Raw genomic sequence first — 54,101 nt, 5'->3', positions numbered from 1 at the left:
GAGGCAAATCGACCCGCCTTGAGATAGCTTTGGCCGAGCAGCGAGCGATAGGACGCGTTCTGCGGCATCAGTGAGACCGCATTCTCCGCCCGCGCCACCGCCTGGGCCGGATCGTTGTCGGCAAGTGCTGCCGATGCCCGCGCGGCATCGCGTGCAGCCAGCTTGGCCGCGACTGCGGCCTCGCGCGAACCCGCAGAGGCGAGTCCGCCCTGCGTCGCGGTGCAGCCCACCATGGTGCCACCCATGACGAGCGCCGAAAGGCCGAGCGAGAGGATCATGCGCGTCTTCATCGGGAAATCCTTAGCGGGACGGCGATGGGAGCCGGTCGACGAGCGCGTCGAGGCCAGGTTGCTGGGACAGGAACGCGTCGAGCGCCTCCGTCACGATCTGCTGCGCCGATCGGTTGGAGACCGCCGAGGTCAACCGCAACCGCATGTGGCGTTCGGCGTCGAGCCGCAGGGTGAATGCCGCCTTGCGCCCAAGTGCCGGCGCGGCAACTTGGCGCTTGATGTGTTCGATCACGGCCGGTTGCATTGCGGGCGGTGAGACCGGAGCGGTGACTTCCGGGGGAGCTACGTCGGCCACTTCCACGGCGATCGGAGCAGCTTCGACAACGGGGGCGGGTGTGGGTGATTCCACCTCTTCCACCAGCGCAGCGCGTTCGACCAGCACCGCGGGTACGTTCTGGCCCATGTCGTTCCACCCCAGATCGTCGATCCCGCCGACCTGCGGCCGCATGGCGGGGCGCGCATGGCCCTTGCGCGCGAGCAGGGTCGACGACAGGCTGGCAAGGGGCTTCGACGCGAACATCACGCGACCACGCGGCGGCCGAAGCCGGCACTTGCAGGGCGTGCGGCAGCCGTGGGCACGGAGAATACGGTGCGGCGGAAATTCTTTTCCAGGCGATCCCATATATAGGTCCACAGCGCGGTGATCTCGGCAGCCGACTTGCCGTTCGGATCGACCTCCATGACGGTGCGGCCGTCGATCATCGACGCCGCGAAATCGACCCGCTGATGGACGGTCACCGGCGCCACCGTCCCATGCTGGGACAAAGCGATTGCGGCTTCGCTGGTAATGCGCGCCTGAGGGGTGGCGGCGTTCACGACGAAAATCAGCGGCTTGCCCGCGCGGTCGCACAAATCGACGGTCGCGCCGACCGCGCGCAGATCGTGGGGACTGGGTCGGGTGGGCACGACGACCAGTTCGGCGACCTGGATCACGCTCTGGATTGCCATCGTGATCGCGGGCGGCGTGTCGATCATCGCCAGCTTGAAGCCTTGCTGGCGCAGCACCTCCAGGTCGGCGGCGAGCCGCGCCACGGTGGTCTGTGCGAAGGCGGGAAACTCCGCATCGCGCTCGTTCCACCAATCGGCCAGCGACCCTTGCGGATCGATGTCGATCATCACCACCGGGCCGTGGCCCGCCAGCTGAGCCTGAACGGCAAGGTGCCCGGACAAGGTGGTCTTGCCCGATCCCCCCTTTTGTGATGCGATCGCCAGAACGCGCATGGTGTCGGCCGAACTCCCCGTCTTTGCCCATCCGGTCTGGCAGCAGGAAGTTAGAAACCGGTTAATACCCCGGCGTTAGTCTTGGCGCACGGGGACTTTGCCGAGCAAGCGATTGCGGGCATGATCGCGCCGACGATCTGTGAAGGAACGGACATGCGAAGACTTGCGATGGCGATGGCGTTCGGCGCGACGCTGGTCGCGCTGCCAGCAGGAGCGGACGTGAAGGCAGGAGTGGACGCCTGGGCCAAGGGCGACTTCAACCGCGCCGTCGAAGAATGGCGTGGTCCAGCCGTGGCGGGGGACGCCGACGCCCAGTTCAACATGGCGCAGGCCTATAAGCTCGGCCGAGGCGTGCCGGTCGATCCGGCGCTGGCCGAAAGCTGGTTTCGCAAGGCGGCAATGCAGGGACATGTGCAGGCCGAGGACAATTACGGGCTGGCCCTGTTCCAGAGCGACAAGAAAGCCGAGGCCGTACCGTGGCTGGAGAAATCGGCGGCAAGGTTCGAACCGCGCGCGCAACTGGTGCTCGGCACCATGCTGTTCAACGGCGACGGGGTGAAGCGAGACTATCCACGCGCTTACGCCCTGATGGCGCGGGCCTCTGCGGCGGGCCTGCAATCAGCGTCGGCGACGCTGGCGCAGATGGACCAATATATCACTCCCGCGGACCGCGAGCGCGGCGTAACGCTGGCTCGGCAGTATGAGCCGCAGAGCCGCGCCGTGGTGCCAAGCCGCGCATCGGGTCGGGAGTCTATGCGCGTAGCCCAAGCGTCGGAGCGGGCTACCGAACGACCCGTCCCCCGGGTCGAGGCCGGGACAAAGCCGGTGCGGACGACAGCGCTCGCCACGACGCGCCCAGCACGCGACATGGTCGCTCCCCCTCCTCCGAAACGCCCGCTCGCGACACCGATCGTCGCTGCTGCAGCTGGAAAATGGCGGGTTCAGCTCGGCGCGTTTAGAGACCGCGCGAATGCAGAATCGCTCTGGAAGCAAGTGGCGGGACGTCTTCGCGGCGTCTCACCCTCCTATGTTCAAGGCGGCGGCGTGACGCGACTCCAGGCGGGCAGCTACGTCTCACGTGCGGCGGCGGAGACGGCATGCGGTTCCGCCAAAGCTGCCGGGGCAGCGTGCGTCGTGCTGGCGCCCTGACAAGCCCCTCGAGAGGGCTGGTTCGCGGCCGACCGCCGAACGTCGCGCCATATCCGCCCAACCCCCGCGCAGCGGTTGCCAAGCGGCGTGATCTCGGATGGTGGTGCGGGCGGTCGGGCTCGAACCGACACTCCTTGCGGAACGGGATTTTGAGTCCCGCGCGTCTACCAATTTCACCACGCCCGCTGGCGACCCGGCTTATAGCCAGGCCCGCGGCCCGCGCAACCGTGTCAGGCGAACACATCGCTCAGATTCTCGTCCTTGGGATCGGGACCGAAGCGGTTCGCGCCTACGGTGCCCGGCAGGCACATGAACACCAGCACGATGATGCCGCCGATATAGGGGATGAACCCGAGGAGCACGAACCAACCCGACTTGTCCTGATCGTGGAACCGCCGCACCTGGACCGCAAGCGACGGAATGAACAGCGCAAGCAACGCCAGACCGGCGATGACGAACAGGATGGTCATGCCCGTACCCGGACCCGTCTCATCCATCCCGCCACTCAGGATGGCGAAAAGAACGCCCGCGATCACCCCGACGATGAGGTATCCGAGCACGAACATCCAATATTCCTTGCGGCGCGAGCGCCCGCTGAACTCGGCGTACCGGCGCAGCGGCATCAGCATCCAGTGCATATCTTGTTCCCCTCGACGCCTCGGCCCCCTCGCCCGGCATCCGCATCCTGCCTGCCACCTGCCAGAGTGGCAAGCGGTTCAATTCCGCGGCGGCTGCCGGCGATAGCTCAGCGCTTCGGCGATGTGGATGCGGCCCACGCCCTCGACGCCCGCCAGGTCCGCGATCGTCCGCGCGACCCGCAGGATGCGGGTATAGCCGCGCGCGGTCAGCCGCATTGCCTCGGCCGCCTGCGCCAGCAGCTTGCGTCCCGGCTCATCCGGCGTGGCGACCGCATCGAGCAATGGCCCGTCGGCCTCCGCATTGGTCCGCGCCGGCGTGTCCCGAAAGCGCGCGCGCTGCACGGCGCGTGCCGCCGCCACCCGTGCCGCGACCTCGGCCGATCCTTCGGCCGGCGGCGGCAGGACGAGATCGGCCGCGCTCACCGCCGCCACCTCGACATGCAGGTCGATGCGGTCGAGCAGCGGCCCCGACACCTTGGCCTGATAATCCGCCGCACAGCGCGGTGCGCGCGCGCACGCGAGCGCCGCATCGCCCAGATGCCCGCAGCGGCACGGGTTCATCGCCGCGATCAGCTGCACCCGCGCCGGAAAGGTGACATGGGCATTGGCGCGCGCGACGCTGACCGTGCCGGTCTCCAGCGGCTGGCGCAGCGAATCGAGTACCGCGCGGTTGAATTCGGGAAGCTCGTCCAGAAATAGGACGCCGAGGTGCGCAAGGCTGACCTCCCCCGGCCTCACCTTCAGCCCGCCGCCGGTCAGCGCCGCCATCGAAGCCGAATGGTGGGGGGCGCGAAAGGGCCGCGCGCGCGTCAGCCGTCCGGCGGTCAGCGTGCCCGCGACCGACTGGACCATCGGCACCTCCAGCGCCTCGGCCGGGTCGAGCGGCGGCAGGATACCCGGCAGGCATGCCGCCATAAGCGATTTGCCCGCCCCCGGCGGCCCGCACATCAGGAGATTGTGGCCCCCCGCCGCGGCGATCTCCAGCGCGCGCTTGGCGGTCTCCTGCCCGCGCACCTGGCGCAGGTCGGGGCCGTGGACCACGTCGTCGGTCTCGCCCGGCTCGGGCGCGCGCAGCAGGCCGTGGCCCTTGAAGTGGTTGATGAGCGCCAGCAGATCGGGTGCGGCGACAACCTCGATCGACCCAGCCCAGGCGGCCTCCGATCCTTGCGCGGCGGGGCAGATCAGTCCCTTGCCCTCCGCGCTGGCGTGCAGCGCCGCCAGCAGAACGCCCGGCGACGGCGCGATCCGCGCGTCGAGCCCCAGTTCGCCCACGACGACATAACCCGACAGCGTCTCGACATCGACGATGCCCATCGCGCCGAGCAGCGCCAGCGCGATCGGCAGGTCAAAATGCGACCCTTCCTTGGGCAGGTCGGCGGGCGACAGGTTCACCGCGATCCGCTTGGGTGGCAGCGCCAGCCCCATCGCCGCGATGGCGCCACGCACGCGCTCGCGGCTCTCGCCCACCGCCTTGTCGCCCAGGCCGACGACGTTGAACGCAGGCAGGCCGGGGATCAGCTGCACCTGTACCTCGACGCCGCGCGCCTCCAGCCCCAGATACGCCACCGTCGACACGATCGTCGCCATCAAGTCCCCCCGCAACATCCGGTTCATACCCGCTTTGCAAGACCTGAACAGTCCTCCCCGGCGCTTGCCCGGAGAGGTGCAGGCACGAGCGTCTTGCAATCCTAACACACTGGAGCCACATGGCCGCAATGCCCCGATCCCCCGCCGCCCGGATGACCCAGCTCGTCGCAGGCATGGTGTTGATGATCGTGGCGCCAGTTACCGCGCCGCTGCCCGGTCCCGCTGCGACGTTCCTTTTCGCAGGCGGGCTGGTGCTCGTCCTGCGCAACTCCCACCGGGCACGCCTGCGCTTCGCGCGCGCGAAGCGGCGCCATCCGCGGATCGGCGCGTTGCTCGACCGGGCGATGCGCCGATCTAGCGCGCTCCGGCGGCGACGGCGCGATGCCGCGCGCGTTGACTTGTGAGCCCGTCTCGCCTAGGCGCCGCGGCAGCAAGGCCGTCCCCGTGGCGGCCGTCTTCTATTTCAGAATACCAAGGAATGTACGATGAAGCGGACCTTTCAGCCGAGCAACCTGGTTCGCGCCCGGCGTCACGGCTTCCGTTCGCGGATGGCGACGGTGGGTGGCCGCTCGGTGATCCGCGCTCGCCGCAACCGCGGTCGCAAGAAGCTGTCGGCGTAACCACGCTCACCCGCCGCAAGGACTTCCTGGCGGCGAATACGGGCAAGCGGGCGCCGATGCCTGGCTTCGTCCTGCTGGTGCGTGTGCGCGATGATGGCGAGGACACGATCCGCGTCGGCTTCACCGTTACCAAGAAAATAGGCAATGCGGTGGTGCGCAATCGGATGAAGCGCCGGTTGCGTGCGCTCGCCCGCGAGTTGCTGCCCATCGCCGGTGTGCCCGGCGCCGATCATGTGCTGATCGGACGAAACGGCGGCATCGAACGCGATTTTGAAACGCTGCGGGCGGAGATGGTCAAGGCGCTGCGCAAGGTCGCGCCGCCGCGGTGACCCTCGCGGCGCGCCTCCTGATCCTTCTCGCCCGCGCCTGGCAAGTGGGGCCGTCGGCGATCCTGCCGCCCACCTGCCGCTACACGCCGTCGTGTTCCGCCTATGCAATCACCGCGCTTGCCCGCTATGGCGCGGCCAAGGGGGGTTGGCTCGCCGTGCGACGGATCGCGCGGTGCCGGCCCTGGGGCGGCCACGGTTACGATCCCGTACCTTGATATGCTGGGGCAAGACTCTTGAACGAAGACCGTCGCAATTTCGTCCTCTTCGCGGTGATCGCGGCGCTGATCCTCTTCGGGTTTCCGCTCGTTCAGCAGCGCTTCTTCCCGACGGCGAACCCGCCAGTCACGAAGATCGAGGCCGGCCAGACCAAGGTTCTGCCCAAGCCCGAGGCGGGTGCAGTGTCGACCGCGCCGGCCGCGGTGCGCGATCGTGCGATCGTGCTGCGCGAGACCCCGCGCGTGCGCATCTCGACGCCTGCGCTCGCCGGCTCGATCAACCTCAAGGGGGCCCGGATCGACGACTTGGTCCTGCGCGGTTACCGTGAGACGATCGCCAAGAACTCGCCTCCGGTCCGGCTGCTGTCGCCGTCGGGCGCGGCGGACGCCTATTTTGCGGGTTTCGGCTGGTCGGGTGACGGCGTGAATGCGCCGGGGGCGGACACCGTGTTCACCGCCGACGCGCCGATCCTCACGCCCGCGCGGCCGGTCACGCTATCGTGGACCAACCCTCAGGGGCTACGGTTCAGCCTGCGCATCGCGGTGGACGACAAGTTTCTTTTCACCGTGCGTCAGACCGTCGGCAATGGCGGCAGCACGCCAGTCTCGATCCGGCCCTATGCGCTGATCTCGCGCACCGGCGTGTCGAAGGACGCCAGCACCTGGACCGACCATGTCGGGCCGATCGGCGCTTTCGGCGCAGGCGCGAATTACGACATCAGCTATGAAAATCTGCGCGGCGACACGCCCGGCGTCTTCTCGCGAATCTTCGGCACCTCGGCCAAGGCTGGCGAGAATTACTTCGACACGCGCGGGGGCTGGCTGGGTTTCGGGGACAAATACTGGTTGACCGCGCTTGCGCCCGATCAATCGGCACAGGTCCGCTCCGGCTTCCGCAGCGCGCCCGACAACGTGTTCCAGGCGGACGCCCTTCTCCCCAGTCGCACGCTTGCACCCGGCCAGGCGCTGACCACCACCAGCCGCATCTTTGCCGGCGCCAAGGAAGTTCGCACGCTCGACAGCTACGAAGCCGCGGGCATCCCGCTGCTCGGCCGGGCGATCGACTGGGGATGGTTCGAGATCGTCGAGAAGCCGATCTTCACCTATCTGGCCTGGCTGTTCCACATGGTCGGCAATTTCGGTGTCGCGATCATCCTACTGACGGTCACCATCCGTGGCCTGATGTATCCGATCGCGCAGCGCCAGTTCGCCTCGATGGCAAAGGTGCGCGCGGTACAGCCGAAGATGAAGGCGATCCAGGAGCGCTACAAGGACGACAAGGTCAAGCAGCAGCAGGAGGTGATGGCGCTGTACAAGGCGGAGAAGGTTAATCCGGTAGCCGGCTGTCTGCCCACCCTGCTCCAGATCCCGATCTTCTATGCGCTGTACAAGGTGCTGATCCTGACGATCGAGATGCGCCACCAGCCGTTCGTCGGCTGGATCAAGGATCTGTCCGCGCCCGATCCGCTGACCCCGGTCAACCTGTTCGGCCTGCTGGCGTTCACGCCGCCGTCATTCCTGGCGATCGGCATCGTGCCGATCCTGCTCGGCATTTCGATGTACTTCCAGTTCAAGCTGAACCCACAGGCGATGGACGAAACCCAGCGTCAGGTCTTCGCGATCCTGCCCTGGGTTTTGATGTTCGTGATGGCGCCGTTCGCGGTCGGCCTGCAGGTGTATTGGATAACATCGAACTGCCTGGCGATCCTCCAGCAGCGCCTGCTCTATGCGCGCCATCCCGAACTGGCGCAGGCTAGCGTCGTGCCCGCGTCCAGGATGAAGGACGCCAAATGAGCGAGCCGTTCGACCCCGCTCAGCTGGAACTGGCGCGCAAGGTGTTCGCTGGACCGATCACCTTCCTGAAGTCGGCGCCCGCGCTGGAGCATCTGCCCGATGCGATCGTCCCCGAAGTCGCCTTCGCCGGCCGATCGAACGTCGGCAAGTCTTCGTTGCTGAACGCGCTCGCCAATCGCAACGCCTTGGCCCGCACCTCGAACACGCCCGGTCGGACGCAGGAACTCAACTTCTTCGATGTCGGTCAACCGCTGGGCTTTCGCCTGGTGGACATGCCGGGCTACGGCTTTGCCAAGGCGCCGAAGGACATGGTCCGCCAGTGGCGGTTTCTGGTCAACGACTTCCTGCGCGGGCGCGACGTGCTCAAGCGCGCCTTGGTGCTGATCGATTCGCGCCACGGCATCAAGGATGTCGATCGCGAGATCATGGACATGCTCGACAAGGCCGCGGTCAGCTATCGCCTCGTCCTGACCAAGGCCGACAAGATCAAGGCCACCGATCTGACCGCGGTGACCGAGGCGACGCAGGCTGAAGCCCGCAAGCGCCCCGCCGCCCATCCCGACATCATCGCGACGTCGAGCGAAGGCGGCCTGGGGCTACCCGAGTTGCGCGCCGCGGTGATCGAGGCGATCGGCTAACTCAGTGCCAGTTCTTGGCAGTTCGGCGCATCTGCTGCGCGGCCACGATCTGCCGGCGCAATAGCTCCAGACGACTCGGCTCTTGATGCGCCGGCGTAAAGGTGAAGGACGGCGCCCGGACGAACGCGGGCGCGCGCGGGGACAACGCGGCGTACATCGCCTCGGCCGGCATCGCCAGTGAGGCGGTCTGCGGCAGCAGCGTGAAGTTCGTGCGATCGTGCATGGCATCGTCTCCGTCAGATCGGTCGTCCCATCCTGGAAACCCGTCTGCGCCCCCTCATCCTGCGGCGGCGTGCATGACGACGGTTAACGCGGCCTACATTGCTCCGCCGGACGCACTCGCCTAGTCAGGGCCTATGAAACTCATCATCGGCAACAAGGCCTATTCCTCCTGGTCCCTGCGCGGCTGGCTCGCCTGCAAGCAGTCGGGCCTCGCGTTCGAGGAAGTCGTCGTTCCCCTCTACGATGCCGAATGGGACAAACGCCGTCAGGGCGACGAGTTCGCGCCGTCGTCGGGCAAGGTGCCGATCCTGTGGGATGGCGACGCCGTGGTGTGGGACAGCCTGGCCATCGTCGAATATCTGGCGGACAAGACGGGGCGCGAGCGGTTCTGGCCAGCGGACGATGCGGCGCGCGCGATGGCGCGGTCGATGGCGGCGGAGATGCATTCCAGCTTCCAGAACCTGCGGCGCAAGCACAGCATGAACGTCCGGCAGATCTTCGCCCAGGTACGCCCCGACGACGACGTGCTGGCCGAACTGGAACGCATCATGGAGCTTTGGGCGCAGGCCCGCGCGCGCTTCGGGGGGGAGGGCGACTTCCTCTTCGGCGCATTCGGCGCGGCGGACATCATGTTCGCGCCCGTGTGCACCCGCATCATCACCTATCAGCTGCCGATCGCGCGGTTTGCGGCGCCCTATATCGACGCGGTTCTCCAGCACCGCTGGATGCAGGACTGGATCGCGGGCGCGCAGGAGGAGGATTGGGTGATCCAGCAGTATGAGCAGCCCGTTCAGCCGTGATCGACGCCGTCGGGCTGGCGCAAGCGCTGATCCGCGCCGACAGCGTGACGCCGGCGCGCGGCGCGGTGTTCGATGTGGTGGAGGCCGCACTCGTCCCATTGGGCTTTGCCGTGGAACGGTTCGTCGAGGGGGACGCGCCCGACGGCCCGGTCGAGAACCTGCTGGCCACACGCCCCGGCCCCGGCCGCCAGCTTGCATTCGCGGGCCATCTCGATGTCGTTCCCGCGGGCGAGGGATGGGACGGATCGCCGTGGAGCGGAGAGATTCGCGGCGGCCTGCTGCACGGCCGGGGGGCGGTGGACATGAAGGGGGCGGTCGCCGCCTTTGCCGCCGCGGCCGCAACGACGCCGGGCGCGCTCTGCCTCATCATCACCGGCGATGAAGAAGGCCCGGCGACCTATGGCACGCCCCGGCTGATCGCACGGATGGCCGAACGCGGCATCGCGCCCGACCTGTGCGTGGTCGGCGAACCGACATCGGTTGCCCGGCTGGGGGATATGGTGAAGATCGGCCGGCGCGGATCGGTGAACATCTGGATCGAGGTTCCCGGCCGCCAGGGCCATGTCGCTTACCCGCATCTCGCGGACAATCCGATCCCGCGCCTGATCGCGGCGCTGTCCGCCGTCGAAGCGATCGTGCTGGACCACGGCAACGCCTGGTTCCAGCCTTCGAACATCGAGATCACCGATCTGAGCGTCGGCAACACCGCCACCAATGTCATCCCGGCCCGCGCCGCCGCGCGGCTCAGCATCCGCTTCAACGACGAACACACGGGTGCATCGCTGGTCGAGCGGATCGAGGCCGTGGTGCGCGGCCACGCACCAGATGCGATTCTGAGAGCAAAAGTGTCCGGCGAGGCATTCCTGACGCCACCCGGTGCGCTCTCCACCCTGGTCGGCGAAGCGATCCGCGACGTGACCGGGCTAACACCGGAACTATCGACCACCGGGGGGACATCGGACGCGCGCTTTCTTTCGCGGCTATGCCCGACCGTCGAGTTCGGGCTGGTCAACGCCACCATGCACCGCAGCGACGAGGCGGTGGCGATCGAGGATTTACACGCGTTGACCGCGATTTACGGCGCGATCATCTCGCGGGCGTGTCGATAGGAAAGTACCCCGGCCGCTCCTATTGCGGTGCATTTGGGAAGCCCGGCGAGGGCCTGGAATGCGAAAGGTCACTGGAAAGTCACATCCTACACGGGTGAATCACTGTCCGAACGGCGAGCATCTTTGCTAGGCGGGAGGCAACGTTCAACCGGGTATCGCGTCCGCGGCATCTGTTCTCCTGCGGACGCAGGAGTCCAGAGCCACAAGCGATGCGCCCTGCCGCCCTGGGCTTCTGCTTTCGCAGAAGAACGGGGAGTCGCGCAACCACGCCAACGCTTGATGTCGCTGCACGAATGAGAAAGAGCGGCCGACGATGTGTCCTGAGTCGCAGCCATCGTGGCACGGATCGCGGGTTGTAGGACAGGGGCAAGGTTGAGGCAGGAAGCATCCGCCGCCAGCTCTTCCGCCCGTTTGCAGCCGGCGCGTCAGCGTTCGCGGCGCAGGATGATGTAGAGGGCGCCGGCGCCGCCGTGCCGGGGGTGGGCGCCGCGCACCGCGGCGATGTTGGCGGCGTGGCGGGATATCGCGAGCCAGTCGGCGATCGCGGCGCGGATCGCCCCGCGTGCATGCGGGCGTTCGCTCTCGGGGCGCGGCGGCTTGCCCGTGACCAGCAGCAGCACCCGGTGGCCTTGCGACAGGGCGCGATCCAGCCCGGCATCCAGCATCGCATGCGCGGACGCCAGCGTATGTCCGTGCAGGTCGAGCGACGCATCGGGCTGCACGGCTCCGCGTATCAGCCGGCGGTCCCATCCACCATCGAGTGTCGTGCCAGGTACCGGCCGGGGCGGCGCAGCGCGTGGCTTGGCGCGCGGCGCTGGCTTGGGCATGGGCGCAGGCGGTCGGGCGGGCTGCTGGACGGCAGGAGCAACGGGCAGCGGCGCGACAGCCTTCGGCATCGCCACAGCGCGCAGCGGCCGCACGGTCGCCATCACCCGCGCCCAGAGCTGCGCCTCATCGGGGTGGAGCGATCGTCCCGCCATCGTTGCTCCCTCCATCGGTGCCCATCGGCTTCAACCGCGCCAGCGTGCCCACAGGCAGCAGCAGCAGGGCGGTGCCCCGTGCCGACATGCCGCCCGCGGTCGTCGCCGCCGATTCGCCCGCGCCCCAGAAGGTGTCGAACCGGTTGGCGCCTTTGATCGCGCCGCCGGTATCCTGCGTCACCCATAGTCCCGTCGCATCCGCGCGATCGAGCGATAGGAACACCGGCGCGCCGAGCGGCACGAACTTCGGGTCCGCCGCTGCACTCACCCGCCCTGTCACGGGCTGGCCCAGCGCGCCGATCGGCGCATCGGCAAGTTCGCGAAAGAAGACGAAGCTGCGATTTTCGCGCATTAGCGCGCGGCCTTCCTCGGGGTGCGCGCGCAGCCAGGCAACGATCCCCTGCATCGACGCCTGCCCGGCGGCGAGCAGTCCGCGCCTGCGCATCAGGCTGCCGATCCCGACGTATTCGCGGCCGTTCTGATTGTCGTAGCCGATCCGCATGATCGACCCGTCGGGCAGCCGCAGCCGCCCCGATCCCTGTATCTGGAGGAAGAATATCTCCACCGGGTCCGCCGCCCAGGCGAGCACCCGCGCGCGGCCCGCGATCGCGCCATCCTCGATCGCGGCACGGTCCGGATAGGGAACCAGCGTACCGCCTTCGATCCGCCCACGCAGCCGCCTGCCCTTCAGATCGCTGGCGAACTCACCCAGATCCAGATCGACCAGATCGGATGGCCGCGCATAGATCGGCACGGCATAGCCTGGGGCTTGCGCCCGCGATCCCGCGATCTCCGGTTCGTAATAGCCCGTCGCGAATGCACGTCCGTCCCCGATCTGCACGGTTTCGAACACCCGTCCGAGAAACGCGCGCGCCTTGCCCGTCGGAACGGCGGAGGCTGCGTCGCATGCCGCGCGCCAGTCTTCGTTACGGGTAAGGCCGGAAAGGTCGGCACGGCGAAGCAGCGCGGGGCAGGTCGCGATGAAGGCGACCCGCGCTGCCTCCGCCTGCTCCTCGGTGACGGGAAGGGATGCGACCGGTGGCCCGGCGCGCAAGCCCGTCGCGACGGCCGTCGTCGGAGCGGGCGCCGCGGCGCCTGCCACCGCCGTTGCAGGCGCGATCGGTGGTGCAGTGTTTTTCGGCGCGCCGGCACGTACCGGCCCTGATCCTGCCGCCGGTGGCGCGATGCGGCCGGCGCACGCGGCGAGCGACAGCGCCAGCGCGACGACCCATCGTCCGCGGTTCACGCCTCGTCGGTGTCCGCGAGCTTCCAGTTCGGATCGCCCGCGCGCAAGGTCCGCGCGAAGGTCCAGACGTCGTGGGTCTCGACCGCATCGGTCATCGAACCAGCGATCATCACGCCCTCCGAATCGCGCGTGACCGCGGCGACGTCGGCGTCGAAGCGCACCGTGATGCGCGCGTCCCGGCCCGAGAGTTGCGCATCGGCAATCACCGCGCGCTCGATCGTCACGAGGCGGTTGTCGAGCGTCTCGCCCGCCTCGCGGCGGGCGGCGATCGCCTCGGCGAAGCTGGCACGAACATCGTCCTCGACCAAATCCGCGAGCGTCGCCTCGTCGCCCTTCCAGAACGCCTCCAGCGTCATGCGATAGGCGGCCTGCGCACCGGCGAGGAACTGGCCGACATCGAAACCCGGCTCTCCTGCCACGATCGCGCGCAGACCCGGCTCGGCGCGCGCTTCGATATTGCGATCGGCGGCCTCGCGAACCTCGGGTGTGGCGTCGATCGTGCGCGGCAAGATGACCGGCACGGGCCGATCCTCGGCGGCGCGCGGCAACGGCTGCTGCTCGTGGCCGGTGCGCTTGCCCAGCACGCTATAGAGCCGCAGGGCAAGGAAGCCCGCGATCATCGCAAGAAGAATGACGTAGAACACGGCGTCTCCGATCCAGTCCGGCGATATAGGCCCGATCGCCGCACGATACAAATCCGCGCGTTGAAACGCGGGAACGCCGCTGCTAGTCGCGACGGCACAATCGAACAAACGCCTTCGCGGCGGCTTTGCTCCCCCTTCGACCTACTCCCCATCAAGGAACGCTTCCATGGACGGCCAGGATAATCAAGCAACGGGTCAGCCTTTGGCGAACGGCGCCGATACGGCACCTGCAGCCGGACTGATCTCGCAATATGTTAAGGACTTGTCGTTCGAGAATCCGAACGCGCCCGCCATCTATCAGAACCAGGCGGCGCCCGGCATCGACGTTCAGTTCAACATCGGCGCCGCGCAGGTCGGCGAGGAAGTCCACGAAGTCGTCCTCAAGATCGACGTGCGCGCCGAGACCGAAGGCCAGGTCGCCTTCATCGTCGATCTGACCTACGCCGGGCTTTTCGGCCTGCGCAACGTCCCCGACGAGCATGTCCAGCCGTTCCTGCTCGGCGAAGGTCCGCGCCTGTTGTTCCCGTTCGCCCGCCGCGTGCTGGCCGATGCGGTGCGCGACGGCGGCTTCCCGCCGCTGCTGCTTGAGCCGATCGACTTCAGCCAGCTGTATATCCAGCAGCAGGAGGCAGCAGTTCAGCAGGCCAGCGGAGACTTCGGCCAGGCCTGATCCATGAACCTAGTCCGCGCACTCGGCTCCGTCGGCGGGCTCACGCTCGCCAGCCGGGTGCTCGGCCTCGTGCGCGACTCGCTTTTCGCAACGTTCGTGGGTGCAGGCTTCGCCTCCGACGCCTTCCTGATCGCTTTTCGCCTGCCCAACATGTTTCGCGCGCTGTTCGCCGAGGGGGCATTCTCCGCGGCGTTCATCCCGATGTTCAACCGCAAGGTCGCGAGCCCCGACGGTCGCGGCCTTCCCGACGGCATCGCCTTCGCCGAAGACGCGCTGTCGGTGCTGCTGCCTGCGCTGATCGTGATGATCGCGATCATGGAGGCAGCGGCCTGGCCGATAACCTGGCTGTTGTCCGGCGGCTTCAACGCGGTGAACGCCGAGCAATTCGCCTTTGCGGTCGCCTTGTCGCGGATGACGATCCCCTATCTGCTGCTCATCAGCCTCGTATCGCTGCTCGGCGGCATTCTCAATTCGCTCCACAAATTCTGGGTCAATGCCGCCGCGCCGATCCTGCTCAACGCGACCCTGATCGCGGCCCTGCTGCTGTTTCATGCCGAAGCGCCGATGCTGACCGCGCGCAATCAGGCGATCGCGGTGACCGTGTCGGGTGCGCTGCAGCTGGCTTGGCTGGCCTATGCCTGCCGCCGGTCGGGCATCCGGCTGCGCATCAAGCGCCCGAGGCTGAGCCCGGACGTCAAGCGGCTGCTGAAACTCATCTGGCCGGCAGCGGCGGGATCGGGGGCGGTGCAGATCAACCTCGTCGTATCCACTGCGCTCGCCGCGACGCTGCTGCCCTCCGGTTCGGTATCATACATCTACTTCGCCGATCGGCTGAACCAGCTGCCGCTGGGGCTGATCGGCATCGGTCTGGGCACCGTCCTGCTGCCCACCATCTCGCAGGCGCTGGGCCGCGGCGACGAGAAAGGCGCGATGGAGACCCAGAATCGTGGGCTGGAACTGGCGTTGTTCCTGACACTGCCGGCCACGGTCGCGCTGATCGTGTGCGGCGTGCCGATCGTCGGCGCGCTGTTCCGCCACGGGCAGTTCACCGCGGCGGATGCGGCCTTCACCGCGCAGGCGCTCGCCGCCTTCTCGGTCGGGCTGCCGGCATACATCGTCATCAAGGTGCTGACGCCGGGCTATTATGCGCGCGCCGACACGCGGACCCCGGTGCGCTATGCGACGATCGCGATGGCCGCCAATCTGGTGCTAAACCTCGTCCTGATCGTGCCGCTGCAACATGTCGGACCGCCGCTGGCGACCGCGCTGGCGAGCACGCTGAACGTGGTGCTGCTGTACCGCACGCTGCGCAAGCGCGGGCAATTCGTCCCCGATGCGCAGTTGAAGCGCCGCATCTGGCGCCTGGCGCTTGCCGCCATCATCATGGGCGCGGTGATGTGGGGGCTGAACGGCCTGTTCCAGCCCTATGTCGCCGGCGCGGCGATCGAGCGCTGGGGCGCGATGCTGGCGCTGGTGGGGACGGGCGCGGTCGTCTATGCGGCGGCGACCTTCGCGACGGGAGCGTTCCGCGTCGCCGACATACGGGCGCTGGTGCGCCGCCGATCCTAGGACCAAGCAATGCGCGTCGTCTCCGGCATCCAGCCCACCGGCAATCTTCACCTCGGTAATTACCTAGGCGCCATCCGGCAGTGGGTGGCGTTGCAGGATTCGATGGCGGCGGGGGACGATTGCCTGTTCTTCCTCGCCGATCTCCATGCTGTGACGGTCGCGATCGACCCGGCCGAACTCGCGCGCAACACGATCAAGATGGCGGCCGCGCTGGTCGCGTCGGGCATCGACCCAGATCGGTCGACGCTGTTCAACCAGGCTCGCGTTCCCGCCCACGCCGAGTTGCAATGGCTGCTGGCCGGCACCGCGCGCATGGGCTGGCTCAACCGCATGACCCAGTGGAAGGACAAGGCGGGCAAGAACCGCGAAGGTGCCAGCGTCGGGCTGTTCACCTATCCCGTCCTTCAGGCCGCCGACGTGCTGGCCTATCGCGCGACCCATGTGCCGGTGGGCGACGACCAGAAACAGCATCTGGAACTCGCCCGCGACATAGCGACCAAGTTCAACGCCGATTTCGACATCGACCTGTTCACCCTGCCCGAACCCTTCATCTCCCCCGCCGCGCCGCGGATCATGTCGTTGCGCGACGGCACCGCCAAGATGTCCAAGTCCGACCCGTCGGACGCATCGCGGATCAACCTGGTCGATGGCGACGATGCGATCGCGCAGAAATTGCGCAAGGCCAAGAGCGATGCGGGAGAGTTGCCGGATTCGGCAGGCGGCCTGGCCGATCGCCCGGAGGCCCGCAATCTGGTGACGATCTATGCCGCGCTGGCCAATGAGCCGGTCGCCACGGTGCTGGCCCGCCACGCGGGCCAGGGCTTCGGCACGTTCAAGCCCGCGCTTGCCGATCTGGCGATCGCGACGCTCGGCCCGATCCGCGCGCGACTGACCCGGCTGCTGGACGATCGCGGCGCGGTGGCCACGGTGCTGGAGAAGGGGGCCGCCAAGGCGCGGGCGACGGCGGCGCCGACTCTGCTGGCGGCACAGCGGGCGATGGGATTGCAGGTGTGACGCTACGTCCCCTCTCCTTCCAGGAGAGGGGCAAGGCGCGGAGCACCGGGGGGTGATGCCGGCGGGTGTTATTACCCTCACCCTTCCGCCGCCTTCGGCGGCTCCCTCCCTCTCCCAAAGGGAGAGGGAGTTTACCCCCCCAATTCGCTGAGCAAAACCCGCACCGCGGCATCGACGTCGCGGTCGGTGTCGCGCAATTCCTCGATACGCTTGACCGCGTGAATGACCGTCGAGTGATCGCGGCCACCGAACTTGCGGCCGATCTCGGGCAGCGAGCGCGTCGTCAGCCGCTTGGCGAGATACATCGCGATCTGCCGAGGCCTGGCAACCGCACGCGAGCGGCGGGCGGAGACCATGTCGAGCGGCTTCATCTCGAAATGCTCGCCGACGCGCTTCTGGATTTCCTCGATCGTCACGCGGCGCTGGCTGCCCCGCAGGGCGTCGCCCAATGTCGCCACCGCAAAGTCGAGATGCACGGTCTCGCCGGTCAGTTGCGCATAAGCGACGACCCGGTTCAGCGCGCCCTCCAGTTCGCGGATATTGGCGTGGATGCGGGCGGCCAGCAGATCGCGGACGTCGGCGGGCACAGCGATCCCGACGCCGTCGCATTTGCGGTCCAGGATGGCGCGGCGCAGCGGATATTCCGGCGGCTTGATATCGGCGACCAGCCCGCCGCCCAGCCGGGACACGATCCGCGGCTCCACGCCGTCAAGCGCCTGCGGGCAGCGATCCGCGGTGATGACCACGCGCTTGCCCGCGCCCATCACCTCGTTGAGGGTGTGGAAGAACTCCTCCTGGGTCGCATCCTTGCCAGCGATGAACTGGAGATCGTCGATCAGCAGCAGGTCGCACCCGCGCAGCCGCGCCTTGAACGCAAAGGTGTCGCGCGCGCGCATCGCCGACACGAAATCGAACATGAACCGCTCGGCCGACATGCACAGCACCCGCGCACCCGGATGCGTGCGCAGGAAGGCATGCCCGACCGCGTGCATCAGGTGGGTCTTGCCCTGCCCCGTCCCCGAATGAAGAAACAACGGGCTGAACCGCGGCGCTCCCGCCTCTGCCATTGCCTGCGCGGCGTTGAACGCCACCCGGTTCGAGGTATCGACCACGAACCCGTCGAAGGTGAAGCGCGGATCGAGCGAAGGGCGTTCGGCATCGACCGACAGTGGAACGGGCATCGGCACGGCGGCCTGCACGGGGGGGGCTACGATCGTCGTCGGCCCAGGACCGGCGATGCGGGTTTCGATCGTCACGGAGCGGACGTGCGGCAGGATCGCGCGAAACTCCAGCACCAGCCGGTCGGCATAATGATTGCGCACCCAGTTGGTCATGAATGCCGAGGGCAGCGCGAGCCTGATCGAATCGCCCTCGTCACCGGGTTCCGCGCTCTCCACCAGCGTCATCGGCTTGAGCCACTGATCGAACACCCGGGCGCCGGCTGATTCGCGCAGCGCAGCGCGCACGCGGGCCCAGGCCTTGGCGGCCCCGCTCGCTGCACCCGTTGCTGCCTGCCAATCCGCCACGCACACCTCTCCGGCTTCCGCTCGCGGGTTTCGCGCGGCGGATCGTTGATCTTCGATGGTCGAATGCCCCCAGGGGTGGCCGATGCCACCCTGCGCAAATACCAGTCGCTATGAACGGGTCGGTGGTCACCGGCGCCGTGGAAAGCAGTTAGGAGCCGAAGCGCGAGTCGATCAAGGAAACAAAAATGTCATATCCCCATTGACACGATGCCGGTGGCGGAATCCCGTCAAACTATCTGACAAGTCTTTGTTTTAAAAAGATATTAGCTGGTGTTTTCGCCAACGGTAAGGGTCGAATCGCGGGGAATCCGTGAGTCCCGAAGAACGGTCCCGATCCGTTCTCCCGATGCTGCAGCGCACACGCGAAAAGGCCCGCCGGGACATCCCGGCGGGCCTTTCGAAACCGACGATCGGCGGATCAATTCACGCCAGCGAGGTCAACCGCTTCGTCAGGCGCGCGAACTTGCGGCTTGCAGTGTTCTTGTGGAGAACGCCCTTGGCGACTCCGCGCATCAGCTCGGGCTGGACCGCGGCCAAAGCGGTGCTCGCCGCCGTCTTGTCGCCCGATGCCAGTGCCGCTTCGACCTTCTTGATGAAGGTACGAATACGACCGACACGGTTGCCGTTCACTTCCGCGCGACGGTCGTTGCGACGGATACGCTTTTTCGCCTGCGGCGTGTTCGCCATTATTGCCTCTGGATGCTGGAATCATAGGGAAGAGCGACGATCACCGAAGCGCCCGTCCTCTTGAAGCCGTCGCCCTTACCCGCCGATGCCGATCGGGTCAACCACGCTGACAGCCCGGACACCAGAAGGTCGACCGCCCCGAATCGACCCGCCGGCGGATGGTGCCACCGCAGTCACACGCCTCGCCCTCCCGGCCGTAAGCCCGCCACTGCTTGGAGAAATACCCCAGTTCGCCGTCGGGCCGCGCATAATCGCGCAGAGTCGATCCCCCCGCCGCGATCGCCGCGGTCAGCACTTCGCGCACCGCGTCGACCAGTCGCGCCAGCCGCGGCAGCGCGATGCGCCCACCCGCCCGGTTCGGCGCGATCCGTGCGAGGTGCAGCGCCTCGCAGACGTATATATTGCCGAGACCGGCGACGATCCGCTGGTCGAGCAGCAGCGCCTTTACCGGGGCGGCGCGGCCGGCGAATGCGGCGGCGAAATAGGCGGCGGTGAGGTCAGGCCCCAGCGGTTCAGGCCCCATCGCCTCGAACGGTGGATAGGTCTGGATGGCATCGGTTCGCCAAAGATCCAGAAATCCGAACCGTCGCGGATCGTTGAGCACGGCGCTGCGCCCCGCACCCGTCTCGATCAGCAGGTGATCGTGCAGCAGCTGCTCGGTCGGGTCGACCCGCCACCGCCCCGACATGCCGAGATGGAAGATCATCGTGTCGCCGCGATCGGTGTCGATCATCCCGTATTTCGCGCGCCGCCTTAGCGCGGTGACGGTGGCACCGGTCATCCGCTGGCGCAGGTCGGGAGGAATCGCCTTGCGCAGATCGGCGCGGCGCGGCTCGACCGTCGTCAGCCGCTGGCCCGTCAGCACAGGGGTAAGGCCGCGAACGGTCGTCTCGACTTCGGGGAGTTCGGGCACCGGGACCAGCTAGGTTGCGTTTGCCCCTGTCACAAGGCCCGGCTAGAGCCACGCGGATGAGCGACACGATGCCTGCCACCGTATCCTTCGGCCATGAGGACGTGGCCCCGGCCGAAAAGACCGCCCGCGTCGGCGGCGTCTTCACCAGCGTGGCGGCCAGCTACGACCTGATGAACGATGCCATGTCGGGTGGCATGCACCGCGTCTGGAAGGATCGCTTCGTCCGCCGGGTTAAGCCGCGTGGCGGCGAACAGATCCTCGACATGGCAGGCGGCACCGGCGACATCGCGTTCCGGATGGCGGAATCGGGCGCTGCGATCACGGTGGCGGACATCAATCCGGCCATGCTGGACGTCGGCATCGAACGCGCGGCCAAGCGCGGGATAGACGGCCTCGTTTGGACGGAGGCCAATGCCGAGACGCTTACCTTCCCCGATCGCTTCTTCGACGCCTATACGATTGCCTTCGGCATCCGCAACGTGACCGATATCCCCGCGGCGCTGCGCGAGGCGCACCGCGTCCTGCGCCGCGGCGGGCGCTTCTTTTGTCTCGAATTCTCAACGACGCAATGGCCGGGATTCAAGGACATCTACGCGCTCTATTCGCGGCGGGTCGTACCGCAGCTCGGCCAGCTGCTCGCCCGCGATGCCGACAGCTATCGCTACCTGATCGAATCGATCGAGCGCTTCCCAGATATGCCGACGTTCGAGGCGATGATCCGCGACGCCGGCTTCATCAACACCCGCGTCGAGCCGCTGCTCGGCGGCCTGGTCGCGATCCATTCGGGATGGAAGATTTGAATACTCTCGTTCCTCCCCGGCGCGGGGAGGGGGACCGTCGCGAAGCGATGGTGGAGCGGGCTCGCCGCAAGCGAACCGCCCTGCCGCGATCCCCCTCCACCACGCGCTGCCGCGCGCGGTCCCCCTCCCCGTCCCGGGGAGGAATTGAAGAGTGACTACCCCCATCGTCCACGTCGCCCGGCTGCTCAAATGGGGCCGCATCCTCGCGCGCCACGGCGCGCTCACGGGGATCGAGCGCGATCCCAACACCCCTGCCGCGCTCCGCCGCCTCGTCCGCATCGCCCGCCTCGGCGCCCGCGTGCCGAAGGTGCCGCGCTACGCCGATGCCTTCCAGGCGATCGGTCCCGCCGCGATCAAGCTCGGCCAGACGCTGGCCACCCGCCCCGACATCGTCGGCGAGGACGCCGCCAACGATCTGCTCCGCCTCCAGGACGCGCTGCCGCCGATTCCCTATGCGACGATCCACGAGGCGATGCGCACCAGCTTCGGCCGCGACCCCGCGACGCTGTTCGCCCGCATCGACGAAGTCCCGGTCGGCGCCGCCTCGATCGCGCAGGTCCACCGTGCCGTCACCACCGATGGGCGCGACGTCGCGGTCAAGGTGCTGCGCCCGGGCGTCGAGGAGGAATTCGCGCGCGCGATCGACACCTATCAATGGGCAGCTGCGCAGCTGGAGGGGATGAGCATCGAGGCGCGCCGCCTGCGCCCGCGACTCACGGTAGAGAATTTCCGCCGCTGGACGCTGCGCGAACTGAACTTCCGGCGCGAGGCCGCATCGGCCTCCGAACTCGCCGAGGCGATGACCGCCGAACCCGATTTCATCATCCCCAAGGTCGATTGGCAGCGATCGACCGCCAAGGTGCTGACGATCGAGTGGATCGACGGGATCAAGCTGTCCGATCGCCCGGCGCTGGTCGCTGCGCGCTACGATTTGCCCAGGTTGGCCACGACGCTGATCCACGCTTTCCTGCGCCAGGCGATCGCAGAAGGGTTCTTCCACGCCGATCTCCACCAGGGCAATCTGTTCGCCGTTTCCGGCAACCGGATCGCGGCAATCGACTTCGGCATCATGGGGCGGATCGATCGGCGCGCGCGCGTGTGGCTGGCCGAAATCCTCTACGGCCTCATCATCGGCAATTACAAACGCGTCGCCGAAATCCATTTCGAGGCGGGTTACGTCCCCTCGCACCACAATGTCGCCGAATTCGCCACCGCCTTGCGCGCGGTGGGGGAGCCGATGCGCGGCCTTGCGGTCAAGGACATGTCGATCGGCATGATGCTCGACAGCCTGTTCTCGATCACCCGCGATTTCGACATGGTGACCCAGCCCCACCTGCTGCTGCTCCAGAAGACGATGGTGATGGTCGAGGGCGTGGCGACCAGCCTCGATCCCGACATCAACCTGTGGGACACCGCCGCCCCGTTCGTGCGCGAATGGATCCGAACCGAACTCGGTCCAGAGGCGGCGATCGCGGATCGGCTGATCGCGGACGTGAAGACTCTGGCGAACCTGCCCGAACTCGTCCGCCGGATCGAGGCGCGCTATCCGGCACCCGGCGGCGAGCCCCCCGCCCCGCCGCTCGCGGAAATCCAGATCGTGCGGATCGGCGGCGGCTGGCGCTATGTCGCGGTCGCGGTGCTGAGCGCCGCCGCGAGCTTTGGCGCCACCCTGCTGGTGACGGGCTGACGCGCGTGCGGCGCATGAAGCCCCCGCTCTGGCTCACGCGCCCGACCCGCTTCGCGGCGCTGTCGCATGGGGCGGCGCGCGGCGTGCTCGCGCTGATCGTGCTACTGCTCGCGGCGACCTTCCTGGCGCTCGACACACCCGGCCCGCCGCCGGGAGGCGCAGAGGACCAGGCCGACGTCCTGCTTTATGACGGGATCGTCGAGAGCATGCGCCACGGCGGCGACTATTACACCGTCGCGGCCGATGCGCTGCGCAGCGGCAATTACCCGATCGAGCCGCTCGGCACCCTCCGTCTGCCGACGCTGGCGGCAGTGCAGGCGGTGCTGCCGCCTGCGTTGGTCCTGGCGCTGCTGTGGAGCCTGGCGCTTGCGGTCGTCGTCGTCTGGCATGCGCGGCTGAGACCCGCCTTTGCGCGCATGCCGGCGCGGATCGTCGCGATGATCCTGCTGGCGGCCGGCATGGCGATGCTCGTCCAGCCGGCGCTGGTTGCCATTCACGAGATCTGGGCCGGGCTGATGATCGCGCTGTCGCTCGGCCTGCGCAGGCCCGGACGCTGGGTGGAGGCGGCCGCGATCGGGCTGGCCGCGATGCTGATCCGGGAAACCGCCGCCCTGTATGTCGCGGCGATGGCGTGCCTGGCCTTTGTCGAAAGCGAGCGGCGCGAAGCGCTTGGCTGGCTCGCCGCTGTCGGCGTGTTCGCGATCGCGGTCGCCGCGCATGTCCATGCGGTCGCTCAGGTCGTCGCTCCGCCCGACGCGGCTTCGCTCGACCCCGGATCGCCGGGCTGGGCTGGAATACTCGGCTTCGGCTATTTCGTACGGGCGATGGCGGTCTCGACCCCGCTGGCGCAGATACCATCGTGGCTTGCCGCCCCGCTCGTCGGCCTGGCGCTTGCCGGTTGGGCAGCGTGGCGAGACCCGCTCGCGCTTCGCGCATTCACCATCCTCGCGCTCTACGCCGCGCTTTTCGGGATCGCGGGCTCCTCCGACCCGTCCTCCTGGGGACTGGTCGTGGCGCCGACCCTGCTGGTCGGCCTCGCTTTCGTGCCCGACGCGGCACGCGATCTTCTTGCCGCGGCGCTCGACAAGCGGCGGATCACGGTCAAGAGAGTGGCGCGATGAAGCGCATCCTGCTGATCGTCGGCGGCGGCATCGCGGCGTACAAGGCGTGCGAACTCATACGCCTGCTCAAGAAGCGCGGCTATTCCGTCCGCTGCGTCCTGACGGCAGGCGGTCACCATTTCGTCACCCCCATGACGCTGGCGGCGCTGAGCGAGGACAAGGTTTATACGACGCTCTGGGATTTGAAGGACGAGGCGGAAATGGGGCATATCCAGCTCAGCCGCCAAGCCGATCTGGTCGTCGTCGCCCCAGCAACCGCCGACCTGCTCGCGCGGATGGCCGCAGGCGTGGCGGACGATCTGGCGACCACGCTGCTGCTGGCCACCGACAAGCCGGTCCTTGCCGCACCCGCGATGAACGTGCGGATGTGGGCGCATGCCGCCACACGACGCAACGTGGCGCAGCTTCGCGCGGACGGGGTCACGATCCTGGAACCCGACGAGGGCGCGATGGCGTGCGGCGAATACGGCCCCGGTCGCCTGCCCGGACCCGACGCCATCGCCGCCGCGATCGAACGCGCGCTTGGCACCGGCGCCGGCCCGCTCACCGGCCGCCACGCGCTGGTCACCGCCGGGCCGACGCACGAGCCCATCGACCCGGTCCGCTATATCGCCAACCGCTCTTCGGGCCGGCAGGGTTTCGCGGTCGCCCGCGCGCTTGCCGGTCTGGGCGCCCGCGTGACGCTGATCGCCGGCCCGGTCGCGCTTGCGACGCCTGCCGGCGTCACCCGTGTGGACGTGGAAACCGCGCGCGAGATGGCGGCCGCGGTCGATGCGGCGCTTCCCGCCGATGTCGCGGTGATGGTCGCCGCGGTCGCCGACTGGCGGGTCGAATCGGCCGCGCAGAAGGTCAAGAAGGGTGGAACGCCACCCGCCCTGACCCTTGCCGAGAACCCCGACATCCTCGCCACGCTGGCACGCAGCGATCGTCGCCCGCGCCTGTTGATCGGCTTTGCCGCGGAGACGGAGCAGGTGGTCGCGCATGCCACCGCCAAGCGCACGCGCAAGCAGGTGGACTGGATCATCGCCAACGACGTCTCCACAGACGTTTTCGGCGGCACCGCCAACACGGTCCACCTCGTCACGGCGGACGGCGTGGAAGATTGGCCGAAAGCATCGAAGGATGCCGTCGCCGATCGGCTCGCGCTGCGCATCGCCGAGGCGCTGCGGTGATCCCACGGTTCACGCCGCCGACCGACATGATTAGGAGGCGGCCATGATTCACATCGCTCTCAAGCGCCTGCCGCATGGCGAAGGTCTGCCCCTGCCCGCTTATGCCACGCTAGGCGCGGCGGGGCTCGACATCGTCGCGGCCGAGGCCCTGGTTCTCCAACCCGGACAGCGCCACGCGGTCGAAACCGGCTTCGCGATCGCCATCCCCGACGGATATGAGGTGCAGGTACGGCCGCGTTCCGGCCTGGCGCTCAAGCACGGCGTTACCTGCCTCAACACGCCGGGCACGATCGACAGCGACTATCGCGGCGAGGTGAAGGTCATCCTGGCCAATCTTGGTGCGGACGCGTTCCAGGTCGTCCGCGGCGAACGGATCGCGCAGCTCGTCCCCGCCCCCGTGCTGCGCGCGACGATTGATGAGGTCGATTCGCTCGACGATACCGCGCGGGGCGCAGGAGGGTTCGGCTCGACCGGGCGATGACGCTTTCCGACGCCGAACTGGATCGCTACGCCCGGCATATCGTGCTGCGCGAGTTCGGCGGCGCCGGGCAGATGCGCCTCAAGGGGGCTTGCGTCGCCGTGATCGGCGCAGGCGGCATCGGCTCGCCCGCGATCCAGTATCTCGCCGCAGCGGGTGTCGGGCGCCTCGTGATATTCGACGACGATCTGGTCGAAGCGTCGAACCTGCAACGCCAGACCATCTTCGCCACCGACGATTCGGGAACGCCCAAGGTCAGGGCCGCAGCGGCGCGGGCAATTGCGATCAACCCGCATATCGCGGCCGAACCCCGCGCCATCCGGCTCGATGCGGAGAACGTGACCGAGGCGTTGGTCGGCATCGACGTCGTGCTGGACGGCTGCGACAATTTCGCGACGCGACTAACGGTGGCGGATGCGGCCTTCACGGCCCGCCTGCCGCTGGTGTCCGCCGCAATCGATCAGTTCGAGGGCCAGCTCGGCGTCTATCGCGGCTGGGAGGCGGGCAGGCCGTGCTACCGCTGCTTCGTCGGCGATTCGCCGGCACGCGACGGCGTCAGCTGCGCCGACAACGGCATCCTCGGACCCGTGGCGGGTATGCTCGGCAGCCTGGCCGCGCTGGAGGTGCTTCGCGCGATCACGCCTTTCGGCGACGATCCGGCGGGATCGCTCCTGCTGGTCGACCTGCTCGCACTGCGCTTTCGCACGATACGTCTGGCAAAGGAGCCGACGTGCAGGACGTGCGGCGAGGTCGGCCGAGCATGATGACGTCTGCCTCGGCATCGCCGAGATGTAATCATGCCACGAGGGGGAGCGATCCCGTTCGATCGACATCGCTCCGGCCGGCCATGCCGCTACCGCAGCAATTCTTCCGCAAAGCTACGCACCGCAGGCCCGATGTCCTCGCGCGCCAGTGCCAGCGCGAGGTTCGCCTGGATATACCCGGCCTTGTCACCGCAATCGTAGCGGTCGCCGTCGAAGGTGAAGGCGTGGAAGGGCTGCCGGCCGATCAGCTGCGCCATCGCATCGGTCAGCTGGATTTCGCCGCCCGCGCCCTTCTCCTGGCCCTCAAGGATGCGCATCACCTCGGGCTGCAGGATGTAGCGGCCCGGGATCATCAGGTTTGACGGCGCGGTGCCCAGCTTTGGCTTCTCCACCAGCGCGGTGACCTCCAGGGTGCGATCGTCGAACCGGTCACCTGGCGAGATGATCCCGTATTTGTCGGTTTCGCTGTCGGGCACTTCCAGCGCGCCGATGACGTTGCCGCCGGTCCTGGCATAGGCCTCGGCCATCTGCTTCATGAACCCGCCCACCATCAGTTCGTCGGGCAGCAGCACGGCGAACGGCTCGTCGCCCACGATCTCGCGCGCACACCACACCGCATGGCCCAGCCCCAGCGGCTCCTGCTGACGGACATAGACGGGCGATCCCGGCTTCATACGAATCGTCTCGATCGACTTCAGCGACTTGCCGCGCGCGCGCATCGTGTCTTCGAGTTCGTAGGAGATGTCGAAATGATCCTCCAGCGCGCCCTTGCCGCGTCCGGTGACGAAGATGATCTGCTCGATCCCCGCCTCCAGTGCCTCTTCGACGGCGTATTGGATGAGGGGCTTGTCGACGACGGTCAGCATCTCCTTTGGCATAGCCTTGGTAGCCGGCAGGAAGCGGGTGCCCAGACCCGCGACCGGGAAGACGGCTTTACGCAGCGGTTTGATCGTCATTTTACTCAGTCCCCTGTTCTTGGCCCTGCGGCGTAAAGCGCGACCTTCGCATTTGTTGCAAGTCGGACGGTTAGCGGGCCGGTAAGCACCGCGCCTTAAGATGCCCGGATGGCCTATACCGTCCTCGTCGTCTTCGGCACCCGTCCCGAAGCAATCAAGCTCTTTCCCGTGATCCGGGCACTTGCCGCGACAGATGGCGTGCGTGTCCGCACCTGCGTCACCGCGCAGCATCGCGGGTTGCTCGATCAGGTGCTGGCGATCGCCGATCTGGTGCCCGACCGCGACCTGGACATCATGGAGCCCGGCCAGTCGCTCGATCGGCTGACCGCCCGTCTGCTGGTCGGCATCGGCGAAGCGATCGACGCCGAGCGCCCCGACATGGTGATGGTGCAGGGCGACACGGCCACCGCGATGACGGGCGCGCTGGCCGCTTATTATCGTCGCTTGCCCGTCGCGCACGTCGAGGCGGGCCTGCGCTCGGGGGACATATACCACCCGTGGCCCGAAGAGGTGAACCGCCGGATCGTGGCGCCCATCGCGCGCCATCATTTCGCCCCGACGCAGACGGCGGCGGACGCGCTCATCCGCGAGGCGATCGACTCCGCGTCGGTCCATGTCACCGGCAATACGGTGACCGACGCACTCCACTGGACCCGTGACCGCATCGCCGCCGATCCAGCGCTGGCGGCGTCGGTCGCGCCTGTCCTGAAGATGATGGACGGCCGGCGCATCGTCCTGGTCACCACCCACCGCCGCGAGAATTTCGGCGACGGCATGGCGCAGATCGCGCGCGCGATCGGCCGCGTCGCGGATCGCAATGACATCGGCGTGGTTTTCCCCGTTCACCCCAATCCCAACGTCGTCGCCGTCATGGAAACGCTGCTTGGAGATCGCCCCAACGTCGCCCGCATCGCGCCGCTCGACTATCCGGGCTTCGTCGCCGCGCTCGCTGCCAGCCACATCGTCCTTACCGATTCGGGCGGAGTGCAGGAGGAGGCGCCCGCGCTCGGCAAGCCGGTGCTCGTCATGCGCGAAACCACCGAACGGCCCGAAGGCGTCGCGGCGGGGACGGCCAAGCTGATCGGCACGGACGAGGACCGCATCGTTTCCGAAGTCTTCACGCTTCTCGACGATAGCGACGCCTATGCCACGATGGCCCGCGCCCACAATCCGTTCGGCGACGGCCATGCGGCCGGCAGGATCGCCGATATCATCAAAAGGGGGGTTATCGCCGATGGTCTCCGACGCTGAACTGAACGTCGTCGTCATGGGGCTTGGCTATATCGGCCTGCCCACTGCCGCCGTGATCGCGCGCACGGGCGCGCGCGTGCTCGGCGTCGACGTCACCGAGTCGGTCGTGGAAACCGTCAATTCGGGGCGTGTCCATATCGAGGAGGTCGATCTCGACGGCCTGGTCTCGGGCGTCGTAGCGCGCGGCACCCTGCGCGCCGCGAGCGTAGTCGCACCGGCCGACGTCTTCGTGATCGCCGTCCCCACCCCCTTTGCCGACGATCACCAGCCCAACATCGGCTATGTACTTCAAGCCGCGACCAGCATCGCCGCGGTGCTGAAAGCCGGCGACACCGTCATCCTCGAATCGACCTCGCCGGTTGGCACGACCGAGCAGGTCCGCGATCTGCTGGCGACATTGCGCCCCGACCTGCGCGTTCCCGGCCGAACCGGCGAGCAGGCCGACATCGCCATCGCCTATTGCCCCGAACGCGTCCTGCCCGGTCGTATCCTGGTCGAGTTGATTGACAACGACCGCGTCATTGGCGGCATCACTCCGCGCTGCGCGCGCAAGGCGCTGACCTTCTATCGCCGATTCGTGCGCGGCGCCTGCGTCACCACCACCGCGCGCGCGGCGGAAATGACCAAGCTAACCGAAAACGCCTTCCGCGACGTCAACATCGCCTTCGCCAACGAACTCAGCCTGGTCGCCGACACTTTGGGGGTGGACGTGTGGGAGGTCATCAGGCTGGCGAATCGTCACCCTCGCGTCAACATCCTGTCGCCGGGGCCGGGCGTCGGCGGCCATTGCATCGCGGTCGACCCCTGGTTCCTCGTCGCCGCGGACCCGGAGCATACGCCGTTGATCCGCACCGCCCGCTTGGTGAACGACGGCAAGACCGATCATGTCATCGAAAAGGCGGCGGCGATGATCGAGGCGATGCCCGGGATATCCGCTGCTTGCCTGGGCCTAGCGTTCAAGGCGGATATCGACGACTTCCGCGAAAGCCCCGCGCTGAAGATCGCGTCCGCGCTCGCCGCGCGGTTCGGCCCGCGCATCCGTATCGTCGAACCTTATGCCGACGCGTTGCCTGCCGTCTTCGAAGGCACTGGCGCGCGTCTGACCGACATCGACGCCGCGATCGAGACGTGCGGAATCATGATCGTCCTGGTCGACCACGATCTCTTCCGCTCGATCCCGCTTCAGGAGCGTGCATCCACGACGGTGCTGGACACCCGGGGCATCTGGCCCGACCAGCCCGCAGCACTTCCCGACGCACGACTGCGGCTCGCAAGTTAGCGCCCGTTGCGGGGCCTCGAGCGCATCCCTATATAGCGCGCTCCGCAATTCGATGGCGCCATGCTCCGCAAGTTATTGAACATCCGTGCCGCGCCGTCTTCCGATCCTGCTTCGATCCCGGAAGGGCAGCGGGTGTATGCGATCGGTGACGTGCATGGCTGTCTTCATCTTCTCGATGAATTGCTGAGCGCGATCGACGCGGATGATGCGCGCCGCTCGCCTGCACAGACGGCGATCGTTCTTCTCGGCGACCTGGTGGATCGCGGCCCCGATTCGGCCGGTGTCGTCGAACGTGTGATTCGATTGCGCAAAGAACGCCCCGACGTCCGCTTCCTGCTGGGCAATCACGAGGAGGTCTTTCTGGCCGCGCTCGATGGCGACCTGCAGGCGCTACGCATGTTCTGCCGCATCGGCGGGCGCGAGACCGCGCTCAGCTATGGCATCACAGCCGCCGCCTACGAATCGATGGATTATCCCGAACTGGCCGCCGCCCTTGCTGCCGCGGTGCCTCCGGAGCACCGCATGTTCCTGGAGCAGGGCACCGAGATGGAAGTCATCGGCGATTACGCCTTTGTTCATGCCGGCATCAGACCGGGCGTTCCGCTCGATCAGCAGCGCGGCTCCGATCTCCGGTGGATTCGCGAGACCTTCCTCGATCATCGCGACGTGCTGGAGAAAATGGTCGTCCACGGTCACTCGATCAGCGACGCCGTTGCGTTCATGCCGCACCGGATCGGCATCGACACCGGCGCCTATCTGACCGGCAGGCTCACCGCTCTGGGCCTTCAGGGAAGCGAGACCTGGCACCTGGACACGGCTTGATGCGCTTTTGCCGCATCGCAGCGGTTTAACCACTTCCCGTCGACGTTTTTGGTGATATGACAGCCGCGACCGATGTGTTGCATCGCCGCAACAGCGGCAGTGTTTTTGGATCGGTTGCGTGGAACGGTTGCAAGGTCATGGCCATTATGGCATTTGCGCCGCTCGACGGACACTGAAGGGAGTTTCATTATGCGTCTTGGGAAGTATCTCATGGCTGCTGCAGTCGCCACGATGGCGGTTGCTCCGGCTATGGCGGCTCCGGCCAACCCGGCAGCGAGCCTGTCGGTTGCCAAGTCGGCTCGCGCCGGCTCGGCCACTGCAAAGAAGAACGAGCTCGCCGGTGGCGGGATCGTTGTTGCCATCATCGCCGCTGCTGCGGTCGTTGCGGGCATCGTGATCGTTGCCGACAACGATGACAACGCCGACAGCAACTGAGTTACGCAAGTAATTTGGGAAAATAGCGGTCTTCGGGCCGCTATTTTTTTGTCTGTTATCGGCGGATGAAGGGCTGATCGTCAGAACGATTTGCCACGTCGATACCCTTTCGACTTTGGGACGCTCGGCGTTCTCCAAGGTCGGCGGAGTCGCATGTGGAGAACACGCGGACGCTGCCTCAAAAGCGTATCGGGCAAGATCGGCCGGTTCGTGCAGTCGAGATCGGCAACGGACCCGTGTCCTCGTCTGCGGACATTCGTGCGGGACGTCGCTGCATATTGCGCAAGAACGCGCTGGGGCCGATCACCTCGCCAGCAACGAAGGCCCGTTCACGACAATCGACAGGCCGTCGCCGAGGCAGGTCTGGTGCGGTCTCCAGCCATGTTGCACGTCACTCGTCTTGCAGGCCGACGCCCCCTACGCAGTGAACCGCATTATGGTCAAAAGGCACTGCTCGTCGGTTGCGATACCGCAGCATCGCGCCCTCCACTGAGATCAGATCTGGAAAACCGCGCTAGCGGCCGGACGGCATTCCCGGAGCCGTTCCGCCCTGCATCATCTGCTGCTGCATCTGCATCTGCCGCAGCGCCGCTTCGGGCAGGAAGTCGATTAGTTCGACATCGAACACCAGGGTCGAGTTCGCCGGGATCGGCCCCTTGTCCTGCGCGCCGTAAGCGAGCGCCGGCGGCACCCAGAAGCGGTATCTCGCGCCCTTGTTCATCAGCTTGAGCGCTTCGGCGAAGCCGGGTACGACCTGCCCCACCGGCATCGGCGTCGGCCGCTCGGACTTGTCGAAAGTCGATCCGTCGAGCAGACGCCCCTGATAATTCACCAGGGTGACGTCGGCATCCGTCGGGCGGACGGCGCCCTGCCCGGCCTTCAACACTTTGTATTGCAAGCCGGACGCGGTCGTCGCGATCCCCCGGCCACGCATCTCGCGGACCAGCGCCGGATCGGCCTGCCGCGCGAGCGCAAACGCCGATACCAGCGCGAGCGCCAGCGCGATCCAGATGTAGACGATGTAGCTGCGCTTCACGGCGCGGATCGGCACGGCAGTAACGGTCGACATGGGCACACCTGGAGCTTTGGGTGCCGGATCGACCGCCGTCACCGGTTGAAGATCAGAGCTTGATAAACACGACACCGCCGACGCCAGCAAGGCAACGGCGGTAGATCACCTACCGGGCGCCGTCACGCTCGGCACGCTTGCGATCCATCTTGCGGGCGCGGCGCACCGCAGCCGCACGCTCACGTGCGCGCTTCTCGGATGGCTTCTCGTAATGGCGGCGCAACTTCATCTCGCGATATACGCCCTCGCGCTGCAGCTTCTTCTTGAGCGCGCGAAGGGCCTGGTCGACGTTGTTGTCGCGAACGATGATCTGCATAAACCCGTAGAGCTCCGGTCGAATAGAAATAGCCGTCGCGAACAGGTCCGCGCCGCATGAACCCCGGCCCCTAACAGCGTAATCGGGAGCTTTCAACCCTGCCCGGATCACCCACGGCGCGGAAAAGGATGTCGAAACGGGTTTGAGCCGGCTCGCCGGACGGCTAAGCCGCCGCCTATGCACGATGTTCCTATGACCCTCTACAATAGCCTGGGCCGCGCGCTCCAGCGTTTCGCGCCGATCGACCCCGCCAACGTCCGCATCTATTCCTGCGGCCCCACGGTCTATAATTACGCGCATATCGGCAATCTGCGTGCCTATGTCTTCACGGACACCCTCTCGCGGGTGCTGACGTGGAAGGGATGGCCGCTCACCCACATCATCAACATCACCGATGTCGGGCATCTCACGTCGGATGCCGACGCCGGCGACGACAAGATGGAGGCCGCGGCCCGTGCGTCGGGCCGCGATATCTGGGCGATCGCCGCCCATTATACTCAGGCGTTCAAGCAGGATCTGGGCGATCTCAACATTCGCGCACCCAGCCGATTTCCGCTGGCAACCGACCACGTCGAAGGCATGATTGACTTCGCAAAGTCGATCGAAGGTCATTGCTATCGCATTGACGACGGGCTGTATTTCGATACGACCAGCGTGCCAGGTTACGGCGGCCTGGCGGGGCGGCGTGACGATGCGCGCGAGGGACGGATCGACGCGGTCGCGGGCAAACGACACCCCGAGGATTTCGCGATCTGGCGCACGTCCCCGCCCGGCGGCAACCGGCAGATGGAGTGGGATTCGCCCTGGGGGCGCGGCGCACCCGGCTGGCACCTCGAATGTTCGGTGATGAGCCGCCAGTATCTGGGCGATCGCTTCGATATTCACACCGGCGGGGTCGATCACCGCGAGATTCACCATCCTAACGAGATCGCACAAAATCAGGCGCGGCAGGGATGTGCCGGTGCCGATTACACCGGCGCCAACATATGGATGCACAACAACTTCCTCGTCGAACGATCAGGAAAGATGTCGAAATCGTCTGGCGCCTTCACGACACTGCGCACGTTGGTCGATCGCGGCTTTCATCCGCTCGCCTACCGCCTGATGTGCCTGCAGGCGCATTATCGGTCGGAAATCGAATTCTCGTGGGAAGGCCTCGCGGCGGCGCAGACCAGGCTCAAGCGGCTCGTTCAGGGCGTCGAAGCGTTGCGCGCGCGCCCCGCCGCCGCGACCACGGCGCCGGTCGCGCCCTACATCCAGCGGCTCGACGCAGCGGTGAGCGACGACCTCAACACCCCGCGCGCACTCCTCGCGCTGGACGAACTGCTCGCCGACAAGCGCGTCGCGCCCGCCGATCGCATCGCTGCGCTCGTTGATTTCGACGCGGTGCTCGGCCTGGATCTCGTGACTGCCACCCGTGCGGACCTGCGCGTCCGCCCCGCGTCGGCGGCGATCGACGAGGACGGCATCGCCGAACGGCTTTCGGCCCGGCGAGACGTGCGCGCCGCCAAGGATTTTGCGGCGTCCGATGCCATCCGCGATGCGTTGGCCGCCGCAGGGGTCGAAGTGATGGACGGCGACCCCCTTGGCTGGGATTGGAGAATCGACGCATGAAGGCCGTCCTGCCCGCCATCGCACGGCCGCTGCTCGAACCGCATCTGCCGCCCGGTCTCGACGCCGCGTGGTTCGCGACGCCGGCTGAGGCGAATGCGATGATCGCGGACGCCGACATCGCCTGGGTCGACATGCAGCCGACCGCGCTGGTCGCCGATGCCATCCGTGCGGCTGGCCCGAAGCTGAAATGGGTGTCGACGATCTATGCGGGTCTGGACGCCTTTCCGCTCGATCTGCTGCGCGAGAAGCGGGTTCGGCTCACCAACGGCGCCGGGATCAACGCCATCGCCGTCGCAGAATATGCGGTGCTCGGCATCCTGGCCGCCGCCAAGCGCTTCGACGAGGTCGTGCGCTTGCGTGATCGTCACGAATGGCCCCGCGACGCGCCGGGCAAGATCGAACTGTTCGAGACGCACGCGCTCATCATCGGCTATGGCGCGATTGGGCGTCTCATCGGCGATCGCCTGACCGCCTTCGGGGTGGCGGTGACCGGCGTCACCCGATCGGGCCGCGACGGCACGCTGACCCCCGAGGCGTGGCAAGCACGGCTCGGCGCGTTCGACTGGGTGGTGCTCGCCGCGCCTTCGACCGATGCAACCAAGACGATGATCGGTGCAGCGGAATTCGCCGCGATGAAACCCGGCGCCTGGCTCATCAACATCGCGCGTGGCGACATGATCGACGACAATGCGCTCCTCGGCGCTCTCGCCGACGGGCGCCTCGCGGGTGCCTTTCTCGACCCGACCGACCCCGAGCCGTTGCCGCCCGAGCATCCGCTCTGGGCAGCGCCCGATGTCATGATCTCAATGCACCTGTCCGGGCGCAGCCAGACCAAGATGTTTGCGCGCGGCGGCGCGCTGTTCCTCGAAAATCTCGACGCTTTTCTGGGCGGGAGGGCGATGCGCAACACCGTCGATCTCGACGCGGGTTATTGACGTGAACGCCTCGAACGCGATGCACGGCATGGCCGCCCATTATCACGCCTTCATCAACTGGATCGGCGACGGCACCGGCCTGCCCGATACGATCCTACACATCCATTCCGGCATGGTCGTCCTGATGCTGGCCCGGGTCGTTACCGGTCGCTCGCTGGGCAGCTTCGTGCCGCTCGCCATCGTCGTGGTCGCAGAGGCGTTCAACGAGATCATGGACCGGCTTCTTTTCGGCTCCTGGCGCTGGCCCGACACGCTGCTGGACGTCGTCAACACCTTGTTCTGGCCCACCATCATCTGCCTGGCGGTGCGCCTGCGCCCGCTGGCCGCCGAGCGCCGCGCCCGGCGGATGCGCAGGGCGCGCGCCTGAGCGATCATTCGAGAGGCGCGTCGCGGGTAGCAAGCATCGGCGGAACATAAGGCCGGGGCGCATCGGCGGGGATGCGCGCGATCTCCGCCTCGATCGCCCGTGCCCGCGCAGCGGACGACGGATGCGTGCGGCTGCGGAACAATCCGCCGTCCACGTCGCCACCATGCTCTCGCCAGAACCGCACGGCGGCACGCGGATCGTAACCGGCGTTGCGCAAAAGGTGGACGCCAAGGAGGTCCGCCTCGCTTTCGGTCCGGCGGAACAACCGTCCGTTGCGCCCGATCTCGGCGAGCAAACCGCGCTTCACCCCGGCGGCATCCAGCCGCACGCGATGCCGCAGGATGTTGTGCGCCAGTTCGTGCGCGACGACCGCCGCCACTTGGTCGTCGGCATAATTTTCGAAAAACCGCGCGCCGATCTGCACGATCGCGCCATCCGCGCTCGCCTCCATCGGCGGCGCGACGACGACCTGAAATTGGGTGCGGCAGCCGGGCGATGGAGGCACGGTCAGTACGCGCTGGGCTCCGTCTCGTACGAGCGTCAACCGCAGCGGGGCGTCGGCGGGACGGCGGGCGATCAGCGCCAGCACGGCGTCCCGGTCGGCGCCCGTCGCCAGCCCGGTCGCGGGCGTCAAGGGCAAAGGCAAGCCATCGACCGCCGCCAGCGCATCGTTCGCCACGACGCCCGCACGCGCCGCAGGAGATCCCGCGACCACACCCTCCACCGCAACCGGCAACGCAAAACCGAACTTCGCGCGCGCCGCGGCGCGCACCGGCGGATCGTATTCACTGAGCGCATGGACTGCCAGGCCGGGCGTCGGGGCGCGATCCGTGCACAAGGCGACGTTCGCGGTCGCCAGCCGATAACCGATAGAGGCGAGCCGCAGGTCGGCGGACCCGCCCGGCGCGCCCTGCCCCGCCGACGGGGCCGAAGAGCCGGCAATCGCAAGCGCCAGCGCCGCCCAGATGATGTGCCCGAACATGTGCTGCCCCTAGCCCGCATCATCGGGCCGCAACAATAGGGCGTTGATCGCGCGTCTGATCCGTCGCATGAGGCAGGCCGATCCACCGCAACATTCGGAATCTTGCCCCATGGCCGCCAACTGGGCACCAGACAGCTGGACGCGCGCCGAAGCGCGCCAGATGCCCACCTATCCCGACGCAGCCGCACTCGATGCCGCCTGCGACCAGCTCGGCACGTACCCGCCGCTGGTGTTTGCCGGGGAAGCGCGCAACCTGACCGCGCATCTCGCCAAGGCCGTGCACGGCGAGGCGTTCCTGCTCCAGGGCGGCGATTGCGCCGAGAGCTTCCTGGAGCACAACGCCAACAACATCCGCGACACCTTCCGCGTCATCCTACAGATGGCGGTCGTCCTGACCTACGCGTCGAAGCTGCCGGTCGTGAAGCTCGGCCGCATGGCGGGCCAGTTCGCCAAGCCGCGCTCGACCGACATGGAGACGATCGACGGCGTCGAACTCCCCAGCTACCGCGGCGACATCGTCAACGACATGGCGTTCGAGGATGCGGCGCGCCAGCCCGATCCCGCCCGCATGATCCGCGCCTATTCGCAAAGCGCCGCGACGCTCAACCTGCTGCGCGCTTTCGCGCAGGGCGGCTATGCCAACCTCCACCAGGTCCACCGCTGGACCCACGACTTCATGGGCCGCAGCCCGTGGGCGCGCAAATATGCCGAGACCGCGGATCGTATCGGCGAGGCACTGGAATTCATGGCCGCGTGCGGGATCAACCCCGACACCGTGCCGCAGCTGTCGCAGACCGAATTCTACACCAGCCACGAAGCGCTGCTGCTGCGCTACGAACAGGCGCTGACCCGGCAGGATTCGCTCACCGGCGATTGGTACGACACGTCGGCGCATTTCCTGTGGATCGGCGATCGCACCCGGTTCGAAGGCTCGGCGCATGTCGAATACCTCCGCGGCATCGGCAACCCGATCGGGATGAAATGCGGACCGAGCCTGGAGCCAGATGCGCTGCTGCGCCTGCTCGATACGCTCAACCCCGCGCGCACGCCGGGCCGCATGACGCTCATCACGCGCTACGGCCACGACAAGATCGAGGCGGGGCTGCCCCGCCTGGTCCGCGCGGTGCAGCGCGAGGGGCATCCCGTCGTGTGGAGTTGCGATCCGATGCACGGCAACGTCGTCAAGGCGGCCAACGGCTACAAGACCCGCCCCTTCGACCGCATCCTGGCCGAAGTCCGCGGCTTCTTCGCAGTCCACCGGGCCGAGGGCAGCTTTGCCGGCGGCATCCATGCCGAGATGACCGGGCAGAACGTCACCGAATGTACCGGCGGCGCGATCGCGGTGACCGAACAGAGCCTGGTCGATCGCTACCACACGCATTGCGACCCCCGGCTGAACGCCGGACAGAGCCTCGAACTCGCCTTCCTTCTGGCCGAGATGCTCAATCAGGAATTGAAGGAGCGCAAGAAGGCCGCGTGATCGCCGGGCGAACAGCGGTGCCGGGGGGTTGTCGGCAGGCCTTCATCATGCCGCCCGGCCTGTCGATCCGGTACGATGCGCCCGCTGCCGCGATCGCCGATTCTATTACAGGTTATCACGTCTATTCCTCCGCCGTGCCCGCCGATCGGGTCGACTGGTTCCTGCCGGGCACCGCCAACATCCGCGTGACGCTGGACGCAGGACCGGTCGATCTGACGATCCGTCGCCGCACCTATGCGCCGCTGCCGCAGGCCACCCTGTTCGGCCCGACCAGCCAGGCGATGCGGGCGGTCACACGGGGCGGTACGATGATCGGGATCGGGATCAGCGCGCTCGGCTGGGCCCGGCTGTTTCCGAATGCGGCGAGCGACTGTCGCGACCGCATCTTCCCGCTCGGCGAGGCGATGGGTCATGCGATCACCGCCGAACTCGTCGATACGCTAACCGCCACCGACCGTGATCGCGGCGTGAAGCCCGCTCTCGACGCCTTCTTCCTGCGGCACCTGGGGCCTTTCCACGCGGACGCCCCGCACATCCGCCGGCTGATGGCGCTGATTGTGGACGAATATAACGACACGCTCGCCGACGTCGCGATCCAGATGTCACTGCCCGCGCATACGCTGCGGCGGCTGTCGGCGCGGCATTTCGGCTTCCCTCCCAAGCTGCTGCTGCTGCGCACCCGCTTCCTGCGCGCATTCACCGACATGCTCGCGTCGGGCGATCCGCTCGACTATGCGACGGTAGCACCGCGCTATTTCGATGCCTCGCACTTCCTGCGGGACGCACGCACCTTCCTCGGCACGACACCGCGGCGCTTCATGGCGCAGCCCACCACGTTCCTTCAGGCGAGCCTGCGCGCCCGTGACGCGGTCCTCGGCGCTCCCACCCAAGCGCTCCACGACGTCGCACATGCCTCAACCGTCGCGCCCGCCGAGGACGGAGCCGCTTGACGCTCCACGCCCGGCACCGTAGAGGCGCGCTTCGGCCCGATGGCCCCTTCGTCTAGCGGTTAGGACGTCGCCCTCTCACGGCGAAAACACGGGTTCGATTCCCGTAGGGGTCACCAAGCGAGGCGGCTTGGGCTGCTGCCGGATTCCGCTTCGATGACGCAGCGCCACGGCAGGCGGACGATCAGCCGATGATCCACCGCTTGGCAAGAGCCACCCATTACCATAACTAATGTTTTGCAAGATGGATCGGGTGATCCGTGTCGAAGGCGGAGCAATCATGGAAGTCGAGAATAGTCCTGCGGTGGTGACCGGTGGCGCATCCGGCCTGGGCGCGGCTACGGCGCGTGCTTTGGCCGCGAAGGGTGCAAAGGTCGCGATCTTCGATTTGCAGGAGGAAAAGGGAGAGGCATTGGCGGCGGAGATCGGCGGCGTGTTCTGCCAGGTGGACGTCACCTCCGACGAGAGCGTCGACGCGGGCTTTGCAAAGGCACGCGCGGCACATGGGCAGGAACGCATCCTGGTCAATTGCGCAGGCACGGGCAATGCGATGAAGACGGCGAGCCGATCCAAGCAGGACGGGTCGATCAAGCATTTCCCGGCGCAGGCGTTCAACTGGCTCATCCAGATCAACCTGGTCGGCACCTTCCGGTGCATCGCCAAATCGGCCGCCGGCATGCTGACGCTGGAACCCGGCGAAGACGGCGAGCGCGGGGCGATCGTCAACACCGCCAGCGCGGCCGCCGAAGATGGTCAGATCGGCCAGGCGGCCTATTCGGCGTCGAAGGCGGGGGTGGTCGGCATGACGCTGCCGATCGCGCGCGACCTGATGGGGGAAGGCATCCGCATCAACACCATCCTGCCGGGCATCTTCGACACGCCGCTGCTCGCCGCCGCGCCGCAGCCGGTGCGGGACGCGCTGGCCGCTTCGGTGCCTTTTCCGAAAAGGTTGGGCGAGCCGCGTGAATTTGCGCAGCTGGCAATCACGATGATCGAGTGCGGCTATTTCAACGGCGAGGACGTGCGCCTGGACGGCGCGATCAGGATGGCTCCCCGCTGAGCGCGATCACGCGCGGGCCAGTTCCTGGCCGCGGATCATGGCCGCCGCCTTTTCCGCGATCATGATGGTCGGAGCGTTGGTGTTCGATCCGATCAGCGTCGGCATCACCGAGGCATCGACCACGCGCAGCCCGCGCAAGCCCCGCACCGCAAGCGTCGCATCGACCACCGCCAGCGCGTCGTCGGCGGCGCCCATGCGGCAGGTGCCGACGGGGTGATAGATGGTTTCGGCCGTCTGCCGGACCCAGGCATCGATCTGGTCGTCGCTGCATACCGCGTCGCCGGGCGAAAGTTCGTCCTGCCGATAGGGCGTCAGCGCCGCCTGACCCGCGACGGCACGGCCAATCCTGACGGCTTCGCGCATGACGCGACGATCCTCCGGCGTCGCGAGATAGTTCGCGAAGATCGCGGGATCGTCGAACGGATCGGCTGAGCGCAGGCCGATCCTGCCGCGGCTTTCGGGACGGAGCTGACACAGGTGGAGCGTGAAGCCATCCTCGCGCGCGTCGGTTCGGCCGTGGTCGCGCATGATCGCCAGCACGCCGTGAATTTGCACGTCGGGGCGCGACAGCCCCTCTCGCGAGGAGACGAACGCGCCGGCCTCCAGGAACTGTTGCCGCCCCGCGCCCTTGCCGCGGAAAAGATAGTTCAGGCCGACAGAGAGCATCCCGAGACCCTTCGTCAGCGCAAAAGCCGTCTTCAGTCCGCGCGACCGCCAGTTCATCACCACGTCCAGATGATCCTGCAGGTTCTCGCCGACACCGGGCAGCGCTTGGACGACGCTGACGCCCGCTGACGCCAGCCGATCCGGATGACCGATGCCCGACACTTGCAGAATATGCGGCGATTGCACCGCGCCTGCGCACAGCAGCACCTCGCGCGCCGCCAGCGCGGTTTCCGCACGTCGGCCTTTGCCGACGGCATAGTCTATGCCAGTGGCACGCCCCTGTTCGATCCTGATCCGCGTCGTGTGCGCCTGGGTGATGCAGGTGAGGTTGGGTCGGTCCAGCACGGGCCGCAGGTAAGCGGCGGCGGTGCTCCACCGTTTGCCGTCGGCAATCGTCAGGTCATAGCGCCCGAATCCTTCCTGACTGGCGCCATTGAAATCGTCGGTCACGGGATAACCCGCCTGCTCACCCGCGGCGATCAGCGCGTCGTGGAACGGACTGTCGGATTCGCCGGGGGAGATGGTCAGCGGCCCCGCGCCGCCGTGCAGAACGCTGTCGCCGCGATGATGCCCCTCCAGCCGCCTGAAATACGGCAGCACGTCGTCGAACGACCATCCGGGCAGCCCCATCTGCCGCCATTCGTCGTAGTCCTGCGGATGGCCGCGCGTGTAGATCATGCCGTTGATCGACGAGCTGCCCCCCAGTCCCTTGCCGCGCGGCCACCACAGGCGCCTCCCGTCGAGATTCGGTTCGGCTTCGGTCGTGAATCCCCAATTGCTGGCGTTGCGGCTCTTGATGAGCGAACCGACGCCCGCGGGCATGCGCACCAGCATGCCGTCGTTGCGCCCGCCCGCCTCGATCAGCAGCACGTGGACCCTTGGGTCTTCGCTCAGCCGCGCCGCGAGGACGCAGCCGGCTGATCCGGCCCCGACGATCACGTAATCGTAGCTTCGCATGCCATCCCCCGTCGACTGTCGCACGCCTCGATCCAAGACCCGCGCCGATCCTATCGTTCGCATAATAATGTCAGCAGCCCTTCGCGCAGCACGGCACCATCCATCCCAGCGGGGGCGTGGACTTCGCCAAGCCCGGCGGCGAGCAGCGCATAGGCGCGGATGGCCGCTTCGACCGTGTCGAATCCATGCTTAACGAGTTGTTCGCCGAGGAACGCCATCACCCTTTCGTCATGATCGCGGATCGCGGCGGCGGCGCGCGGATCGCTCTTGGCCCAGGCGCGCATTGCCAGAGCGAGCGTCGCCAGATCATGCTTGCGGACGTGGTCCGCAAACGCGCGAATGCGCCCGACAGGCGATCGTCTGGACGCCGCTAGCCTCGCAAGCAGCGGATCGATCTGTGCGCCCGCGAAATAGGCCGCCAACGCCGCGTGATACCCGTCGAAATCCCTGAAATGATGATAGAAGCTGCCCGTCGATGAGCCCAGCGCATCGGCCAGTCGCCGCAGCTTCAGTCCGCGCAGTCCTTCGCGCTTCAACAGCGCCTGGCCGACTTCCAGCCAGTCGCGTTGCGACAGATCGGTTGCGCGCCGCGCCGTGCCGCCGTCGGCGCTTGATCCTTCAGCGGTGACGGCGCCGCTTGGCATTATTCATGTCCATAACCGATGTTACGTCACAAGGTGTCGCAGGGCAAGTTGGCGATGGCAGTCGCCTGGGCTCGGCCATGTCGCTGTGCGCGATCGCCCAGTCGCGCGCCGGCCCATTAGGCTGTCGATCGAAGGAACGCTGGGCGCAGCCGGGGGTTGGGCTGGCGACGACCACCTGGGGATAATGCTTATGCTCTCTGACGCGAATGCGACCTTGCTCGCCCGGCTGGGCTTCGCCGCGCGCGGGCTGGTGTACCTGCTTATCGGGTGGTTCGCCATCGACGCGGCGTTGCGCGGCGGGCAGACCGCGGACAATCAGGGCGCGATCGCGTCGCTTGCCGATGAACCTTACGGGCCGGTGCTGCTCGGCGTCATGGCGGCGGGGCTTCTGGGTTATGCGGTCTGGCGGCTGACCGAGGCCGCGGCGGCACCACAAGCCGCCGGCAAAGGTGCCCACGGCAAGGGCAAGGGCGGCATGAAGCGCGTGGCGCAGGCGGTAAGCGGCATCACGCATCTCCTGCTCGCCTGGACCGCCGCCAAGCTGGCGTTCCGGCCGGCTGGTGGATCAGGCGGCTCGGCACCTGGCGACGCGAGCGCACGCGACTGGACCGCGTTGCTGCTCGATCAGCCGCTCGGCCGGGTTCTCGTCGGCGCCGTCGCACTCGGCCTGCTGGTCGCCGCAGTGCAGCAGGCCAAGAAGGCGTGGACCGGCGACTTCGTTCGCGAACTGGCGGGCGGGGTGCCGCTACCGGGCTATGTCTGCACTATGGGGCGGCTGGGCTATGCGGCACGGGCCGTGGTGTTCGTCATCCTGGCCGGTTTCTTCGCCGTTGCCGCCTGGCAGTCGCAGGCCAGCGAAGCCGGGGGCATGGGCGCCGCGCTCGGCACGTTGCAGGCGCAGCCCGGCGGCAAGTGGTTGCTCGCCGCCATCGGCATCGGGCTAGCCCTGTTCGGCGCGTACAGCTTCGTCGAGGCACGCTTCCGCCGCATCCACGTCGATCTGCCGGGGTAAGAGGCCGCCGGTTCAGCCCGGCCGATACCGGCGTTCGACATGCCCGACCAGATCGGCGGGTTCGAAATAGACGCGGCGCAGGTTGCCGCGCGCGTAACGATCGATCTGGTCCGCGAAATGTGCGCTGCCGGGCGTGCCACTCTGCCCGCCGGCCATCACCGCCCAGGCGCGGGGGCGTGCACCGAATTCGACCACCGCAACGAAGCTGTTGCCGCTGGTTCCATAGAGCCGGCGCGTCCCCGGATAGCTGCTCGCACCGAACGAGGCGAGACTGCCGTACAGCGCCGAGACGAACGGCACCGGCGTACTCGGCGCGGTATCGTCGAAATGCGGCGTGATCGCATCGTCCAACCGCTGGAAGCGGTTGACCTCGCCCCACGGCACCGGCCAGCGCCCGAAATCGCGGGTCAGACGGTCGACGGCCGACGACAGGGCGGCCAATTGCTGATCGGCCCGTGCGGGGGTCAGCACCACGCCCCCGCGCACGACCAGCGCGCCGGTATCGCGGCGCAGCGCATCGCCCCAGAACACCGCGAGCGTGGTCGCGGTGGACTCCGCCGACCAGCGGCAATCCCATCGCCGGAGGATGTCGATCGGCCGCGCGAGCGTCGATCGACGCGGATCGTCCGGCGGCAACGCGTCATACTCCGCGCCCAGCTTCACCAGCAGCGACGCGAAAGCCGGCAGATAGCGGTCGAAGGCCGCCCCCATCAGCGTCTCCGGCGTCCAGTCGCGCCGGTTTTCGAGCAGCATCGTCGCGTGCAGTCCGCGGGGGTTCTCCCCGAACGTGTCCATATACCGCGGAAAATCCGCCTGCCGCGGAGAATCCGCGCCCGCCGCGCCCCAGGGCGCATTGTTGGTGTTCATCACCCATCCGCTGCCCGGCCGCACCGCCTGTGGCAGGCGAGCGAGCGGCGTCAGCCCGCGCCAGTCGGTCGCCGGATCGGCCCCCTCCACCGTCTGGCGATAGTCGAAGCGGTCGTCACGTACCGGCACGAATTGCGGATGGAGATAGGCAATCGCGCCCGCATTGTCGGCGAAGATCGTGTCGTTCGACGAGTTGGCCTGCGCACCGGCGACCTTGAGGTAGCTCGCCAGGTCGGTCGCCTTGGTTCTCAGCCAGCTTTGCGACAGAGCGGGCACCGGCTTCCACATCTGGGCGTGAGCGATCCATTTGGCACCGCGCGCCGCCACGATCGGGCCGTGATGGGTGCACCAGGTAGTGAACGTGCGCGTAGCCTTCGTTCCGTCCGCACGCACCCATGCGATCGTCACCGGCCTGGACACCAGCGGCCGTAGCACCTTGCCATAGAAATAGGCTTTGCCGCGGATCACCGTCTCGGCGAACGAGTCCACGGAATCGACACCTGAGGAGGTGTGCATCCACCCGGATCGCGCGTTGAACCCCTGATAGATGAAGAACTGCCCCCAGGTGGCTGCGCCATAAGCGTTCAGCCGCTCGCCGCTCGTCATCTGCAATTCGGATCGGAAATAGAAGCTGGTGTGGGGATTGATGAGCAGCAGAGCCTTGCCGTTCGCGGTGTTGCCGGGTGCGATCGCGATGCCGTTCGACCCGCGCGGCTCCTGCGACGGCGGCACGGCGGCGATCGTCACGCCGCCATAGAAATCGGCGACATCGGGCAGCGAGATGCGCTCGATGTCGCCGCCGATGCTGCCTTCGTTAAAGGACAGCGCCATCCACGGCTCGAACCGCGTCAGCACCTTTGGCCGCACCTGCGGATGCGTCGCGAGATAGAAGTTCAGCCCTGCCGCCCAGGCATCCATCAACCGCCGCAGCCACGGCGCGCTGCCGGCATATTGCGCCTTGAGCGATGCGGGATCCACGAACAGTCGCTGGCGCAGATCCTGCCAGATCGCAGCCTCCCCCTCCGCCTCCGCGGTCCTGCCCAGGGCGGTCAGATAGTTCGCTTCGATCCGTGCGAAATCGTCCTCCGCCTGCGCATAGATGGCGCCGAACACGGCATCGGCATCGGTCTTGCCGGTGACATGCGCGATCCCCCAATCGTCGCGCACGATCTCCACCCGCGCTGCCTGTGCGCGCCAGCCGGCGCTTTCGCGCCCGGACCCCGTCTGCGCGACGCAAGGCCAAGCGGCAGGCAGCGCGACGAGCGATGCGGCGAGCGCCAGGTTGCGTGATCGGCGAAGGGGCGTATCCATGGCGCGAGGCTATCCCGGCCGTCCACGGGCCACAAGGAGAAGGACGATGCGGTGGATGGCGGTGCTGGCCTTCCTGCTGCTGGGCGCCGCCGACCCCCCGGCGACGCTCTATCGCCCGGCGCGGGTATTCGACGCGATCGACGGGCTTGCGCACGAAGGATGGAGCGTACTCATCCGCGGGGATCACATCGTCGCGGTCGGGCCAGCGGTGACGGCGCCGGCGGATGCCCGCGTCATCGACCTGCCCGGCACCACCCTGATGCCCGGCCTGATCGAAGGGCACAGTCACCTCTTCCTCCACCCCTATGACGAAGCCAAGTGGGACGACCAGGTGCTGCACGAGCCGCTGGCGCTACGCACCGCGCGCGCCACCGTGGCGGCGCGCGATACGCTGATGGCGGGCTTCACCACCGCGCGCGACCTGGGCACGGAGGGCGCAGGTTACGCCGACGTCGGCCTCAAGCGCGCGATCGACGAAGGCATCATCCCCGGCCCGCGCCTGATCGTCGCCACCCGTGCGATCGTGGCGCGCGGCGCTTATGGTCCCAAAGGGTTCGAACCCGGCGTCGCGGTTCCGCAGGGCGCCGAGGAAGCCAGCGGCATCGACGAACTGGTCGCCGCGGTTCGTGCCCAGATCGCGGCGGGCGCCGATGTCATCAAGCTCTACGGCGACTATCGCTGGCGCGCCGGCGAGGACAGCCGTCCCACCTTCTCACTCGCTGAACTCCACGCCGCGATCGGGGCGGCGCACGACGCCGGCCGGACCGTCGCGGTCCACACCGCAACCGCAGAGGGGATGCGACGCGCGATCGAAGCGGGGGCGGACACGATCGAGCACGGCTATGGCGGCACCCCGGAAACCTTCCACGCGATGAAGGAGAAAGGCGTGGGTTTCTGCCCCACCCTGGCCGCGGCCGATGCGGTGGCACGCTATGCAGGTTGGAACGGCGCCGAACCCGCGCCGCCAGGCGTCCTGGCCAGCAGACGCGCACTACGCCTGGCCCGCGCGGCGGGCGTCGCCATCTGCCTGGGCGGCGACAGCGGCGTTTTCGCTCATGGCAGGAACGCGCGCGAAGCCATACTGATGGCGGCGGCAGGGATGCCGCCCCGCCAGGTGCTGCTTGCCGCGACCGCAGGCAACGCCAAGCTGTTCCGCCTCACCGATCGCGGTACGCTGCGTCCCGGCCAACTGGCGGTCCTGGTTGCCGTTCGCGGCGACCCGACGCGCGACGTCGCCGCATTGGAACGGGTTGTGATAGTGATAAAAGGCGGCGTGATCGTCCGCGGTCCGTGACCCCCGCGCGCGGATTGCTTCCCGGCCGCGCGTTGAATATCACCGGCCAAGGGCAACCGGGGGGATGCACATGCGAAGACTTGGCGGATGGATCGGGCTGATCGCTGCGGCGCTGATCGGCGCGGGGCTGACGTTTGCAATACTCTACCTGTTCGCACCTTTCGCACCATTCTTCTTGGTTCTGATCGCGCTGCCACTGGCGGTCGGGGCCGTCGTCGCGGCAGCGCTGGCGCGGCTGGCCGCCGGGCGTGCCCGAGTCGCGCGTGGAACCGCGGCCATCGTCGCGGGCGTGGTCGCGATCCTGCCACTGGGTGGCCTGTTGACCGCGATGCTGCTCAGCCCGGAACAGCCGCGCGCCGCACCCGGTCCCGACCCGCGCGGGCCGTACCGCACCTTGCGCACACCGGCGGGGTCGTCGATCGCCTGGTGGTCGATCGCACCCGATCGGCCCCGACACCGCACGCCCGTGATCTTCCTCCACGGGGGTCCGGGCAGCTTCACGCGCAACCGCGATTTCGACGTGGGGCGCGGCTTTCGCGATGCCGGGTTCCGGACGATATTCTATGACCAATAGGGCAGTGGCGCATCGGGCAATCTGCCGATCGCCCGCTATACGCTGGCGGGCGCGGTCGCCGATCTGGAGGCGCTGCGCATCGCGAGCGGCGCGGATCGGATCGTGCTGTGGGGCCAGAGCTGGGGCGGGTCGCTCGCCGCGGCCTATGTCCGCACCCATCCGAGCCGGGTCGCGGCCACGGTCCTGGATTCACCCGGCGACTTTCCCGGCGAACCTTATCCGCTCGATTATTCCAGGACGGACAGCAACGGCGGGTTCCAGCCGACGCTTCGCGACGCGACCTTGTTCCTGCTGATAAGCCATGCACCGCAGCTGGCCGAACGCTGGCAGAGCCAGTCCGATGCCCGCGCGGTGCAACAGGCGCGCGCATCGGGCACGCGTTATGTTTACGGCTATCAGTGCAAGGGCGCGAAGACGAAGCTGCCCCGGCCGCCATCCCCCGGCGGCGGCAATCTGTATCCGCAACTGCGTCTGCAAAGCGATCTGGAGCAGCAGCCGAAGGTCACCGCGCCGCTATCCACCGCACCGGCCCTGCTGATCCGCGGCACATGCGACTATCTCCCGCTGCAGACCGCCGCGCGCTTCGCCAAGGCTTTTCCGGCGATGCAGCGGATCGACGTACCCGGCCGCGGGCACGGCTTTTTCGGGCACGACGCCGAACTGCGCATGCTCTTGAACCGCTACGCATCGACGACGCTGGCCACCCTGCCTGATCGCCGATCGCGCGGCCGGCCGCTCAGTCGATACCGAGCATCGCCAGCGCGCCAAGGGTTTGGTCGGCCACGATCGTGCCGTCGTCCGATCCTACGTCGAACGTCACCCCGAAGCGCGCCGCATCGAGCAGGATCTGATCGGCGGCCGACACCGCCACCCCTGACCCCGTCACCGGGGACGCCAGCGCGGGCGCTGGTTCGCCCATTCTGGCCGATGCGAGCGCCGCGGTGTTGAAGCGGCCCGTCGCCATGCGCCGCTCGCCCTCACCGATTTCCGCAAGCGCAGGCTGGATGTGTCCCATCGCCGCCAGCACCGCCAGCGCGGCGTGCACTTCCCGCGGCTGTGTTGCGCACAGCGTCGGCAGGCGGGCCAAGGCCGCCCCGGTCGCTGCACCTTGCACGAGGGCATCGAGGATCGCGGCGCACAGATCGGGTGTCGGCATGAACGCACCTGCCCGCGTTTCCAGCGTCAGCGAACATGCGTCGCGCGGCTTGGCGAGCGCGAAGCGGCGGTTCGCGAACCAAGCCGCCGCGTCGTCCTCGCCCGCCGTCACTCCGCCGCGAACGAAAACGTCGCGGCGAAAACGGCGGTCCAGCATCAGATCGCGCAGCGCCTGCGCCGAGGCAAGATCGACCTCTTCGTCCAGCAGCGCGCGTTCCTCGGCCCGCAGCCAGAATTCATCGAAATTGTCGATGATCCGTGCCTGTCCGACATAGGTCAGCCCTGCTGGCGCAACGGCCGAGGAAACGTCGCCAGGATGGGACAGCGTCCAATGCTCGTTCAGATATTCATGCGCCAGATACGCACGATCCTCCTTTTCCAGCCGGTCCAGCGCGGTGGAAGCAGCCGCGTTGTTGCCGAAGTAATCGGCACCGGCCTGATGCAGCCGCCGCGCCTTGGCCAGCGCGCGCTCGACACGCTCGACGGGAGATCCACCCTCAGCCGCCGCGCTCAGCCGCAGCCGGCGCAACGGCAGCAACGCGTCCCAGCCCGGATGGCAATTGTAGCTGAGAACGACCAGCCCGCCCGGCTTCACGCACGTCGACAGCAGATCGACGATCCGCTGACGGTTCTCGCCGCTGACCCAGGACCAGATGCCGTGAATCGCGACGAAATCGAGTGCGGGGAGATTCGCAGCCAGCAGGTCCGCAAAGCTCGCCTCGACGAAGGTGGCGTTGTCGATGCCCGCTCCCTGGGCGGTCGCGCGGGCATTGCGGATGTGGTCCGGGTTGAAATCAGCGCCCCAGACATCGGCGTGCGGGTTCGCCGCCGCAAGCAACGCGGGCGTGAAGCCGTTGCCGCAACCCAGGTCGAGATAGCTGAAAGGCGCATCGACGTCCGGCGGCCGCACGCCGCAAAGCAACCCCGCGAGTGCCAGATTCAGCGGTGCCAGACCGGCCAGGAAATTGTGGACGTAGGCGACGTCCAGAACATAGCCTCCGCTCCAGTCCGTTTCGGCCATCATCTATCCCCGTTGCCAATGCCGCCGGTCTTCCTGACCATGCCGCGGCTCTCGTACAAATCTAGTCGCCCGCAAAGGTCAATGCAGACACCCTGCGCTCGCGCTCGTTGATCGTCAGCGCCCGGCCTCTCGGCGGCGCGGATCGTTGGGGGCAATCGGCGCGAAAGCATGCGCGGCACCCCAGCCCGATCGGAGTGGCGGCGCCGGCCAGGTCGATGCTCCGCGCCGCTGCCAAGGCACCCGCCAGTTCCGCCGCCACGCCCATGCCGACCGAGAATTGCGCCGCGACCCCGCCGATGCTTCGCCCCTGCGGCGTCACCGTGCGCGCCATCGTCAGCGCGCGTGTGCCGTCTTCCAGCTCGACCAATTGCACCGCCAGTTCGCCCGGCCGGTCGAATGCGTGGGTCAGCCGCCACAGCGGGCAACGCTCGTCGGCGTCGACCAGCGCCGCGCCGCTGGCCCCTGCATAGCGTTTGGATGCCACCCCCGCCCGGTCGACCCGCAGCATGAAGAACGGCAGGCCACGCGCACCGACCCGCTGCAATGTCGTCAGCCGGTGGGCGACCTGTTCGAAACCCGCGCCGAAGCGCCGCTGGAGCAGTTCGACGTCATACCCCGTCGCCTCGCACGCTCGCAGGAACCGCGCGTAGGGCATCATCACCGCCGCGGCGAAATAGCCCGCCAGGTGCCGCCTAAACAGGCGCTCGGCGGCACGGTCGGCAAGTTCGGCGCCCTTGGCCAGTGCCTCTATTTCCGCACGTGCCTCGATCTGCGCCAGTTCGAACGCCGCCGCGAACGTCCGGCTGGCCGGGTCGAGCAGTTCCGACAATTGCAACTGCCGCGCGTGAAGATCGACGCGGCGCAGCATGTCGGGCATCACGTCCACCGGCAGGATGCGGATCGCCAGCGCGTATTTCACCCGCAGCCGCTCGGCGATCGCGCCATAGAGATCGCCGGACCCCAGCCGCAGTTCGTCGGCCAGCGTCTCCGCCGCGCCATCCAGATCGGGAAAATGGTTGCGCCACCGCGCGATCGCCTCGCGCGCCTGCGCCATCGGATCGTCCACGGCAGCCTGCGCGAAGCCAGCCCGCCCCCCCGATCGGCTGGCGTCGAAGGCGCGCGCGAACGCTTCCGCGCCGCCCGGCGCTGCCGCCAGCCATTCGGCGAGCTCGCTCCGATCAATCTCCAGATCGGCGAACATCGGATCGGCCAGCCGCCGCCGGATCGCGTCCGCACCGCCACCCGGCTCTGCCGCGGCGAGCAGGCGCGGGTCGAAGTCGAACGTCTCGGCCAGCCGCATCAGCAGCGTCGCCGATACCGGCCGCTGGTTGCGCTCGATGAGATTGAGGTAGCTGGGCGAGATCCCCAGCATCTCCGCCATCGCCGCCTGGGTCAGACCCGCGCGGCGGCGAACCCGGCGAACGGCATGCCCCGCCAACAGCTTCTCGCGCATCGCAGCCCTTCTGTCACATGTTTACATCTTGACCGGCGATATACCTGCCTCATGCACTTGGCGACACGAAATTCGGTCGATTTCAGGTGAACACCCGACATTTTGCGCCTTATCACACCGTCGTCACCAATGAGGGATTGTCGCCATGCAGACCGAACCGCAACGCAGCCGTGCCGTCTTCTCGACCGAGGATTTCGGTCTCCTGAAAGAAGCCGTCGGGGAATATGTCCGCAAGATCGCCGAGGAGTCACGCTCGGCGAAATTCTCGAACCTGTATCATCGCCTCGGCCGACTGGGCTGACGCGAGACCGCTTTCCTGGGGAGGAAGGATGCCTGCCGGTGCGCGAACGCACCGGCGGTCGTTCACCGTAACCCCGCAACACACGGACCGGGGACATCATGAGCTATCAAGACCACAGCGCGAGCATCCGCCAGCTCGTCGGCCGCCAGAACGGCACCTGGGACGGCATCGACCCCGAGGCGGTGGCCCGCATGCGGCTGCAGAACCGTTTCCAGACCGGGTTGGACATCGCGCGCTACACCGCCGCGATCATGCGCCGCGACATGGCGGCCTATGATGCCGACCCCGCGAACTACACACAGTCGCTGGGTTGTTGGCATGGCTTCATCGGCCAGCAGAAGATGATAAGCATCAAGAAGCACTTCGGCTCGACCGAGCGGCGCTATCTCTATCTCTCCGGCTGGATGGTCGCCGCACTTCGCAGCGATTTCGGGCCGCTGCCCGATCAATCGATGCACGAGAAGACGAGCGTGCCCGCCCTGATCGAGGAACTCTACACCTTCCTGCGCCAGGCCGATGCGCGCGAACTGGGCATGATGTTCCGCGACCTCGATCACGCGCGCGACAGCGGCAACGCGCTGGAGGCGCAGCGCCTGTTGCAGGCGGTCGACAACCACCAGACCCATGTGGTGCCGATCATCGCCGACATCGACGCCGGCTTCGGCAATGCCGAGGCGACGTATCTGCTCGCCAAGAAGATGATCGAGGCGGGCGCCTGCGCGCTCCAGATCGAGAACCAGGTCAGCGACGAGAAGCAATGCGGTCACCAGGACGGCAAGGTCACCGTGCCGCACGAGGACTTTCTGGCGAAGGTCCGCGCGTGCCGCTACGCCTTCCTCGAACTCGGCGTGGAAGACGGCATCATCGTCACCCGCACCGACTCGCTCGGCGCCGGACTCACCAAGCAGATCGCGGTCAGCAAGGCGCCCGGCGATCTCGGCGACCAGTATAACAGCTATCTCGACTGCGAGGAGATCGACCCGTCGACTGCGCGCAACGGCGACGTGATCCTGAACCGCGACGGCAGGCTGATGCGGCCGAAGCGTCTGCCGTCGAACCTGTTCCAGTTTCGCGAGGGCACCGGCGCCGACCGCTGCGTCATGGATTGTATCGCCTCGTTGCAGAATGGCGCCGACCTGCTTTGGATCGAGACCGAAAAGCCGCATATCGAGCAGATCGCGTCGATGGTCGATCGCATCCGGGAGGCCGTGCCGAACGCCAAGCTGGTCTATAACAATTCGCCCAGCTTCAACTGGACCCTCAACTTCCGCCAGCAGGTATTCGATGCCTGGGCCGAGGCGGGCAAGGACGTTTCGGCTTACGACCGCGCGCGGCTGATGTCGGTCGATTACGACGGCACCCCGCTGGCCGACGAGGCGGACGAGCGCATCCGGACGTTCCAGAAGGATTCGGCCGCACGCGCCGGCATCTTCCACCACCTCATCACGCTGCCGACCTATCACACCGCGGCGCTTTCGACCGACAATCTGGCGCGCGAATATTTCGGCGCGGCGGGGATGCTCGGCTACGTCCGCGACGTGCAGCGCAAGGAGCTTCGCGAAGGTATTGCCTGCGTCAAGCACCAGAACATGTCCGGCTCCGACATCGGCGACGACCACAAGGAGTATTTCGCGGGCGAAGCGGCGCTGAAGGCCGGCGGCGCGCATAACACCATGAACCAGTTCGCGGCGTGAGGATCAGAGGATGAGCGAACCCGAAACCAAAGCGCCGTCCGAACGCCCGCGCAGCCGCGCGGTCTTCTCGACCGAGGACTTCGATCTCATGAAGGAAGCAGTCGGCGATTACGTCAAGACGATCGCCGACGATCCACGCTCGGCGAAGTTCAGCAACCTCTATCATCGGCTCGGCCGGCTCGGCTGAGACCGCCGACCCGCCGTAAGCCAATCACCAGTTCCTGGGGAGGAAGGATACCCGCCGGCGGTTCGCCGCCGGCGGGTATTTCCTGTGCGGGGAATATCGAAGCGGATCGCGGTACATAGTTCAGGACGTTTCAGACGGGCGCGGCGACCGCATGTTTACGGAACCACGCCGCCACCGCGTCCTCGGGCAGTTCCCCGGCCGCAAGCGCAAGAACCGTGCGGATGGCGTCCGCCCTGTCAAAGGCCAGCCCAACGCCGTTGAGGTGCAGGAACACACGCGCCGTGACCCACGCGGTCCGATTGTTCCCGTCGGCGAACGGATGATTGCGCACGATACCGAAGGCGTAAGCCGCCGCCAGGGCACACAGGTCTTCCTCTCCATAGGAGTGGTTGTTGATCGGTCGCGCCATCGCCGACTCCAACAGGCCGAAATCCTTCACATCTTTCAAACCGCCATGCTCGGCAAGCTGACGATCATGCACCGCAACCGCCATGTCCGCGCTCATGAAGCGCGGCACCGAGATCAGGTTCATTTAGCAAGGACTGCCAGGATGTCCCGATCGTCACGCATGATCTGCTCGGCCGCAGTCATGGCTTCGACGAACGCCGGATCATGGGCGCGCATTGCAAAGCCGTCGGGCTGCTCCGACAGGAACAGGCGATCACCCAGTGTCACCCGCAGCTTGGTCAACACATCTTTGGGTAGGATGACACCGACCGAATTACCAATTTTCAACAGATTGAGTTCGACGTTCATACTTTCGTTATAACATCCTCGCTTCGCGCGTCAAGAGCAGGCGTCGAGAGATGACAGCACGCACCACGAGTGCTAAGCTACCGTATAACAACGGATAACCCCGATGACGATAGCGCTACGCCTGCTCGCGATCTTCGCTTTCTGGTTGGCTACGGCACTCCCGGCGCAGGCGGCGGTTACGATCACGTTCTGGAGCCACGAGTTAGGCAACAGCTTTCCGCACGCCTTCTTCACCTTGCGCGGGGTGCCCGATGCGGGAGGTGAGCCGGTCGATGCCAGCTATGGCTTCACCGCCAAATCCATCTCGCCTGCGATCCTGCTAGGTCCGGTTGCGGGCAAGGTCGAGGGGGTGACGCCCGCTTACATGGCGAGCAGCACCGCACAATTCTCGGTCGAGCTGCCCGACGCACGCTATGTGGACATCCTGACCCTCATCTCCCGCTGGAGTGCTTCGGGAGAGGATGGCCGCTATCGCCTAAACGCGCACAATTGCGTTCATTTCGTAAGGGAAGCCGCGCGGCTGGCCGGGCTGGCCGAGGTCGATCGGCCCAAGCTGATGAAGCGGCCGCGCTCCTATCTTCAGGCGATCGGCGCGGCAAATGCGGCCCGGGTCACGATCATCGACAAGCCGGGGCGCGACCACCTCCCCACGCTTGCCGCACTCGCACCTGCCAGCCCGCACGGACCTGCACGATGACGTCCGGCGCCGGCACCGGGGAACCCCGATCTCCTCAGGCCGCGGTCCACCCTCCGTCCACCGGCAGGTTCGCGCCGGTGATGGACTTGGCCTCCTCGCGGCAGAGGAACAGCGCC

Annotated in this window: 59 protein-coding genes, 2 tRNA genes and 1 pseudogene (2 of these 62 cut by a window edge); 37 read left to right on the top strand and 25 right to left on the bottom strand. The window is 67.3% G+C overall.

The annotated features are described in order from the left end of the window. The 3 genes in view from VF643_RS09660 to VF643_RS09650 are tightly spaced (at most 10 nt apart) and all read right to left on the bottom strand, a layout consistent with a single transcriptional unit that may run on beyond the window. Positions 1–290 carry the beginning of an SPOR domain-containing protein gene (locus VF643_RS09660; protein ID WP_331043171.1) on the bottom strand. Its footprint begins 1,024 nt before the window's first position, so 290 of the gene's 1,314 nt are visible here — the first part of the coding sequence; its start codon is at positions 288–290; its stop codon lies beyond the left edge, outside the window. A gap of 10 nt (positions 291–300) precedes the next feature. After that, a complete protein-coding gene (locus VF643_RS09655) occupies positions 301–810 on the bottom strand; it encodes a hypothetical protein (protein WP_331043197.1) in 510 nt (169 codons plus the stop codon). Further along, complete coding sequence (locus VF643_RS09650) at positions 810–1,511, bottom strand: ParA family protein (RefSeq protein WP_331043170.1); 702 nt, start codon at positions 1,509–1,511, stop codon at positions 810–812. Before VF643_RS09650 ends, VF643_RS09655 begins: the two co-directional genes overlap by 1 nt. 153 nt (positions 1,512–1,664) lie before the next feature. On the opposite strand from VF643_RS09650, the gene VF643_RS09645 reads away from it, so the two are divergent. After that, the gene (locus VF643_RS09645) at positions 1,665–2,660 is read left to right on the top strand and encodes an SPOR domain-containing protein (protein ID WP_331043169.1); all 996 of its coding nucleotides are present in this window, start codon (positions 1,665–1,667) and stop codon (positions 2,658–2,660) included. Positions 2,661–2,761: 101 nt separating this feature from the next. Here the strand turns inward: VF643_RS09645 and VF643_RS09640 are convergent. The 3 genes from VF643_RS09640 to VF643_RS09630 all read right to left on the bottom strand — a co-directional run bounded on the left by VF643_RS09640 (position 2,762) and on the right by VF643_RS09630 (position 4,885). Further along, positions 2,762–2,846, bottom strand: a tRNA-Leu gene (locus tag VF643_RS09640). A gap of 44 nt (positions 2,847–2,890) precedes the next feature. Next, positions 2,891–3,298, bottom strand: coding sequence for a DUF805 domain-containing protein (locus VF643_RS09635; protein WP_331043168.1), 408 nt, complete (start codon positions 3,296–3,298; stop codon positions 2,891–2,893). A 78-nt stretch (positions 3,299–3,376) separates the two neighbouring features. Beyond that, positions 3,377–4,885: a YifB family Mg chelatase-like AAA ATPase gene (locus VF643_RS09630; RefSeq protein WP_331043167.1), complete on the bottom strand. Its 1,509-nt coding sequence runs from the start codon at positions 4,883–4,885 to the stop codon at positions 3,377–3,379. 119 nt (positions 4,886–5,004) lie between these two features. Here VF643_RS09630 and VF643_RS09625 point away from each other — a divergent pair, with 119 nt between their 5' ends. The 6 genes from VF643_RS09625 (at position 5,005) to yihA (ending at position 8,481) form a co-directional block, all read left to right on the top strand. Beyond that, positions 5,005–5,289, top strand: a complete 285-nt coding sequence (locus VF643_RS09625) for a hypothetical protein (protein WP_331043166.1) — start codon at positions 5,005–5,007, stop codon at positions 5,287–5,289. 81 nt (positions 5,290–5,370) lie between these two features. Beyond that, on the top strand, positions 5,371–5,505 hold the full coding sequence (gene rpmH, locus VF643_RS09620) for a 50S ribosomal protein L34 (protein WP_140870725.1): 135 nt from the start codon (positions 5,371–5,373) through the stop codon (positions 5,503–5,505). A gap of 56 nt (positions 5,506–5,561) precedes the next feature. Beyond that, positions 5,562–5,834 (top strand): ribonuclease P protein component, encoded by a 273-nt coding sequence (gene rnpA / locus VF643_RS09615; protein WP_414713837.1) that lies wholly within the window; start codon positions 5,562–5,564, stop codon positions 5,832–5,834. Continuing rightward, complete coding sequence (yidD, locus tag VF643_RS09610) at positions 5,831–6,049, top strand: membrane protein insertion efficiency factor YidD (RefSeq protein ID WP_331043165.1); 219 nt, start codon at positions 5,831–5,833, stop codon at positions 6,047–6,049. The genes rnpA and yidD overlap by 4 nt, the downstream gene beginning before the upstream one ends. 18 nt (positions 6,050–6,067) lie before the next feature. Next, complete coding sequence (yidC, locus tag VF643_RS09605; RefSeq protein ID WP_331043164.1) at positions 6,068–7,843, top strand: membrane protein insertase YidC; 1,776 nt, start codon at positions 6,068–6,070, stop codon at positions 7,841–7,843. Then, positions 7,840–8,481, top strand: coding sequence for a ribosome biogenesis GTP-binding protein YihA/YsxC (gene yihA, locus VF643_RS09600; protein ID WP_331043163.1), 642 nt, complete (start codon positions 7,840–7,842; stop codon positions 8,479–8,481). Before yidC ends, yihA begins: the two co-directional genes overlap by 4 nt. A gap of 1 nt (position 8,482) precedes the next feature. On the opposite strand, the gene VF643_RS09595 is transcribed toward yihA, so the two are convergent. Further along, the gene (locus VF643_RS09595) at positions 8,483–8,704 is read right to left on the bottom strand and encodes a hypothetical protein (protein ID WP_331043162.1); all 222 of its coding nucleotides are present in this window, start codon (positions 8,702–8,704) and stop codon (positions 8,483–8,485) included. Between the two features lie 133 nt (positions 8,705–8,837). Between VF643_RS09595 and VF643_RS09590 the strand changes: the two genes are divergently transcribed. Further along, positions 8,838–9,503: a glutathione S-transferase family protein gene (locus tag VF643_RS09590; protein WP_331043161.1), complete on the top strand. Its 666-nt coding sequence runs from the start codon at positions 8,838–8,840 to the stop codon at positions 9,501–9,503. Then, positions 9,500–10,612 (top strand): succinyl-diaminopimelate desuccinylase, encoded by a 1,113-nt coding sequence (gene dapE, locus VF643_RS09585; RefSeq protein ID WP_331043160.1) that lies wholly within the window; start codon positions 9,500–9,502, stop codon positions 10,610–10,612. The genes VF643_RS09590 and dapE overlap by 4 nt, the downstream gene beginning before the upstream one ends. A 425-nt stretch (positions 10,613–11,037) precedes the next feature. Here the strand turns inward: dapE and VF643_RS09580 are convergent, their stop codons facing one another. The 3 genes from VF643_RS09580 to VF643_RS09570 are packed head-to-tail and all read right to left on the bottom strand — an operon-like array spanning position 11,038 to position 13,482. Further along, positions 11,038–11,592: a Smr/MutS family protein gene (locus tag VF643_RS09580; RefSeq protein WP_331043159.1), complete on the bottom strand. Its 555-nt coding sequence runs from the start codon at positions 11,590–11,592 to the stop codon at positions 11,038–11,040. Then, positions 11,564–12,838: a murein transglycosylase A gene (locus VF643_RS09575; RefSeq protein ID WP_331043158.1), complete on the bottom strand. Its 1,275-nt coding sequence runs from the start codon at positions 12,836–12,838 to the stop codon at positions 11,564–11,566. Before VF643_RS09575 ends, VF643_RS09580 begins: the two co-directional genes overlap by 29 nt. Beyond that, a complete protein-coding gene (locus tag VF643_RS09570) occupies positions 12,835–13,482 on the bottom strand; it encodes a Tim44/TimA family putative adaptor protein (RefSeq protein ID WP_331043157.1) in 648 nt (215 codons plus the stop codon). The genes VF643_RS09575 and VF643_RS09570 overlap by 4 nt, the downstream gene beginning before the upstream one ends. Before the next feature lie 166 nt (positions 13,483–13,648). Between VF643_RS09570 and secB the strand changes: the two genes are divergently transcribed. Genes secB through trpS form a run of 3 tightly spaced genes read left to right on the top strand, consistent with a single transcriptional unit; the run spans position 13,649 to position 16,735 of the window. After that, a complete protein-coding gene (secB, locus tag VF643_RS09565; protein WP_331043156.1) occupies positions 13,649–14,152 on the top strand; it encodes a protein-export chaperone SecB in 504 nt (167 codons plus the stop codon). 3 nt (positions 14,153–14,155) lie between these two features. After that, positions 14,156–15,721, top strand: coding sequence for a murein biosynthesis integral membrane protein MurJ (murJ, locus tag VF643_RS09560; RefSeq protein ID WP_331043155.1), 1,566 nt, complete (start codon positions 14,156–14,158; stop codon positions 15,719–15,721). A gap of 9 nt (positions 15,722–15,730) precedes the next feature. Continuing rightward, the gene (gene trpS / locus VF643_RS09555; RefSeq protein WP_331043154.1) at positions 15,731–16,735 is read left to right on the top strand and encodes a tryptophan--tRNA ligase; all 1,005 of its coding nucleotides are present in this window, start codon (positions 15,731–15,733) and stop codon (positions 16,733–16,735) included. 131 nt (positions 16,736–16,866) lie between these two features. Here trpS and dnaA read toward each other — a convergent pair whose 3' ends face one another. The 3 genes from dnaA to mutM form a co-directional block, all read right to left on the bottom strand. Beyond that, positions 16,867–18,261, bottom strand: a complete 1,395-nt coding sequence (gene dnaA, locus VF643_RS09550) for a chromosomal replication initiator protein DnaA (RefSeq protein ID WP_331043153.1) — start codon at positions 18,259–18,261, stop codon at positions 16,867–16,869. Between the two features lie 423 nt (positions 18,262–18,684). Then, the gene (gene rpsT, locus VF643_RS09545; RefSeq protein WP_331043152.1) at positions 18,685–18,948 is read right to left on the bottom strand and encodes a 30S ribosomal protein S20; all 264 of its coding nucleotides are present in this window, start codon (positions 18,946–18,948) and stop codon (positions 18,685–18,687) included. A 97-nt stretch (positions 18,949–19,045) separates the two neighbouring features. Further along, a complete protein-coding gene (gene mutM / locus VF643_RS09540) occupies positions 19,046–19,861 on the bottom strand; it encodes a bifunctional DNA-formamidopyrimidine glycosylase/DNA-(apurinic or apyrimidinic site) lyase (protein WP_331043151.1) in 816 nt (271 codons plus the stop codon). A gap of 56 nt (positions 19,862–19,917) precedes the next feature. On the opposite strand from mutM, the gene VF643_RS09535 reads away from it, so the two are divergent. From VF643_RS09535 to VF643_RS09510, 6 genes are all read left to right on the top strand, one after another. After that, on the top strand, positions 19,918–20,661 hold the full coding sequence (locus VF643_RS09535) for a class I SAM-dependent methyltransferase (RefSeq protein ID WP_331043150.1): 744 nt from the start codon (positions 19,918–19,920) through the stop codon (positions 20,659–20,661). A gap of 151 nt (positions 20,662–20,812) precedes the next feature. Beyond that, positions 20,813–22,348: a 2-polyprenylphenol 6-hydroxylase gene (gene ubiB, locus VF643_RS09530; RefSeq protein WP_331043149.1), complete on the top strand. Its 1,536-nt coding sequence runs from the start codon at positions 20,813–20,815 to the stop codon at positions 22,346–22,348. Positions 22,349–22,362: 14 nt separating this feature from the next. After that, positions 22,363–23,469, top strand: a complete 1,107-nt coding sequence (locus VF643_RS09525) for a hypothetical protein (RefSeq protein ID WP_331043148.1) — start codon at positions 22,363–22,365, stop codon at positions 23,467–23,469. Continuing rightward, the gene (gene coaBC, locus VF643_RS09520) at positions 23,466–24,641 is read left to right on the top strand and encodes a bifunctional phosphopantothenoylcysteine decarboxylase/phosphopantothenate--cysteine ligase CoaBC (protein WP_331043147.1); all 1,176 of its coding nucleotides are present in this window, start codon (positions 23,466–23,468) and stop codon (positions 24,639–24,641) included. The genes VF643_RS09525 and coaBC overlap by 4 nt, the downstream gene beginning before the upstream one ends. Positions 24,642–24,684: 43 nt before the next feature. After that, positions 24,685–25,122: a dUTP diphosphatase gene (gene dut / locus VF643_RS09515; protein WP_331043146.1), complete on the top strand. Its 438-nt coding sequence runs from the start codon at positions 24,685–24,687 to the stop codon at positions 25,120–25,122. After that, positions 25,119–25,883, top strand: coding sequence for a HesA/MoeB/ThiF family protein (locus tag VF643_RS09510; protein ID WP_331043145.1), 765 nt, complete (start codon positions 25,119–25,121; stop codon positions 25,881–25,883). The genes dut and VF643_RS09510 overlap by 4 nt, the downstream gene beginning before the upstream one ends. An 89-nt stretch (positions 25,884–25,972) precedes the next feature. On the opposite strand, the gene galU is transcribed toward VF643_RS09510, so the two are convergent. Further along, on the bottom strand, positions 25,973–26,839 hold the full coding sequence (gene galU / locus VF643_RS09505) for a UTP--glucose-1-phosphate uridylyltransferase GalU (RefSeq protein ID WP_331043144.1): 867 nt from the start codon (positions 26,837–26,839) through the stop codon (positions 25,973–25,975). A 108-nt stretch (positions 26,840–26,947) separates the two neighbouring features. Between galU and wecB the strand changes: the two genes are divergently transcribed. From wecB to VF643_RS09485, 4 genes are all read left to right on the top strand, one after another. Further along, positions 26,948–28,090, top strand: a complete 1,143-nt coding sequence (wecB, locus tag VF643_RS09500; RefSeq protein WP_331043143.1) for a non-hydrolyzing UDP-N-acetylglucosamine 2-epimerase — start codon at positions 26,948–26,950, stop codon at positions 28,088–28,090. Further along, positions 28,074–29,369, top strand: coding sequence for a UDP-N-acetyl-D-mannosamine dehydrogenase (wecC, locus tag VF643_RS09495; protein ID WP_331043142.1), 1,296 nt, complete (start codon positions 28,074–28,076; stop codon positions 29,367–29,369). The genes wecB and wecC overlap by 17 nt, the downstream gene beginning before the upstream one ends. Before the next feature lie 60 nt (positions 29,370–29,429). Then, on the top strand, positions 29,430–30,191 hold the full coding sequence (locus tag VF643_RS09490) for a metallophosphoesterase family protein (RefSeq protein WP_331043141.1): 762 nt from the start codon (positions 29,430–29,432) through the stop codon (positions 30,189–30,191). 210 nt (positions 30,192–30,401) lie between these two features. Continuing rightward, the gene (locus VF643_RS09485; RefSeq protein WP_331043140.1) at positions 30,402–30,626 is read left to right on the top strand and encodes a hypothetical protein; all 225 of its coding nucleotides are present in this window, start codon (positions 30,402–30,404) and stop codon (positions 30,624–30,626) included. Between the two features lie 514 nt (positions 30,627–31,140). Here VF643_RS09485 and VF643_RS09480 read toward each other — a convergent pair. Both VF643_RS09480 and rpsU read right to left on the bottom strand, forming a co-directional pair. After that, complete coding sequence (locus VF643_RS09480; RefSeq protein ID WP_331043139.1) at positions 31,141–31,695, bottom strand: FKBP-type peptidyl-prolyl cis-trans isomerase; 555 nt, start codon at positions 31,693–31,695, stop codon at positions 31,141–31,143. Positions 31,696–31,804: 109 nt separating this feature from the next. Next, complete coding sequence (rpsU, locus tag VF643_RS09475) at positions 31,805–32,011, bottom strand: 30S ribosomal protein S21 (RefSeq protein WP_088331195.1); 207 nt, start codon at positions 32,009–32,011, stop codon at positions 31,805–31,807. A 177-nt stretch (positions 32,012–32,188) separates the two neighbouring features. On the opposite strand from rpsU, the gene cysS reads away from it, so the two are divergent. The 3 genes from cysS to VF643_RS09460 are packed head-to-tail and all read left to right on the top strand — an operon-like array spanning position 32,189 to position 34,927. Further along, positions 32,189–33,625 carry a cysteine--tRNA ligase gene (gene cysS / locus VF643_RS09470; protein WP_331043138.1) on the top strand — a complete coding sequence of 479 codons (1,437 nt, stop codon included), beginning with the start codon at positions 32,189–32,191 and terminating at the stop codon, positions 33,623–33,625. After that, positions 33,622–34,560, top strand: coding sequence for a D-2-hydroxyacid dehydrogenase (locus VF643_RS09465; protein WP_331043137.1), 939 nt, complete (start codon positions 33,622–33,624; stop codon positions 34,558–34,560). Before cysS ends, VF643_RS09465 begins: the two co-directional genes overlap by 4 nt. Before the next feature lies 1 nt (position 34,561). Continuing rightward, complete coding sequence (locus VF643_RS09460; protein WP_331043136.1) at positions 34,562–34,927, top strand: hypothetical protein; 366 nt, start codon at positions 34,562–34,564, stop codon at positions 34,925–34,927. Between the two features lie 4 nt (positions 34,928–34,931). Here the strand turns inward: VF643_RS09460 and VF643_RS09455 are convergent, their stop codons facing one another. Then, the gene (locus tag VF643_RS09455; RefSeq protein ID WP_331043135.1) at positions 34,932–35,909 is read right to left on the bottom strand and encodes a M48 family metallopeptidase; all 978 of its coding nucleotides are present in this window, start codon (positions 35,907–35,909) and stop codon (positions 34,932–34,934) included. Positions 35,910–36,018: 109 nt separating this feature from the next. Here VF643_RS09455 and VF643_RS09450 point away from each other — a divergent pair, with 109 nt between their 5' ends. The 4 genes from VF643_RS09450 (at position 36,019) to VF643_RS09435 (ending at position 39,396) form a co-directional block, all read left to right on the top strand. After that, positions 36,019–37,389 carry a class II 3-deoxy-7-phosphoheptulonate synthase gene (locus tag VF643_RS09450; RefSeq protein ID WP_331043134.1) on the top strand — a complete coding sequence of 457 codons (1,371 nt, stop codon included), beginning with the start codon at positions 36,019–36,021 and terminating at the stop codon, positions 37,387–37,389. Then, positions 37,386–38,339 (top strand): helix-turn-helix domain-containing protein, encoded by a 954-nt coding sequence (locus VF643_RS09445; protein WP_331043133.1) that lies wholly within the window; start codon positions 37,386–37,388, stop codon positions 38,337–38,339. The genes VF643_RS09450 and VF643_RS09445 overlap by 4 nt, the downstream gene beginning before the upstream one ends. A 41-nt stretch (positions 38,340–38,380) precedes the next feature. Further along, positions 38,381–38,455 (top strand) — tRNA-Glu (locus VF643_RS09440). 161 nt (positions 38,456–38,616) lie between these two features. Continuing rightward, a complete protein-coding gene (locus VF643_RS09435) occupies positions 38,617–39,396 on the top strand; it encodes an SDR family NAD(P)-dependent oxidoreductase (protein ID WP_331043132.1) in 780 nt (259 codons plus the stop codon). Between the two features lie 6 nt (positions 39,397–39,402). Here VF643_RS09435 and VF643_RS09430 read toward each other — a convergent pair whose 3' ends face one another. Next, a complete protein-coding gene (locus VF643_RS09430; RefSeq protein ID WP_331043131.1) occupies positions 39,403–41,019 on the bottom strand; it encodes a choline dehydrogenase in 1,617 nt (538 codons plus the stop codon). A gap of 50 nt (positions 41,020–41,069) precedes the next feature. Next, the gene (locus tag VF643_RS09425) at positions 41,070–41,663 is read right to left on the bottom strand and encodes a TetR/AcrR family transcriptional regulator (protein ID WP_331043130.1); all 594 of its coding nucleotides are present in this window, start codon (positions 41,661–41,663) and stop codon (positions 41,070–41,072) included. A 190-nt stretch (positions 41,664–41,853) separates the two neighbouring features. Between VF643_RS09425 and VF643_RS09420 the strand changes: the two genes are divergently transcribed. Then, positions 41,854–42,675: a DUF1206 domain-containing protein gene (locus VF643_RS09420; RefSeq protein WP_331043129.1), complete on the top strand. Its 822-nt coding sequence runs from the start codon at positions 41,854–41,856 to the stop codon at positions 42,673–42,675. Between the two features lie 12 nt (positions 42,676–42,687). Here the strand turns inward: VF643_RS09420 and VF643_RS09415 are convergent, their stop codons facing one another. Further along, positions 42,688–44,853, bottom strand: a complete 2,166-nt coding sequence (locus tag VF643_RS09415; RefSeq protein WP_331043128.1) for a penicillin acylase family protein — start codon at positions 44,851–44,853, stop codon at positions 42,688–42,690. A gap of 46 nt (positions 44,854–44,899) precedes the next feature. Between VF643_RS09415 and VF643_RS09410 the strand changes: the two genes are divergently transcribed. From VF643_RS09410 to VF643_RS16135, 3 genes and pseudogenes are all read left to right on the top strand, one after another. Then, positions 44,900–46,147, top strand: coding sequence for a metal-dependent hydrolase family protein (locus tag VF643_RS09410; RefSeq protein ID WP_331043127.1), 1,248 nt, complete (start codon positions 44,900–44,902; stop codon positions 46,145–46,147). 70 nt (positions 46,148–46,217) lie between these two features. Continuing rightward, positions 46,218–46,721 (top strand): hypothetical protein, encoded by a 504-nt coding sequence (locus tag VF643_RS09405; protein ID WP_331043126.1) that lies wholly within the window; start codon positions 46,218–46,220, stop codon positions 46,719–46,721. A gap of 18 nt (positions 46,722–46,739) precedes the next feature. Beyond that, positions 46,740–47,369: pseudogene (locus tag VF643_RS16135) on the top strand (alpha/beta fold hydrolase); the annotation flags it as partial. Between the two features lie 88 nt (positions 47,370–47,457). Here VF643_RS16135 and VF643_RS09400 read toward each other — a convergent pair. Continuing rightward, a complete protein-coding gene (locus VF643_RS09400) occupies positions 47,458–48,900 on the bottom strand; it encodes a class I SAM-dependent methyltransferase (protein WP_331043125.1) in 1,443 nt (480 codons plus the stop codon). Between the two features lie 58 nt (positions 48,901–48,958). Further along, a complete protein-coding gene (locus VF643_RS09395) occupies positions 48,959–50,350 on the bottom strand; it encodes a helix-turn-helix domain-containing protein (RefSeq protein WP_331043124.1) in 1,392 nt (463 codons plus the stop codon). A 145-nt stretch (positions 50,351–50,495) separates the two neighbouring features. On the opposite strand from VF643_RS09395, the gene VF643_RS09390 reads away from it, so the two are divergent. The 3 genes from VF643_RS09390 to VF643_RS09380 all read left to right on the top strand — a co-directional run bounded on the left by VF643_RS09390 (position 50,496) and on the right by VF643_RS09380 (position 52,532). Then, on the top strand, positions 50,496–50,651 hold the full coding sequence (locus tag VF643_RS09390; protein ID WP_331043123.1) for a hypothetical protein: 156 nt from the start codon (positions 50,496–50,498) through the stop codon (positions 50,649–50,651). 98 nt (positions 50,652–50,749) lie between these two features. Then, a complete protein-coding gene (locus VF643_RS09385; protein WP_331043122.1) occupies positions 50,750–52,345 on the top strand; it encodes an isocitrate lyase in 1,596 nt (531 codons plus the stop codon). Between the two features lie 10 nt (positions 52,346–52,355). Further along, the gene (locus tag VF643_RS09380; protein ID WP_331043121.1) at positions 52,356–52,532 is read left to right on the top strand and encodes a hypothetical protein; all 177 of its coding nucleotides are present in this window, start codon (positions 52,356–52,358) and stop codon (positions 52,530–52,532) included. A gap of 130 nt (positions 52,533–52,662) precedes the next feature. Here VF643_RS09380 and VF643_RS09375 read toward each other — a convergent pair whose 3' ends face one another. Beyond that, positions 52,663–53,064 (bottom strand): type II toxin-antitoxin system death-on-curing family toxin, encoded by a 402-nt coding sequence (locus VF643_RS09375; protein WP_331043120.1) that lies wholly within the window; start codon positions 53,062–53,064, stop codon positions 52,663–52,665. Next, positions 53,061–53,288, bottom strand: coding sequence for an AbrB/MazE/SpoVT family DNA-binding domain-containing protein (locus VF643_RS09370; protein WP_331043119.1), 228 nt, complete (start codon positions 53,286–53,288; stop codon positions 53,061–53,063). Before VF643_RS09370 ends, VF643_RS09375 begins: the two co-directional genes overlap by 4 nt. Positions 53,289–53,391: 103 nt before the next feature. On the opposite strand from VF643_RS09370, the gene VF643_RS09365 reads away from it, so the two are divergent. Next, entirely contained in the window at positions 53,392–53,985 is a 594-nt protein-coding gene (locus tag VF643_RS09365) for a hypothetical protein (protein WP_331043118.1), read from the top strand. Between the two features lie 34 nt (positions 53,986–54,019). Here VF643_RS09365 and VF643_RS09360 read toward each other — a convergent pair whose 3' ends face one another. Next, positions 54,020–54,101 carry the 3' end of a 3-hydroxybutyrate dehydrogenase gene (locus tag VF643_RS09360; protein ID WP_331043117.1) on the bottom strand. The gene runs 704 nt beyond the window's last position, so only the last 82 of its 786 coding nucleotides appear in the window; the start codon falls outside the window, past its right edge; its stop codon occupies positions 54,020–54,022.

It is taken from the genome of Sphingomonas sp. (assembly GCF_036387595.1).
Classification (GTDB): domain Bacteria; phylum Pseudomonadota; class Alphaproteobacteria; order Sphingomonadales; family Sphingomonadaceae; genus Sphingomonas.
Note: the sequence above shows the minus strand (reverse complement) of the source record. Positions and strands in the feature narration are given on the sequence as shown.

What these genes read in the sequence shown, in the direction of transcription:
- VF643_RS09655 (WP_331043197.1), bottom strand. Translation starts at nt 810, where the DNA reads ATGTTCGCGTCGAAGCCCCTTGCCAGCCTGTCGTCGACCCTGCTCGCG.
- VF643_RS09650 (WP_331043170.1), bottom strand. Translation starts at nt 1,511, where the DNA reads ATGCGCGTTCTGGCGATCGCATCACAAAAGGGGGGATCGGGCAAGACC.
- VF643_RS09645 (WP_331043169.1), top strand. Translation starts at nt 1,665, where the DNA reads ATGCGAAGACTTGCGATGGCGATGGCGTTCGGCGCGACGCTGGTCGCG.
- VF643_RS09635 (WP_331043168.1), bottom strand. Translation starts at nt 3,298, where the DNA reads ATGCACTGGATGCTGATGCCGCTGCGCCGGTACGCCGAGTTCAGCGGG.
- VF643_RS09630 (WP_331043167.1), bottom strand. Translation starts at nt 4,885, where the DNA reads ATGGCGACGATCGTGTCGACGGTGGCGTATCTGGGGCTGGAGGCGCGC.
- VF643_RS09625 (WP_331043166.1), top strand. Translation starts at nt 5,005, where the DNA reads ATGGCCGCAATGCCCCGATCCCCCGCCGCCCGGATGACCCAGCTCGTC.
- rpmH (WP_140870725.1), top strand. Translation starts at nt 5,371, where the DNA reads ATGAAGCGGACCTTTCAGCCGAGCAACCTGGTTCGCGCCCGGCGTCAC.
- rnpA (WP_414713837.1), top strand. Translation starts at nt 5,562, where the DNA reads ATGCCTGGCTTCGTCCTGCTGGTGCGTGTGCGCGATGATGGCGAGGAC.
- yihA (WP_331043163.1), top strand. Translation starts at nt 7,840, where the DNA reads ATGAGCGAGCCGTTCGACCCCGCTCAGCTGGAACTGGCGCGCAAGGTG.
- VF643_RS09595 (WP_331043162.1), bottom strand. Translation starts at nt 8,704, where the DNA reads ATGCACGATCGCACGAACTTCACGCTGCTGCCGCAGACCGCCTCACTG.
- VF643_RS09590 (WP_331043161.1), top strand. Translation starts at nt 8,838, where the DNA reads ATGAAACTCATCATCGGCAACAAGGCCTATTCCTCCTGGTCCCTGCGC.
- VF643_RS09580 (WP_331043159.1), bottom strand. Translation starts at nt 11,592, where the DNA reads ATGGCGGGACGATCGCTCCACCCCGATGAGGCGCAGCTCTGGGCGCGG.
- secB (WP_331043156.1), top strand. Translation starts at nt 13,649, where the DNA reads ATGGACGGCCAGGATAATCAAGCAACGGGTCAGCCTTTGGCGAACGGC.
- murJ (WP_331043155.1), top strand. Translation starts at nt 14,156, where the DNA reads ATGAACCTAGTCCGCGCACTCGGCTCCGTCGGCGGGCTCACGCTCGCC.
- trpS (WP_331043154.1), top strand. Translation starts at nt 15,731, where the DNA reads ATGCGCGTCGTCTCCGGCATCCAGCCCACCGGCAATCTTCACCTCGGT.
- rpsT (WP_331043152.1), bottom strand. Translation starts at nt 18,948, where the DNA reads ATGGCGAACACGCCGCAGGCGAAAAAGCGTATCCGTCGCAACGACCGT.
- VF643_RS09535 (WP_331043150.1), top strand. Translation starts at nt 19,918, where the DNA reads ATGAGCGACACGATGCCTGCCACCGTATCCTTCGGCCATGAGGACGTG.
- VF643_RS09525 (WP_331043148.1), top strand. Translation starts at nt 22,363, where the DNA reads ATGAAGCCCCCGCTCTGGCTCACGCGCCCGACCCGCTTCGCGGCGCTG.
- coaBC (WP_331043147.1), top strand. Translation starts at nt 23,466, where the DNA reads ATGAAGCGCATCCTGCTGATCGTCGGCGGCGGCATCGCGGCGTACAAG.
- dut (WP_331043146.1), top strand. Translation starts at nt 24,685, where the DNA reads ATGATTCACATCGCTCTCAAGCGCCTGCCGCATGGCGAAGGTCTGCCC.
- VF643_RS09510 (WP_331043145.1), top strand. Translation starts at nt 25,119, where the DNA reads ATGACGCTTTCCGACGCCGAACTGGATCGCTACGCCCGGCATATCGTG.
- galU (WP_331043144.1), bottom strand. Translation starts at nt 26,839, where the DNA reads ATGACGATCAAACCGCTGCGTAAAGCCGTCTTCCCGGTCGCGGGTCTG.
- wecB (WP_331043143.1), top strand. Translation starts at nt 26,948, where the DNA reads ATGGCCTATACCGTCCTCGTCGTCTTCGGCACCCGTCCCGAAGCAATC.
- wecC (WP_331043142.1), top strand. Translation starts at nt 28,074, where the DNA reads ATGGTCTCCGACGCTGAACTGAACGTCGTCGTCATGGGGCTTGGCTAT.
- VF643_RS09490 (WP_331043141.1), top strand. Translation starts at nt 29,430, where the DNA reads ATGCTCCGCAAGTTATTGAACATCCGTGCCGCGCCGTCTTCCGATCCT.
- VF643_RS09485 (WP_331043140.1), top strand. Translation starts at nt 30,402, where the DNA reads ATGGCTGCTGCAGTCGCCACGATGGCGGTTGCTCCGGCTATGGCGGCT.
- VF643_RS09480 (WP_331043139.1), bottom strand. Translation starts at nt 31,695, where the DNA reads ATGTCGACCGTTACTGCCGTGCCGATCCGCGCCGTGAAGCGCAGCTAC.
- rpsU (WP_088331195.1), bottom strand. Translation starts at nt 32,011, where the DNA reads ATGCAGATCATCGTTCGCGACAACAACGTCGACCAGGCCCTTCGCGCG.
- cysS (WP_331043138.1), top strand. Translation starts at nt 32,189, where the DNA reads ATGCACGATGTTCCTATGACCCTCTACAATAGCCTGGGCCGCGCGCTC.
- VF643_RS09465 (WP_331043137.1), top strand. Translation starts at nt 33,622, where the DNA reads ATGAAGGCCGTCCTGCCCGCCATCGCACGGCCGCTGCTCGAACCGCAT.
- VF643_RS09455 (WP_331043135.1), bottom strand. Translation starts at nt 35,909, where the DNA reads ATGTTCGGGCACATCATCTGGGCGGCGCTGGCGCTTGCGATTGCCGGC.
- VF643_RS09450 (WP_331043134.1), top strand. Translation starts at nt 36,019, where the DNA reads ATGGCCGCCAACTGGGCACCAGACAGCTGGACGCGCGCCGAAGCGCGC.
- VF643_RS09435 (WP_331043132.1), top strand. Translation starts at nt 38,617, where the DNA reads ATGGAAGTCGAGAATAGTCCTGCGGTGGTGACCGGTGGCGCATCCGGC.
- VF643_RS09430 (WP_331043131.1), bottom strand. Translation starts at nt 41,019, where the DNA reads ATGCGAAGCTACGATTACGTGATCGTCGGGGCCGGATCAGCCGGCTGC.
- VF643_RS09425 (WP_331043130.1), bottom strand. Translation starts at nt 41,663, where the DNA reads ATGCCAAGCGGCGCCGTCACCGCTGAAGGATCAAGCGCCGACGGCGGC.
- VF643_RS09420 (WP_331043129.1), top strand. Translation starts at nt 41,854, where the DNA reads ATGCTCTCTGACGCGAATGCGACCTTGCTCGCCCGGCTGGGCTTCGCC.
- VF643_RS09415 (WP_331043128.1), bottom strand. Translation starts at nt 44,853, where the DNA reads ATGGATACGCCCCTTCGCCGATCACGCAACCTGGCGCTCGCCGCATCG.
- VF643_RS09410 (WP_331043127.1), top strand. Translation starts at nt 44,900, where the DNA reads ATGCGGTGGATGGCGGTGCTGGCCTTCCTGCTGCTGGGCGCCGCCGAC.
- VF643_RS09405 (WP_331043126.1), top strand. Translation starts at nt 46,218, where the DNA reads ATGCGAAGACTTGGCGGATGGATCGGGCTGATCGCTGCGGCGCTGATC.
- VF643_RS09400 (WP_331043125.1), bottom strand. Translation starts at nt 48,900, where the DNA reads ATGATGGCCGAAACGGACTGGAGCGGAGGCTATGTTCTGGACGTCGCC.
- VF643_RS09395 (WP_331043124.1), bottom strand. Translation starts at nt 50,350, where the DNA reads ATGCGCGAGAAGCTGTTGGCGGGGCATGCCGTTCGCCGGGTTCGCCGC.
- VF643_RS09390 (WP_331043123.1), top strand. Translation starts at nt 50,496, where the DNA reads ATGCAGACCGAACCGCAACGCAGCCGTGCCGTCTTCTCGACCGAGGAT.
- VF643_RS09385 (WP_331043122.1), top strand. Translation starts at nt 50,750, where the DNA reads ATGAGCTATCAAGACCACAGCGCGAGCATCCGCCAGCTCGTCGGCCGC.
- VF643_RS09380 (WP_331043121.1), top strand. Translation starts at nt 52,356, where the DNA reads ATGAGCGAACCCGAAACCAAAGCGCCGTCCGAACGCCCGCGCAGCCGC.
- VF643_RS09375 (WP_331043120.1), bottom strand. Translation starts at nt 53,064, where the DNA reads ATGAACCTGATCTCGGTGCCGCGCTTCATGAGCGCGGACATGGCGGTT.
- VF643_RS09370 (WP_331043119.1), bottom strand. Translation starts at nt 53,288, where the DNA reads ATGAACGTCGAACTCAATCTGTTGAAAATTGGTAATTCGGTCGGTGTC.
- VF643_RS09365 (WP_331043118.1), top strand. Translation starts at nt 53,392, where the DNA reads ATGACGATAGCGCTACGCCTGCTCGCGATCTTCGCTTTCTGGTTGGCT.